General features: G+C 71.8%; 37 protein-coding genes (1 of these 37 running past the window's edge). 22 read left to right on the forward strand and 15 right to left on the reverse strand.

All coding sequences use genetic code 11. The features are described from left to right. The 8 genes from ABZ078_RS22785 to ABZ078_RS22820 all read left to right on the forward strand — a co-directional run. Positions 1 to 795, forward strand: a 795-nt coding sequence (locus tag ABZ078_RS22785) for a SidA/IucD/PvdA family monooxygenase (RefSeq protein ID WP_356577810.1), incomplete at its 5' end; no start/stop codon positions are given. A gap of 97 nt (positions 796 to 892) precedes the next feature. Further along, positions 893 to 1,951, forward strand: coding sequence for an iron ABC transporter permease (locus ABZ078_RS22790; protein WP_356577812.1), 1,059 nt, complete (start codon positions 893 to 895; stop codon positions 1,949 to 1,951). Beyond that, on the forward strand, positions 1,948 to 3,051 hold the full coding sequence (locus ABZ078_RS22795; RefSeq protein ID WP_356577814.1) for an iron chelate uptake ABC transporter family permease subunit: 1,104 nt from the start codon (positions 1,948 to 1,950) through the stop codon (positions 3,049 to 3,051). The genes ABZ078_RS22790 and ABZ078_RS22795 overlap by 4 nt, the downstream gene beginning before the upstream one ends. Before the next feature lie 38 nt (positions 3,052 to 3,089). Then, positions 3,090 to 3,929, forward strand: a complete 840-nt coding sequence (locus tag ABZ078_RS22800) for an ABC transporter ATP-binding protein (protein ID WP_356577816.1) — start codon at positions 3,090 to 3,092, stop codon at positions 3,927 to 3,929. A 110-nt stretch (positions 3,930 to 4,039) separates the two neighbouring features. Next, complete coding sequence (locus tag ABZ078_RS22805; RefSeq protein ID WP_356577818.1) at positions 4,040 to 5,098, forward strand: iron-siderophore ABC transporter substrate-binding protein; 1,059 nt, start codon at positions 4,040 to 4,042, stop codon at positions 5,096 to 5,098. A 46-nt stretch (positions 5,099 to 5,144) separates the two neighbouring features. After that, positions 5,145 to 6,932 carry an ABC transporter ATP-binding protein gene (locus tag ABZ078_RS22810; protein WP_356577820.1) on the forward strand — a complete coding sequence of 596 codons (1,788 nt, stop codon included), beginning with the start codon at positions 5,145 to 5,147 and terminating at the stop codon, positions 6,930 to 6,932. 58 nt (positions 6,933 to 6,990) lie between these two features. Then, the gene (locus ABZ078_RS22815) at positions 6,991 to 17,913 is read left to right on the forward strand and encodes an amino acid adenylation domain-containing protein (RefSeq protein WP_356577822.1); all 10,923 of its coding nucleotides are present in this window, start codon (positions 6,991 to 6,993) and stop codon (positions 17,911 to 17,913) included. After that, positions 17,900 to 19,600, forward strand: coding sequence for an ABC transporter ATP-binding protein (locus ABZ078_RS22820; protein WP_356577824.1), 1,701 nt, complete (start codon positions 17,900 to 17,902; stop codon positions 19,598 to 19,600). The genes ABZ078_RS22815 and ABZ078_RS22820 overlap by 14 nt, the downstream gene beginning before the upstream one ends. 47 nt (positions 19,601 to 19,647) lie before the next feature. Here the strand turns inward: ABZ078_RS22820 and ABZ078_RS22825 are convergent, their stop codons facing one another. Next, a complete protein-coding gene (locus tag ABZ078_RS22825) occupies positions 19,648 to 20,745 on the reverse strand; it encodes an alpha/beta hydrolase-fold protein (RefSeq protein WP_356577825.1) in 1,098 nt (365 codons plus the stop codon). A 153-nt stretch (positions 20,746 to 20,898) separates the two neighbouring features. On the opposite strand from ABZ078_RS22825, the gene ABZ078_RS22830 reads away from it, so the two are divergent. From ABZ078_RS22830 to ABZ078_RS22840, 3 genes are all read left to right on the forward strand, one after another. Beyond that, on the forward strand, positions 20,899 to 21,111 hold the full coding sequence (locus ABZ078_RS22830; RefSeq protein ID WP_356577827.1) for an MbtH family protein: 213 nt from the start codon (positions 20,899 to 20,901) through the stop codon (positions 21,109 to 21,111). Between the two features lie 15 nt (positions 21,112 to 21,126). Continuing rightward, positions 21,127 to 22,704, forward strand: a complete 1,578-nt coding sequence (locus ABZ078_RS22835; RefSeq protein ID WP_356577828.1) for an amidohydrolase — start codon at positions 21,127 to 21,129, stop codon at positions 22,702 to 22,704. A gap of 88 nt (positions 22,705 to 22,792) precedes the next feature. Next, a complete protein-coding gene (locus ABZ078_RS22840) occupies positions 22,793 to 23,290 on the forward strand; it encodes a GNAT family N-acetyltransferase (protein ID WP_356577941.1) in 498 nt (165 codons plus the stop codon). 75 nt (positions 23,291 to 23,365) lie between these two features. Here ABZ078_RS22840 and argB read toward each other — a convergent pair whose 3' ends face one another. The 8 genes from argB to ABZ078_RS22880 form a co-directional block, all read right to left on the reverse strand. After that, positions 23,366 to 24,259, reverse strand: a complete 894-nt coding sequence (gene argB, locus ABZ078_RS22845) for an acetylglutamate kinase (RefSeq protein WP_356577830.1) — start codon at positions 24,257 to 24,259, stop codon at positions 23,366 to 23,368. A gap of 160 nt (positions 24,260 to 24,419) precedes the next feature. Then, positions 24,420 to 26,186 (reverse strand): HEXXH motif-containing putative peptide modification protein, encoded by a 1,767-nt coding sequence (locus tag ABZ078_RS22850; RefSeq protein WP_356577832.1) that lies wholly within the window; start codon positions 26,184 to 26,186, stop codon positions 24,420 to 24,422. A gap of 72 nt (positions 26,187 to 26,258) precedes the next feature. After that, positions 26,259 to 26,486: a hypothetical protein gene (locus tag ABZ078_RS22855; protein ID WP_356577833.1), complete on the reverse strand. Its 228-nt coding sequence runs from the start codon at positions 26,484 to 26,486 to the stop codon at positions 26,259 to 26,261. A gap of 101 nt (positions 26,487 to 26,587) precedes the next feature. Continuing rightward, positions 26,588 to 27,748 carry a caspase family protein gene (locus ABZ078_RS22860; RefSeq protein ID WP_356577835.1) on the reverse strand — a complete coding sequence of 387 codons (1,161 nt, stop codon included), beginning with the start codon at positions 27,746 to 27,748 and terminating at the stop codon, positions 26,588 to 26,590. Continuing rightward, positions 27,745 to 28,917, reverse strand: a complete 1,173-nt coding sequence (locus tag ABZ078_RS22865; protein WP_356577837.1) for an alpha/beta fold hydrolase — start codon at positions 28,915 to 28,917, stop codon at positions 27,745 to 27,747. Before ABZ078_RS22865 ends, ABZ078_RS22860 begins: the two co-directional genes overlap by 4 nt. Positions 28,918 to 28,962: 45 nt before the next feature. Beyond that, a complete protein-coding gene (fxsT, locus tag ABZ078_RS22870) occupies positions 28,963 to 33,423 on the reverse strand; it encodes an FxSxx-COOH system tetratricopeptide repeat protein (RefSeq protein WP_356577839.1) in 4,461 nt (1,486 codons plus the stop codon). Next, positions 33,424 to 34,509: a MoxR family ATPase gene (locus ABZ078_RS22875; RefSeq protein WP_356577841.1), complete on the reverse strand. Its 1,086-nt coding sequence runs from the start codon at positions 34,507 to 34,509 to the stop codon at positions 33,424 to 33,426. It lies immediately after the preceding gene. Further along, entirely contained in the window at positions 34,506 to 36,047 is a 1,542-nt protein-coding gene (locus ABZ078_RS22880) for a hypothetical protein (RefSeq protein WP_356577842.1), read from the reverse strand. Before ABZ078_RS22880 ends, ABZ078_RS22875 begins: the two co-directional genes overlap by 4 nt. Before the next feature lie 302 nt (positions 36,048 to 36,349). Here ABZ078_RS22880 and ABZ078_RS22885 point away from each other — a divergent pair, with 302 nt between their 5' ends. Next, positions 36,350 to 37,828: a glutamate--cysteine ligase gene (locus ABZ078_RS22885; protein WP_356577844.1), complete on the forward strand. Its 1,479-nt coding sequence runs from the start codon at positions 36,350 to 36,352 to the stop codon at positions 37,826 to 37,828. A 31-nt stretch (positions 37,829 to 37,859) separates the two neighbouring features. On the opposite strand, the gene ABZ078_RS22890 is transcribed toward ABZ078_RS22885, so the two are convergent. From ABZ078_RS22890 to ABZ078_RS22900, 3 genes are all read right to left on the reverse strand, one after another. After that, positions 37,860 to 38,981 (reverse strand): Gfo/Idh/MocA family oxidoreductase, encoded by a 1,122-nt coding sequence (locus ABZ078_RS22890; RefSeq protein ID WP_356577846.1) that lies wholly within the window; start codon positions 38,979 to 38,981, stop codon positions 37,860 to 37,862. Further along, positions 38,951 to 39,661 (reverse strand): ThuA domain-containing protein, encoded by a 711-nt coding sequence (locus ABZ078_RS22895; RefSeq protein ID WP_356577848.1) that lies wholly within the window; start codon positions 39,659 to 39,661, stop codon positions 38,951 to 38,953. The genes ABZ078_RS22890 and ABZ078_RS22895 overlap by 31 nt, the downstream gene beginning before the upstream one ends. A gap of 113 nt (positions 39,662 to 39,774) precedes the next feature. After that, entirely contained in the window at positions 39,775 to 40,389 is a 615-nt protein-coding gene (locus ABZ078_RS22900; RefSeq protein ID WP_356577850.1) for a response regulator transcription factor, read from the reverse strand. Positions 40,390 to 40,416: 27 nt separating this feature from the next. Between ABZ078_RS22900 and ABZ078_RS22905 the strand changes: the two genes are divergently transcribed. The 4 genes from ABZ078_RS22905 (at position 40,417) to lpdA (ending at position 46,604) form a co-directional block, all read left to right on the forward strand. Continuing rightward, entirely contained in the window at positions 40,417 to 40,626 is a 210-nt protein-coding gene (locus ABZ078_RS22905) for a hypothetical protein (RefSeq protein WP_356577852.1), read from the forward strand. 135 nt (positions 40,627 to 40,761) lie between these two features. Continuing rightward, positions 40,762 to 43,977, forward strand: coding sequence for an amidohydrolase family protein (locus ABZ078_RS22910; RefSeq protein WP_356577854.1), 3,216 nt, complete (start codon positions 40,762 to 40,764; stop codon positions 43,975 to 43,977). Positions 43,978 to 44,173: 196 nt separating this feature from the next. Further along, the gene (locus ABZ078_RS22915) at positions 44,174 to 45,013 is read left to right on the forward strand and encodes a hypothetical protein (protein ID WP_356577856.1); all 840 of its coding nucleotides are present in this window, start codon (positions 44,174 to 44,176) and stop codon (positions 45,011 to 45,013) included. Between the two features lie 178 nt (positions 45,014 to 45,191). Beyond that, complete coding sequence (gene lpdA / locus ABZ078_RS22920) at positions 45,192 to 46,604, forward strand: dihydrolipoyl dehydrogenase (protein WP_356577858.1); 1,413 nt, start codon at positions 45,192 to 45,194, stop codon at positions 46,602 to 46,604. Positions 46,605 to 46,607: 3 nt separating this feature from the next. Here lpdA and ABZ078_RS22925 read toward each other — a convergent pair whose 3' ends face one another. After that, entirely contained in the window at positions 46,608 to 47,309 is a 702-nt protein-coding gene (locus ABZ078_RS22925; protein ID WP_356577860.1) for a CPBP family intramembrane glutamic endopeptidase, read from the reverse strand. Positions 47,310 to 47,640: 331 nt separating this feature from the next. Here ABZ078_RS22925 and ABZ078_RS22930 point away from each other — a divergent pair, with 331 nt between their 5' ends. After that, complete coding sequence (locus ABZ078_RS22930; protein WP_356577862.1) at positions 47,641 to 49,704, forward strand: discoidin domain-containing protein; 2,064 nt, start codon at positions 47,641 to 47,643, stop codon at positions 49,702 to 49,704. Positions 49,705 to 49,723: 19 nt separating this feature from the next. Beyond that, positions 49,724 to 50,320 carry a TetR/AcrR family transcriptional regulator gene (locus ABZ078_RS22935; protein ID WP_356577864.1) on the forward strand — a complete coding sequence of 199 codons (597 nt, stop codon included), beginning with the start codon at positions 49,724 to 49,726 and terminating at the stop codon, positions 50,318 to 50,320. Positions 50,321 to 50,329: 9 nt separating this feature from the next. On the opposite strand, the gene ABZ078_RS22940 is transcribed toward ABZ078_RS22935, so the two are convergent. Further along, entirely contained in the window at positions 50,330 to 51,427 is a 1,098-nt protein-coding gene (locus ABZ078_RS22940) for an acyltransferase family protein (RefSeq protein ID WP_356577866.1), read from the reverse strand. A gap of 301 nt (positions 51,428 to 51,728) precedes the next feature. Here ABZ078_RS22940 and ABZ078_RS22945 point away from each other — a divergent pair, with 301 nt between their 5' ends. The 4 genes from ABZ078_RS22945 to ABZ078_RS22960 all read left to right on the forward strand — a co-directional run bounded on the left by ABZ078_RS22945 (position 51,729) and on the right by ABZ078_RS22960 (position 55,657). Further along, positions 51,729 to 52,310 (forward strand): hypothetical protein, encoded by a 582-nt coding sequence (locus ABZ078_RS22945; protein WP_356577868.1) that lies wholly within the window; start codon positions 51,729 to 51,731, stop codon positions 52,308 to 52,310. Between the two features lie 206 nt (positions 52,311 to 52,516). After that, entirely contained in the window at positions 52,517 to 53,164 is a 648-nt protein-coding gene (locus tag ABZ078_RS22950; protein ID WP_356577870.1) for a class F sortase, read from the forward strand. A gap of 81 nt (positions 53,165 to 53,245) precedes the next feature. Continuing rightward, positions 53,246 to 55,144 (forward strand): molecular chaperone HtpG, encoded by a 1,899-nt coding sequence (gene htpG, locus ABZ078_RS22955; protein ID WP_356577872.1) that lies wholly within the window; start codon positions 53,246 to 53,248, stop codon positions 55,142 to 55,144. Positions 55,145 to 55,246: 102 nt separating this feature from the next. Further along, entirely contained in the window at positions 55,247 to 55,657 is a 411-nt protein-coding gene (locus ABZ078_RS22960) for a VOC family protein (RefSeq protein WP_356577874.1), read from the forward strand. 80 nt (positions 55,658 to 55,737) lie between these two features. Here ABZ078_RS22960 and ABZ078_RS22965 read toward each other — a convergent pair whose 3' ends face one another. Continuing rightward, positions 55,738 to 57,671, reverse strand: the 3' portion of a protein-coding gene (locus ABZ078_RS22965; RefSeq protein ID WP_356577876.1) for a glycosyl hydrolase. The gene runs 310 nt beyond the window's last position; the window shows 1,934 of its 2,244 coding nt (coding positions 311-2,244); its start codon lies off the right edge, out of view; the stop codon is at positions 55,738 to 55,740.

Genomic DNA, 57,671 nt, shown 5'->3' on the forward strand with positions numbered 1-57,671 from the left:
CTGTGGCACAACTCCGACCTCCTGGCGAAGGTCGACGAGTTGACGGGCACCTCGCCCTCCCGGTTCGTCGTCGTGGGCGCCGGACAGAGCGCCGCCGAGAACGTCGCCTACCTCCACCGCCGTTTCCCGCAGGCCGAGATCTGCGCCGTCTTCTCCCGCTACGGCTACAGCCCCGCCGACGACAGCAGCTTCGCCAACCGGATCTTCGACCCCCAGGCCGTCGACGAGTACTTCGCCGCGCCCGAGAACGTCAAACGCCGGCTGATGGACTACCACGGCAACACCAACTACTCCGTGGTGGACATCGACCTGATCGACGACCTGTACCGGCAGATGTACCAGGAGAAGGTCCTCGGCACCGAGCGCCTGCGCTTCCTCAACGTCTCCCGGCTCACCGACGTCAAGGAGACCGAGGACAAGGTACGGGCCACGGTCACGTCCCTCGTGACCGGCGAGGAGACCCTGCTGGACGCCGATGTCGTGGTCTTCGCCACCGGCTACAGCCCCGCCGACCCCGTCGGTCTGCTCGGCGAGGTCGCGGACCGCTGTCTGCGTGACGACGAGGGCCGCGTCCGTGTCGAGCGCGACTACCGCATCGCCACGGACCCCGAACTGCGCTGCGGCATCTACCTGCAGGGCGGCACGGAGCACACGCACGGCATCACGTCGTCCCTGCTGTCCAACACGGCCATCAGGGTCGGCGAGATCCTGGACTCGCTCCTGGAACGGGGCCTGAAGTCCGCCTCCGACGAAGCCCGCAGGATCGCCGACGGAACCGGCAGCGCCGCCCGCTAGCCGTCCACCGGTTCAGCCGCACACCCGGCCACGCCCATCCGGTGGATCGCATCGGGCGGGCGTGGCGGCACTGATCAAAGGGATAACGTACGTCCACATGGGCACGACTGCAGTTGAGCGCCCCGCGTCCAAGACCACAACACCGGTCCGTCGGCGGCGGGTTGCGGGTTTGGGCATCCTGGTGGTGGTCCTCGTGGCCGCGGCGGCGGTGTCATTGGCCGTCGGCGCGCGCGCGTTGAGCCCCGCCGAGGTGTGGCACGGGTTGTTCGCGGCGCCGGAGTCCGACCAGCGGCTCACCGAGATCAGGCTCATCGTGGAGACGGTCCGGGTGCCCCGGACGGTGCTCGCGATCGTGGCGGGCATCGCCCTGGGCATCGGCGGAGCGCTGATCCAGGGGTACACGCGCAACCCCATCGCCGACACCGGTCTGCTGGGCGTGAACTCCGGTGCGTCGTTCGCCGTGGTGACGGTGATCGCCGTGTTCGGGCTCTCCAACCCGTTCCAGTACATCTGGTTCGCCTTCCTGGGGGCGGGGCTCGCCGGTGTGGTGGTGTTCGGGCTCGCGAGCATCGGGCGGGGCGCCGGCAACCCGCTGACGCTCGCCCTGGCCGGTCAAGGGGTCACGGTGTTCCTCGCGGCGATGACCACGGCGATCGCGCTGTCGGACCAGAAGTCGCTGAACGCGCTGCGGTTCTGGAACGCGGGATCGGTGGCCGGTGTCGGATTCGGCGTCATCTGGCCGGTGACCGCGTTCATCGTGGCCGGGCTGGTGCTCGCGCTCACCACCCTGCCCGCCGTCAACCTGCTCAACCTGGGTGACGACGTGGCGCGCGGGCTCGGCGTGAACATCGCGCTGACCCGGACCGTCGGCATCGCCGCCATCACCCTGCTGGCGGGCGCGGCGACGGCGGCGTGCGGCCCCATCGCGTTCCTCGGACTCATGGTGGCCCATGTGGCCCGCTATCTGACCGGGCCGGACTATCGCTGGCTGGTGCCGTACGCCGGTCTGCTCGGCGCCGTCATCCTGCTGGTCTGCGACATCGTGGGCCGGCTGGTGGTGCGGCCCGGTGAGTTGGACGCCGGTGTGCTCGTCGCCCTCCTCGGCGCGCCGTTCTTCGCGGTTCTGGTGTGGCGCGGAAAGTTCAAGAACGCATGAGCGGGGCGGATGTGAAGGCGAACGGGACGGGCGTGGAGCCGAACAGGGCGGACGCGGAGCCGTCGTTGACGCCGGGCGTACGGCTCGGCCGTGTCTCGTTCGTATGGCGGCCCTGGATCGTCCTGGTCACGGTGCTGCTGGCGGCGGCGACCTTCCTGGTCTTCTGCCTGTCCATCGGGGTCGGGGATTTCCCCATCGGTCTGCCCCAGGTCATCGCCACCATCCTCGGCCGGGGCGAGCAGGTGGACGAGTTCGTGATCATGGACCTGCGGATGCCGCGCGCGCTGGCCGGCGTGGTCGTGGGAGTCGCGCTCGGCGTGTCCGGGGCGATCACGCAGTCCATCGCCCGCAATCCACTGGCCAGTCCGGACATCCTGGGGATCACCGGCGGCGCCAGCGCGACCGCGGTCTTCCTGGTGACGGTGTCGGGCGGGACCGCCGCGGCGATCGTCGACTCCGTCGGACTGTCCGCGGCGGCGCTCGCGGGCGGCCTCGGTACGGGGTTGTTGGTCTACTTCCTGGCCTGGCGGCGCGGGGTCGAGGGCCTGCGGCTCATCCTCATCGGCATCTCGGTGAGCGCCGTGATGGAGGCGATCACGGCCTGGCTGCTGGTCACGGCCGACATCAGGGACGTGGCCCAGGCCCAGGCATGGCTGGTCGGCTCGCTGGACAACCGGGGGTGGGACGAGGTCCGGGTCGCGCTCTGGGGCACCCTCGCCCTCCTGGTCGTCGTGACCGGTGTGGCGTTCCAGTTCAAGCCGATGCACCTCGGTGACGACGTCGCCGCCGGACTGGGCGTCCGGTACTCGGCGGTGCGGGCGATCCTGCTCCTGTGTGCGGTGCTGCTGGCCGGCGTGGCGGTGAGCGCGGCGGGCCCCGTCGCGTTCGTCGCGCTGGTGGCGCCCCAGGTGGCGATGCGGCTGGCTCGGTGTCCGACGCCGCCGATGGTGGCCTCCGGCCTGGTGGGCGCGTTGCTGCTGATCGGCGCGGACCTGGTCGCGCGTACGGCCCTGCCCGTCAGTCTCCCGGTCGGCGTGGTCACCGCGGCGATCGGCGGCCCCTTCCTCGTCTATCTGCTGGTGCGGGCCAATCGCAGCTAGCTGGTACAGAAGTCGGCAAGCCTGAACAAGGGGGCCTTGTGGTCACTCAGTCCATCACCGGGGTCGAGTCCGCGGTCGACGACGCCTCACGGCTGGCAGCCAGGGGCGTCACGGTCGGGTACGGCGCTCGGACCGTCATCGACGATCTCGACGTGGCGATACCGCCGGGGGTGATCACCACGATCATCGGCCCCAACGGCTGCGGGAAGTCGACCCTGTTGCGGACCCTGTCGCGGCTGCTGAAGCCGGCCAAGGGGACGGTCGTGCTCGACGGCGACGACATCGCCAAGCTGAGGACCAGGGACGTGGCGAAGAAGCTCGGCCTGCTGCCGCAGGCGCCGGTCGCGCCGGAGGGGCTGACGGTGGCCGACCTGGTCGCCAGGGGCCGCCATCCGCACCAGAGTTGGCTGCGCCAGTGGTCCTCGGACGACGCCGACGTCGTCCACCGCGCGTTGGCCATGACCGGCGTGGCCGACCTGGCCGACCGGCCGGTCGACACGCTGTCCGGTGGACAGCGGCAGCGCGTCTGGATCTCGATGACCCTGGCCCAGGGCACCGACCTGCTGCTGCTGGACGAGCCGACCACCTACCTGGACCTCGCGCACGCGGTCGATGTGCTCGACCTCGTGAACGACCTGCACGAGTCGGGCTGCACCGTGGTCATGGTGCTGCACGACCTCAACCTGGCCACGCGCTACAGCGACAACCTCATCGTGATGCGGGGCGGGTCGATCCTCGCCCAGGGGCACCCGCGTGACGTGATCACGGCCGAGCTGCTGCACGAGGCGTTCGGGCTGCGCGCCAAGGTGATCGACGACCCGGTGGGTGACAGGCCGCTCATCGTGCCGATCGGTCGCACGCACGTTCAACTCGGCTAGTTCCCCATAAAGTTATAGATATTAGGCTAGGCTAACCTAATCGCGCTGCGATACGGTTTGCCTGCCCTCAGACGGGGCGCACACAGCGCGACAAGCAAGGGGATTTCCGGATGCTCCTCCACAGAACGACGCGTACGAAGCCCTGGCGGCGGGTGGCGGCGCTACTGTCCGCCGCGACGCTCGGCGTCGGCCTCCTCGCGGGGTGCGGCTCCGAATCGGACTCGACGGACAAGGCGAGCGGCACCGACTCGACCGCGGCGGCCGGCGCCTTCCCGGTCACCGTGGAGCACGCGTTCGGAACCACGAAGGTCGAGAAGGCCCCCGAGCGAGTCGTCTCCGTCGGCTACACCGACGACCAGACCATCCTCGCGTTCGGCATCAAGCCGGTCGGCATGGTCGACCAGTACCCGAACCCCGAGGGTCAGAGCCCCGACATCAACACCCAGTGGCCCTGGGTGAAGGACAAGTGGGGCGACACCAAGCCCGAGGTCATCATGAAGAACGGTGACTCCGGCCCCAACTACGAGAAGATCGCCGCCCTGCGCCCGGACCTGATCATCGCGGTCTACTCCGAGATCGACCAGGCCGCCTACGACAAGCTCTCCAAGATCGCGCCGACGGTGGGCCGCACCAAGGCCGAGAAGGAGCCGTTCAGCGCGCCGTGGCAGGACAACGCCCTGCACATCGCCAAGGCACTCGGCAAGGCCGAGGAGGGCGAGAAGATGGTCGAGGACATCCAGAGCAAGCTCGACACGGCCAAGAAGGACCACCCGCAGTTCGCGGACCAGACCGCCGTCGCGCTGTCCTGGTACGAGAACTCGGTGGCGCCGTTCACCTCCACCGACGTGCGCGGACGGCTGCTGTCGGGCATCGGCTTCAAGTACCAGACCGAGATCGACAAGGTCGCGGACGGCAGCTTCTACACCAAGCTCTCGCCCGAGCGCGTCGACCTGGTCGACGTCGACCACATCTTCGTCATCAACGACAAGGCCGACACCGAGGCGCTGAAGAAGTTCAAGCTGTTCGCCAACCTGGACGCCGTGAAGAAGGGGAACGTGTCCTACCTGCTCGACAGCGAGGGTCCGGCGGTCGGCGCGGCCATCTCCCAGGGCACCCTGCTGTCCATGCCGTACGCGATCGACCAGCTCGTCAAGTCGGCGGCCGGCTGAGAATGGCGATCACCATGTCCTGTCCCCGGCACGCCCAGGGTGCGGTGTGAGCGCGACCGACACCCGTGTGGCCCCGGCGACCCTGCGCACGGCGACCGGACGCGAGGCCACCCGATGGGTCGCGGCGCACTGCCGCGAGGTGCCCTGGCTGACGACCGCCACCGTGCTGACCACGGTGGCGGGGGCAGCCCTCCAGGTGCTCCCCGTGCTCCTGCTCGGCCGGGTGGTCGACGGCGTGGTCGAGGGCCAGTCGCGCTCGATCCTGGTCACCGTCGGGGCGTTGATGGGGGCCGCCGCGCTGCTCGGCGCGGCGGCCACCGCGGTGTCGACCTACCTGATCGGCCGACTGGGCGCCGACCTGCTCGCCCGGCTGCGCGAGGGCGCGGTCCGGGCGGTGCTGGGGATGCCCAGCGCACGGATCGAGCAGGTCGGCCGGGGAGACGTGCTGTCCAGGGTCGGTGACGACGTCGCCGTCATCTCCAAGGGCATCCGTACGGCCGTCCCCACGGTGTTCTCGGCGGGCGTCCTGGTCACCATCGCCACGGTCGGCATGTTCGGACTGGACTGGCGGCTCGGTCTCGCCGGCGCCGGCGCGCTGCCCGCGTACGCGCTGGCCCTGCGCTGGTATCTCCCGCGCTCCGCCCCGCTCTACCGCAAGCAGCGAGTGGCCCAGGCCGACCGTGCGCAGGCGCTGATCAGCGGTCTGAACGGGATCGACACCGTCCGGGCGTACCGCCTTGAGGACGCCTTCCGCGAGAAGGTCACCAGTGAGTCGTGGCGGGTGCGCAACCTCGGCATCGAGGTGTTCCGGTTCTTCGGGCGGTTCGTCGGCCGGGAGAACCGCGCCGAGTTCATCGGGCTGACCCTGATCCTCCTGGTGGGATACGCCCTGCTGGAGGCCGACGCCGCCAGCCTCGGCGAGGTGTCGGCGGCTCCGCTGCTGTTCCACCGGCTGTTCGTCCCGCTGGGCCTGATCATGTTCACTTTCGACGAGGCGCAGAAGTCGGGCGCCAGCCTGACCCGGCTGGTCGGCGTGCTCGGGGAGCCCGCGCAGGAGCGGCTGGTGGGTGACGCGGCCGTCGCGCCGGTGGACGCCTCGCCCCTGCCGGTGACGGTGCGGGGACTGACGTTCAGCTATCCCGGTACCGACAAGCCCGTCCTTCGCAACGTCGACCTGACGATCCCTGCGGGCGGTTCGCTCGCGCTGGTGGGAGCGACGGGCGCGGGCAAGACGACCCTGGCCGCGCTGATCGCGGGCATCGGCACCCCGCGGTCCGGGTCGGTGCGGATCGGGACGACCGACCTCGCCGGACTGGACGAGGCCGGGGCGCGGGCCCTGGTGAGCATCCTGACGCAGGAGACGCACGTGTTCTCCGGTCCGCTCGCCGACGATCTGCGCCTGTCCGCACCGGACGCGACCGACGCCGAACTGATGGGCGCGCTGCGCACGGTCGGCGCCGACGAATGGGTCGAGGCGTTCCCCGAGGGGCTGAACACCCTGGTCGGCGAGAGCGGTGAGCGCCTGGACGTCACCAAGGTCGCCCAGATCGCCCTGGCCCGGCTGGTGCTGGCCCGGTCGCCGGTGGTGGTGCTCGACGAGTCGACCGCCGAGGCGGGCAGCGAGGGCGCCGCGGAGCTGGAGCGGGCGGTGCTCGCCGCCTGCGCGGGCCGGACCACCTTGTTCGTGGCGCACCGGCTGACCCAGGCGATGGCGGCCGACCGGATCGCGGTGCTGGACGCCGGACGCGTCGTCGAGCAGGGCACCCACGAGGAGTTGGTGGCCCTGGACGGCCGGTACGCGCGGCTGTGGCAGGCATGGCGCGAGGGTAGTTAGGTGAGCCTAAGTCAGATGGGGCTTGCTTTCGTTTCCTTGAAAGGGTGCTGAGTCTTCGATGCTGGAACCGAGCGCTCGTCTCGTACGGCTGTCTCCCGCTCGCCTGGCCGGCGTACGCGGGCGAACCAGCGACTATTCCTACCGGACCATCACCGAAGCATGCGCCATCGGGCTGTCGTACTGGGCGACGGGCCGCGGGAGCGACGGCATCGACCTCGCCCCCGGCACTCTCTTCGCCGACGTCCTCGGATGGGTCGACAACGGCGGGGCCGCGCCCGGCGACTGGGAGGTCGGCGCGGACGGCCGGAGCATCACCGTGCCGGAGGGCGTCGATCCGGCCGACGCACAGCTGGCGCTCGACGACCTGGCCGACTTCCCGGACCGGCCCCTCGGCACCATCGGTCCGTTCAGCCTGGCCACGAGGCTCAAGGCGCTGGCCGAGTGGAACGACACCCATGCCGACCGGGTCCGCCCGAGCATCGTGGAGATGTTCCGCGAGCAGGCGCGGAGCAGGCCGGACGCCGTCGCCGTCGTCGACGAGCACCGTTCGCTGACGTATCGTCAGGCAGCCGAACTGTCCAGTCAGTTGGCCCATCACCTGATCGAACGCGGCCTCACCGCCGAACAGGTCGTCGGCATCTCGCTGGGCCGCTCCGCCGACATGGTGATCGGCCTGCTCGGCGTGCTCCAGGCGGGATGCGCGTTCGTGCCGCTCGATCCGCAGTGGCCCGCCGCGCGCCGGGCCGTCGTCATCGAGGACGCCCGGGTCGTGGTGCAGCTCAACGACTCGGGCGAACACGACCCGGCCGAACCGGAGGCCGTGGCCGTCGACCTGGGCGACTGGCGGTTCGGTTCCTACTCCACGGAGGGGACCCACGTCACCGTCCAGGGCGATGCCCTCGCCTACGTGATCTTCACGTCCGGCTCGACCGGGCGGCCCAAGGGCGCGATGATCCGGCACGAGGCGATCAGCGAGCGCCTGCTGTGGCAGGTGAACGAGATCCTGGGCTTCGGCCATGACGACGCGTCGCTGTTCAAGGCGCCGCTGTCCTTCGACATCTCCATCAACGAGATATTCCTGCCGCTGGTCTCCGGCGCCCGACTGGTGGTGCTGCGGCCCGGCGGCGAACGCGACCCCCACCACCTGCTGAGCGTGATCGCCGAGCAGCGCGTCACCTTCACCTACCTCGTGTCGTCCATGCTGGACGTGCTGCTGGAGATCGCCGGCGACTCCGGGCGGCTGGACAGCCTGCGGCACGTGTGGTGCGGCGGCGAGGTGCTCACCCCGGAGCTGTACGAGCGGTTCCGCACCAAGCTCGACATCCCCATGTACCACGGCTACGGCCCGGCCGAGACGACGATCGGCGTCTCGCACGTCATCTACCGGGGCGCGGCCGAACGCCTGTCGACGTCGATCGGCAAGGCCAACCCCAACACCCAGCTCTACGTCCTGGACGACGAACTGCGCCCGGTCCCGGTCGGGGTCGGCGGCGAACTCTACGTCGGCGGCTTCCTCCTGGGCCGCGGCTACGTCAACGCGCCCGGCCTGACCGCGTCCCGCTTCGTCGCGAACCCCTTCGCGAACGACGGCTCCCGGCTGTACCGCACCGGTGACCTCGCCCGGTTCGCCCCGGACGGCTCACTGGACTTCCTCGGCCGCGCCGACAACCAGATCAAGATCCGCGGCATGCGGCTGGAGATCGAGGACGTCGAGGTCGGTCTCGCCGAGCACCCCGGGGTACGGCACACCTGCGTCGTCGCCCGGAAGAACGCGGCCGGCGGCACCTACCTCGTCGGGTACGTCATCCCGGCGGCCGGCAGCGAGGACCTGCGGGCGGACGAGGTCAAGGCGTGGGCCGCCGCGCACATGGTGGAGTACATGGTGCCCGCTCACATCGTCGTCATGACGGAGTTCCCGCTCACCGCCAACGGCAAGCTCGACCGCAAGGCGCTGCCGGAACCCACGGTCACGACCGGCTCCCTCGTCCAGCCCACCACCGACGACGAGCGCGTGGTGTGCGCGGCGGTCGCGTCGGTGCTGAGGCTCGAAGAAGTCGGCGTCGACCAGGACTTCTTCCAGCTCGGCGGTGACAGCATCCTCGCCATCTCCCTGCTGAGCGCACTGCGCGACGCGGGGCTCTACGTCACGGCACGGCAGATCTTCACGCACAGCACCGTGGGCGCACTGGCGGCCGTCGCGAGCCGCGAGGACGTCTCCACCGCGGACCACCGCGACGTCGCGACCGGTTCCGTCGTGGGATCACCCATCGTGCAGTGGCTCGGCGAGACCACCGACGCCGTCGACGGCTTCGTCCAGTCGGTCGTCCTGAACACCCCGGCGGACCTCACCGCGGACGCTCTCGACGAGATCCTCTCCGCCGTCGTCCGGCACCACGCCATGCTGCGCGCCAGGCTGGTGCGCGGCGAGCGCTGGAGCTTCGACATCCCGGAGGCCGAGCACGCCGTCGTCGGATGGCAGGAGAGCGACGGTCCGCTCGACGCGTGCGTGGCGCTCGCCACCGACGCGCTGGACCCCGACCACGGCGTGATGCTGCGCGCCGTGTGGCGCCGCGCGGCACGGCAGCTGGTCCTGGTGGCCCACCACGTGGTCATCGACGGTGTGTCCTGGCGGGTCCTGATGGAGGACCTGGCCACCGCCTGGCGGCAGTTCGCCTCCGGCACACCGATCGAACTGCCTCCCGTGGGCACGTCGTTCAGGCGCTGGACACAGTTGCTGGAGCGCGCCGCGTTCGACGCGGACAGCTCCTACTACTGGCGTCCCCTGCCGGGAGACGACCAGCAGGTGGGCAGGCGCCCGCTGTCCGCGGCCGACACCGTCGCGAACGAGCGGCTGCGGACCGTCTCGGTCGGCCCCGAGGTGACGGCCGCGCTGCTGGGTGAGATCCCCGCGAAGTTCCACGCCGGCGTCAACGACGTCCTGCTGACCGGGCTCGCCGTCGCCCTCGCCCGGTGGCGCCGCGACCTCGGGCAGGACCAGACCTTCGCGCACATCGAACTGGAGGGCCACGGCCGCGAAGGACACTTCGTGGCGGGCTCCGCCGGTTTCGAGCCCCAACTGTCCCGGACGGTCGGCTGGTTCACCACCCTGTTCCCGGTGACCGTCGACCCCGGCGCGGCAACCGACTTCACCGCGCCCGAGTACCTGACCGCCGCGCTCAAGGCGGTCAAGGAGGACCTCGCCCGGGTGCCGGACAACGGCGTCTCCTACGGGGCGCTGCGCCACCTCACCCACACCGAGTTCGACGCGTCGGCACCGCAGGTGCTGTTCAACTACCTGGGCCGCTTCGACGCGGGCTCGTCCGGCGACTGGCAACTCGCCCGCACCACGGGCCAGTTGGGCGAGAAGCGCGACCCGCGGATGCGCCTGCCGCGTCCCCTGGAGTTCAACGCGATCGCCGAACCGGCCGCGAGCGGCGACTATGAGCTGGTCACCACCATCTCCTGGCCCGACGGGATGTTCACCGACGAGGACATCACGACCCTCGGCGGGTACTTCCGGACGGCCCTGGCCGGGCTGGCCGCGCTCGACCCCCAGGGCGGCCACACACCCAGCGACTTCGGGCTCGTAGCGCTCACCCAGGCCGACGTCGACGCCCTGGACGGCCCGGCGCTGCGGGACGTCCTGCCGCTGACCCCGTTGCAGGAGGGCCTGTACTTCCACTCCGTCTTCGACGACGACTCGGCCGGCGCCTACGTCGAGCAGCAACTGCTCACCCTCGACGGCGAGGTGGACGCCGACCGGCTCGCGGCGGCGGCCACCCGGCTGCTCGCGCTCTACCCGAACCTCGCGGCACGGTTCGTGGCCCTCGCCGACGGTCGTGTGGTCTGCGTACTGGAGAGCGGTGTGCGGGCGCCCTTCACCACGCTGGACCGCCCCGGCATCACCGACGACGAGATACGCGCGTACGCCGAGCAGGACCGCCGCGCCGGCTTCGACCTGGCCACCGGCCCGCTGATGCGGTACACCCTCGTCCGCGGCGGCCCCGGCCGCAACGTCCTCGTGCAGACCGTGCACCACATCATCGCCGACGGCTGGTCGGTGCCGCCGATGCTCCGCGCGCTGCTGGCCGAGTACCACGCGCCGGGAACCGTGTACCCGATCGGTGGGTTCTCCGACTACGTCGGCTGGCTCGCCGGACGCGACGCCGACGAGAGCGACCGCGTATGGCGTGACCAGCTCGCCGAGCTGCCCGGCCCCTCCCTGGTCGCCGAGGGGCACACCCCCTCCGACCGGTTCGCCGACACCGCAGTGGAGCCGGGCGACGACATCGACGCCGCCGCGCGATCGGCCGGGGTGCCGCTGAGCGTGGCCGTGCACAGCGCCTGGGCGGTGACGCTGGGCGGCATCCTGCACGGCACGGACGTGGTGTTCGGCTCCACTGTGTCCGGGCGTGACGCCGATGTGCCCGGCATCGCGGACATGGTGGGTCTGTTCATCAACACCATTCCCGTACGGGCCCGTTGGACCGCCACCACCACGGCCCAGGACCTGCTCGCCTCGGTGCGGGAACACCAGAGCGCGGTGCTGCCGCACCAGCACGTCTCACTGTCGAGGATCGGCCGTCAGGCCGATGCCGGGTCCCTGTTCGACACCCTGGTGGTGTTCGACGTCGCGACCGATGTGGAGAGCCTGCGGCGGCCCGGCGACACCCTGGTCATCACCGACCTCGTGAACGAGGGCGCCCCGCACTACCCGTTGACCCTGGTGGTGGAGCGCGCCCTCGACGGTCGTCCGCGCTTCAACCTGATCTACGACGGCGCGCTGCTGCGGGAGGCGAGCGCCCGGGCGATCCTGCGCACGTTCGCCTCGACCCTCACCGCCCTGCTCACCCGGCCGGACGCCCTGGTCGACGAGCTGGCGGCCGAGCGCGACCGGCGTCCCGAGCGGATCGCCCCGACGACCCTGAGCGGACTCTTCGACGCCGCCGCGCACCGCGACGCGGCGGCCACCGCCGTCACCCAGTGCGGTCTGGACGGCCGCACCCGGTCCCTGACGTACGGCGAACTGGCGGCCGCGAAGGACGAGTTGGCCGCCATCCTGCGCGCGTCCGGTGTCGGACCGGGCAAGCGGGTGGCCGTCGCCGTCCCGCGCTCCGTCGAACAGGTCGTCGCCCTGGTCGCGATCGTCAGCGCGGGCGGCGCCTACGTGCCGCTGGACCTGGCGTACCCGGACGAACGGCTGGAGTACATCCTGACCGACGCCGCCCCGCAGGTCGTCCTCGTGGACCGCGAGCAGCGCGACCGCTTCACGCAGCTGCTGGCCCGGGCGGGGGTGCCGGCCCGCGTACTCGTACAGGGCGAGGAGCCGCCGCCCGTCGCCGACGAGGCCGGCCCGGGGGCGAGCTGGCACGATCCCGCGTACGTGATCTACACGTCCGGGTCGACCGGCCGGCCGAAGGGCGTCGTCGTCCCGCACTCCAGCGTGGTGACCCTGCTCGCCCGCACTCAGCCCGACATGGACTTCGGCCCGCGGGACGTGTGGGTGCAGTTCCACTCCTTCTCCTTCGACTTCGCGGTCTGGGAGCTGTGGGGCGCGCTGGCGTACGGCGGTGAGCTGCTGGTGCCGGAGTACGGGCTGACACGCTCCCCGGTCGACTTCCACCGGCTGGTGCGCGAGCGCGGGGTGACCGTGCTCAACCAGACCCCGTCGGCGTTCTACCAGTTCGCCGAGGCCGACCGGCTCGCCGACGAGCCGCTGCCCGCCCTGCGCCGGATCATCTTCGGCGGCGAGGCGCTGGACCTCGGGCGGCTGCGGGGCTGGGTCGAGCGGCACGGCACCGCGTCGCCCGAGCTGGTCAACATGTACGGCATCACCGAGACCACCGTCCACGTCACCCACCGGGTGCTGACCGACGCCGACTTCGCCTCCGGCGGCGACGTCAGCCCGATCGGCGGTCCCATACCCGGCCTGGTCACCTACCTCCTCGACGACCGGCTCCGGCCGGTGCCGCCGGGCCGGGTCGGCGCCATCTACGTCGCCGGCGACCAGGTGTCGCTCGGCTACCTGGGCAGGCCCGCGCTCACCGCGAGCCGGTTCGTCGCGAACCCCTTCGCGGGTGACGGCTCCCGCATGTACCACACGGGCGACCTCGCCCGCCGCACCCTCGACGGCGAGCTGGAGTTCGTCGGCCGCGCCGACGACCAGGTGCAACTCAAGGGATTCCGCATCGAGTCGGGCGAGGTGGAGACCGCGATCCGGGAACTCGACGGGGTGGTCGACGCCGCCGTGACGGTGGCCGACAGCGGTGATCACCTGGTCGCGCACGTCGTGGGCCGGGTGCCCGCCGACCTCGCCGGCCTGCTGTCCGCCAAGCTGCCTGTGCACATGGTGCCGGGCCGGGTGCTGCCCGTCGACGCGCTGCCCCTGACGGTCAACGGCAAGCTGGACCGCAAGGCGCTGATCGAGCGGGCCGCACGGGACGAGACCCCGGTGGCCGGGAGCGACTCCGGCGCCGGTGACTCCGCACTCGCCGCCCTGGTCGGCATCTTCGCCGAGACGCTGCCCGGCTCCGAAGTGGACGGCGACACCGACTTCTTCAGGGCCGGCGGTGACAGCATCGTCGCCATCACCGTGGTCAACCGGGCCAGGGCGCTCGGTCTGACGATCGCACCCCGGGACGTGTTCCTGCTGCGGACCCCGCGCGCACTCGCCGAGCACATGGAGACGCGAGCACCGCGGCCCGCGGCGACGTCGGCGCCGGCCGCCCGCCGCGAGGACGGCCCGCTGACCCCCACGCCGATCATCCTGCGCCAGCGGGAACTGGGCGGCTCGCTCGCCCGGTTCGCCCAGGCCAGGACGCTGGTGGCGCCCGAGGGCACCGGGTTCACCGACGCCGAGCGCGCCGCGAACGCCGTCGTGGCCGCGCACCCGGCCCTCCGGCTGCGGCTGCGCGTCGAGCACGGCGTGTGGGCGCTGAGCACCGAACCCGCCCGCGCGATCACGGTCGTACGGCCGGACCCGACCACCGACGCGACGACCGCCGCGAACGAGGACGCCGGACGGCTCGACCCCGAGTCCGGGGACGTCATCGCCTTCTCGTGGCTGGAGGCGAGCCGGACCCTGGTGGTCACCGTGCACCACCTCGCCGTCGACTCGGTGTCCTGGCTGGTCCTGCTGGACGACCTGACCACCGCCCTGCGCGGGGCGCCCCTGGCGGCCCCCACCACGTCCTACGCCGAATACGCCGAAGCCCTGGCCCTCCACTGCGGCCACGCGATCGACGACCTCGGACACTGGCTGACCACCCTCCAGGCGCCCGCGCTGCTGCCCGCGGTCGACGGGCTGCGGGAGACCACGGTCGTCCTCCCGCCCGAAGCGAGCGACCGCGTGACCCGCACCGCCCCCGCCGCACTCGGCGTCGGTCTCACGGAACTGCTGTGCGGCGCCCTGCGCACCGCGCTGACACGGATCCAGCCCACACCCACCGATCTCGCGATAGAGCTGGAGCGGCACGGCCGCGTCCCGGTGCTGGAGCACCACGACTACACCCGCACCGTCGGCTGGTTCACCGCCATCGCCCCCGTACGGCTCACCGCGCACACCGACCCCGTGGCCGCGGCACGCGAAGTCGCCGAACGCCAGCCGGACGAGCGCGCGCACGTCGCCTACGGCGGGTTGAGGTACCTCAACCCGCAGACGGCCCCGCTGCTGACCGCTCGTCCGCAGGTGCTGTTCAACTACCTCGGCCGGGGCAGCGAGGCCCAGGCGGTGCACCTCACCGGCGGTGACCAGCGCAGCCCGTACGCCGTCGAGGTCAACGCCTGGCTCGACGAGGCCACCGGAAGCCTGCACGCGCGGTTCACCCTCGCCGAAGGCGTCCCCGACGCGATCACCGGGCACTGGCGCAGCGCGCTGGAGCGCATCGCGGAGGACTCCGTCCTGGCCGAACGCACCGCACCGGTCACTCCGCTCCAGCGGGGCCTGTACTTCCAGGCCCAGATGGCCGGTTCGGCCGGACACTACGTCGCGCAGAGCTGGTTCACCTTCGACCGGCGGCTGGACACCGACGCGCTGGCCGAGGCGATGGCGTACGTGATCGCGCGCCACCCGGTCGTGGGCGCCGGCTTCAGCACCGACGCCGACGGCAACCCGGTCCAGGTCCTCAAGGCCGGCCGACGGGTCGACGTCCGCACGGTCGAGCTGTCGACGGACGCCGAGGTCGACGCCCTGCGCGCCCGGGACCGCGACACCGGGTTCGACCCGGGTGAGCCACCGCTGATCCGGCTGACCGTGGTGCGTCTGCCCGACGACCGCGACGGCCTGCTGCTGAGCTACCACCTGCTGCTGTGGGACGGCTGGTCCCGCGAGATCGTGCTGCGGGAGCTGTTCGACGCCTACCGGGCACGCGTCGCGGGCGAACCGCTCGACCCCGTCCCCGCCACCCCGAGCTTCGAGGACCACGCCCGGACGCTCGCCGCCAGGGACGCGGCCGTATCGGAACGCTTCTGGGCGGAGCACCTGGCCGGCCTTCCCGGTCCGACGCTGCTCGCCGGTCCGGCGCCGGTCCTCTCCGACGACCTTCCGCGCGCTGTCGTGCACACGCTGTCCGCCGAGCAGTCGGACCTGCTCAGGGAAGCGGCCAAAGTGCACGGCGTCACTCTGAACTCGGTGCTGACCGGCGCGTTCGGCCTTCTCCTGGGCGCCCACACGGGCCGTAGCGACGCCGTGTTCGGCGTGACCGTCTCCGGCCGGGACGGCGAGGGCCTGTCCGACATCGTCGGCGTGCTGCTCAACACCGTGCCCATGTGGACACGGGCACGACCGGACGACACCGTCCGGGAGTACCTGGCGGCCGTGCAGGCGGCCCGGGTCGAGGCGATGGAGCACGAGCACCTCGGGCTCGGCGAGATCCAGCGGGCCACTGGGCACGACGCCCTGTTCGACAACCTGTTCGTGCTCCAGAACTTCCTGGACCTGGACGCGTTCGCGGAGATGAACGCCCGGCACGGCATCACGTCGGTGAAGGCCGACGACTCCACCCACTATCCGTTCACGTGGGTCGTCACGCCCGGCGACCGGCTCACGGTCAAGCTGGAGTACCGCGACGAGGACACGGCGGGGGCTCGTCGCCTCCTCGACGACTACCTGCGCGTGCTCGAAGACCTCGCTCGGGCGACCGGGCCGGTGGGCGCGCTGCGGGGGTTGGGTCCGCAGCCCTCGCGGGGGGAGCGTACGGACGTCGGCACGGACACCGTCGTCGACCGGTTCGACCAGGCGGCGGACCGTGCCCCGGAGCGGGTCGCGCTCGTCGCGCACGGCTCGACCATGACCTTCGCCGAACTGCGGGACCGCAGCCGCGCGGTGGCGGGGGTGCTCGCCCGGCGCGGCATCGGTCCCGAGACGAACGTGGGTCTCGCGATCCCGCGCTCCCTCGACTCGATCGTGGCGCTGTTCGCCGTCCTGCGCGTCGGCGCCGCGTACGTGCCGCTGGAGCTGGACCATCCGGACGAGCGGATCGCCGCGATCGTCGAGGACGCCCGCCCCGACGTGATCCTCACCGTGAGCGCGGTCTCGCCGCGGCTGACCGCGCTGTCCGGTGACCTGATCGAGCTGGACCGCCCGCTGCCCGAGGCCGAGCCGTATCCGACGTTCGCGCCGGACGACCCGGACCGCCTGCGGCACCCCGCGTACACGATCTACACCTCCGGATCGACCGGGAAGCCCAAGGGCGTGGTGACCGAGTACGCCGGTCTCACCAACATGCTGATCAACCATCAGCGCCGGATCTTCGAGCCGGTGCTGGCGGAGCACGGCCACCGGGTCTTCCGGATCGCGCACACCGTGTCCTTCGCGTTCGACATGTCGTGGGAGGAGCTGCTGTGGCTGGCGGACGGGCATGAAGTGCACATCTGCGACGAGGAGCTGCGCCGCGACGCGCCCCGCCTGGTCGAGTACTGCCTGGAGCACGGGATCGACGTCGTCAACGTGACCCCGACCTACGCGCAGCAACTGGTGGCCGAGGGACTGCTCGACAACCCCGAACGGCGGCCGGCGCTGGTGCTGCTGGGCGGCGAGGCCGTCACCCCCACCCTGTGGCAGCGGCTCGCCGAGACCGAGGGCACGGTCGGCTACAACCTCTACGGGCCCACCGAGTACACCATCAACACCCTCGGCGTCGGCACCTTCGAGTGCGAGGACCCGGTCGTGGGCGTGGCGATCGACAACACGGACGTGTACGTGCTCGACCCGTGGCTGCGGCCGCTGCCGGACGGCGTCCCCGGTGAGCTGTACGTGTCCGGCATCGGCATCGCGCGCGGCTATCTCGGGCAGCCCGCCCAGACCGCGCACCGGTTCGTGGCGTGCCCGTTCGGTGAACCCGGCGAGCGCATGTACCGCACCGGCGACCTGGTCGTCCGGCGCCCCGACGGCAACCTGATGTACCTCGGCCGCACCGACCAGCAGGTCAAGATCCGGGGCCACCGGGTCGAACTCGGCGAGGTCGAGGCCGCGTTCGCGGCGCACCCGGCCGTACGGTTCGTCGCCGCCGTCGCCCAGCCCGACCCGCAGGTCGACGGGGCGTACCGGCTGGCCGCCTACCTCGTGCTGGACGGCGCCGACCTGGCGGCGGTCGCCGGCGAAGTCGGCGCCGGGCTGCCGGACTTCCTGCGCCCGACGCACTACGCCCAGGTCGACAGCATCCCGCTCACGGTGAACGGGAAGGCTGACACCAAGGCGCTGCCGGAGGCCAAGCCGCTGGGCGCGCTGACCACGGTGGGGGAGCGCGGACCCGCGACCGAGACCGAGACCGTGGTGTGCGAGTTCTTCGCCGAGGCACTGGACCTGGACGACGACGAGGTGAGCGCGGTGAGCGACTTCGTGTCCCTCGGAGGACACTCCATGCTGGCGGTACGGCTGATCGGGCTGCTCCGCCGCGAGTACGGTCCCGTGATCAGCATCCGAGACCTGTTCACCCTGCGCACCCCGGAAGCGATTGCCCGCCACCTCGATGACAACTCCTGACACGCAGCGGCCCCGCACGGGGTCCGACATCCTGCGCACCGCACTGCGCCGCAACATCGGCGCCATGGCCGGCGGCACCCTCCTCATGGGCCTGTACCAGGCGGGGGAGACCGCCTTCCCGATCGCGCTCGGCATGATCGTCGAGCACACGATGCGGGACCGGAGCCCGGGCGCCCTCGGTCTGTCGATCGCCGCCCTGGCCGTGATCATCACGACCGTGTCGCTGTCCTGGCGGTTCGGCATGCGCACCCTGCAGAAGGCCAACACGACCGAGGCGCACCGCTGGCGGGTGAAGGTCGCGGCCTGCGGCCTGCAGCCGGTCGCCCGGGACGTCGACCTGAAGTCCGGCGAGGTGCTGACCATCGCCACCGAGGACGCCGACCAGACCGCCGACATCATCGAGGTGGTGCCGCTGCTGATCAGCTCGCTGGTCGCGGTGCTGGTCGCGGCGATCGCGCTGGGCCTGGCCGACCTCCGGCTCGGTCTGCTGGTGATCGTGGGCACCGTCGCGATCCTGTCGATCCTGAGCGTGATGTCCAAGCGCATCGGCGCCAGTACGCAGGAACAGCAGGCCCGGGTGGCGCGGGCCGGCGCGAAGGTCGCCGACCTGATCATCGGGCTGCGCCCGCTGCACGGCTTCGGCGGCAACCACGCCGCCTTCCGGTCCTATCGGGCGGTCAGCACGGAGGCGAAGCATCAGGCGATCACGGTCGCCAAGGTCAACGGCGTGTACGCGGGCACCGCCCTCGCTCTCAACGCCGTCCTCGCCGCGGCGGTGACCCTGACGGCCGGCTGGCTGGCGTTCAACGGCCGGATCACCATCGGGGAGCTCGTCATGGCCGTCGGACTCGCGCAGTTCATCATCGAGCCGCTCAAGCTGTTCTCCGAGATGCCCAAGTACGTGATGATCGCGCGTGCCTCGGCCCAGCGCATGGCGCTGGTGCTGTCCGCTCCGCCGGTGATGACGCCGGGGTCGCAACGCCCCGCCGCGGGCGGAGACCTGGAGATCGACTGCGTCCGGCACGGCACCCTGCGCGACGTGAAGTTCCATGTGGCCGCGGGCGAGTTCGTGGCGATCGCCGCCTACCAGCCGCGCGCGGCGGCCGACCTCGCGGCGATCCTGGCCGTGCACGTCCCGCCCGACACCTACGAGGGACAGGTGCGGATCGGCGGGCAGCCGCTCGCCGACCTGTCGATCGAGGCGGTCCGCGAACACATGCTGGTGAACCCGTACGACGGGGAGATCTTCGCGGGCACCCTCCGCTCGAACATCGACCCGTCGGGCACCAGCAGGACGGTGCCCGAGGCCGTGGAGGCGTCCATGCTGACCGACGTCGTCGCCCTGCACCCCGAGGGACTCGACTACGGCGTCCGGGACCGGGGCGCGAACCTCTCCGGAGGCCAGCGCCAACGGCTGTCCCTGGCCCGCGCGTTGGCCGCCGACACCGACGTCCTGGTCCTGCACGACCCGACGACCGCCGTGGACGCGGTGACCGAACAGCTCGTCGCGCGCAACGTGGCGAAGCTGCGCCGGGGCCGCACCACCCTGGTGATCACCAGCAGCCCGGCCCTCCTGGACGCCGCCGACCGGGTCCTCGTCCTGAACGACGGCGTCATCACGGCCGAGGACACCCATCGCAATCTCCTCGCCACCGACGAGGACTACTGCCTGGCGGTGGCGCGCTGATCCGGGGGAACGGTTCCGGCAACGCGCCCGCGCAGCCCCAAAACCGCCTACCCGAGGGCCCAGGCGACGTCCCTGAGCAGGGCCTGCCGCCAGCCCGCCCGGTCGTGACCGGACGCCGACCGCGAGACCCGTACGGTCGCACCGGCCTGTTCGGCCAGCGTCTCGGTCAGCTCGCAATGGGGCAGCATCCGCGTCTCGTGCTCCCCGACGTCGAACGCGACCCGCAGACCGGACAGGTCGGGCCGCCCCCGCAGGCGCGCGGCCAGGGCGCCGCCCACCGGGCCGCCCAACGGGTCGGCCGACCCGATCGCCTCGGGCGTCCACCAGAACGACCCGGACTGGCAGGCGACGCGGGACACCAGGTCCGGGAACTCCAGGGCGGCGTACATCGCGCTCAGCCCGCCGAGGCTCTGCCCGGCGACCACCAGCCGGTCCGGGTCGGCGGGGACATCGGATTCGCCCACCAGCGGCAGCAGTTCGTCCCGGATCGCCTCCCACAACTCGGGCCGGCAGGCGAACTCGGCCTCCCTGTCCTTGGCCGGGAGGAAGACAAGGGTGACTGCGGGCATCTCGCCACCGGCGACGGCCGAGTCGAACGCGGTCATGGCCGGGTGCAGATACAGCCAGTCGTCCCCGTCGAGCAGCAGGACCACCGGTCCGCCACCGCCCGCCGGATGGACCCGCACGGTGCGCCGCCCGCCGAGGCGTGCACTGGCCCAGCGGATCCGGGTGCGGGGGACGGGCAGGACGTCGGCCGCGCCGACGAGGGGCCAGTGCGGCTGGGCCGGGGCGTCCGGTGTCGCGGCGATGGACCGCTCCCCGCCCGCACCGGCAGGGTTGAACGGGTCGGCGTACGCCGCGTCGCCCACGAGGAACTGGTACGTCACCCGCAGCCGTGCGGGCATGCGCACCTGGGCGTACCAGCAGTCGGTGTCGGCCCACCGGCGCAGCGGCACCGGCTCCGACCAGCTCTCGAAGCCGATGCTCGCGGCGGAGCCGCGCCACAGGAACAGGGTCAGCCAACCGCCGTCGTCGGCCGGCGTCGACGCGGGTGCCCCCGCCGCGGCCCAGAACTCGTCCGTGCCGGGTGCACCGGGCAGGCCGAACTCGGCGAAGGGGGCCTCCGTGTCGGCCGCACGGCTCATGAACGTCTCCTTGTGAGAAGAAGGGGGAAAAGCTAAGCTCAAGTGATTAGGCAAGGCTAACCTAATCACGCCTGTCCGCATCCTGATCCACCTCATGATCCGTTCTTTCGGCGCGGCTGTCACCGGCCCGCCGGACCTGAGGAGGCACCGAACGTGAGCACCAACCCCTTCGACGACAACGAAGGCCGTTTCCTGGTCCTGGTCAACGACGAGGGCCAGCACTCCCTGTGGCCGTCCTTCGCCGACGTGCCCGGAGGGTGGACGATCGTGTGCGACGAGAACACCCGGGAGGCGTGCCTGGACTACATCGAGTCCCACTGGACCGATCTGCGCCCCCGGTCCCTCGCGGCGTCCCAGGACGCCTGACCCGGACCCGCGTCGATGCTCTGCGCCAGACTGACGAACGCGCGCTTCCTGACCATGGATCCGGACCACCCCGTCGCCCACGACCTGGGCATCTGGCGGGGCCGGATCGTCGGCCTGGACGAGGGCGTGACCTCCCTGCCCGCCCGCGAGGTGATCGACCTGCAGGGCGCCACGGTGCTGCCCGGCTTCATCGACGCCCATGTGCACCTGCCCTGGACCGGGTTCAAGCAGAACACGCCCAGCATCGCGGGCCGCACACGTGTGGACGACGTGCTCGCGGTGGTGGAGCAGGCCGTCACCCGGAAGAACTCGCCCGGCGCATGGGTGAGCATCGCCGGCTACGACCAGCGGGCCCTGGGACGCCATCTGACGGCCGCGGAACTGGACAAGGTCAGCCACGGGCACAAGGTGTTCGTGCTGCACGACTCCGGGCACGGCTGCGTCGTCAACACCGCCGTCCTCGATCTGCTCCCCGCCGACGTGCCGCACGAGGGGGGTTTCCTCGCCGAGGGCGCCATGGGCGCCGCCCGCGCGCTGCGGTTGCCGTACTCCCAGGAGGAGTTGGCCGACGCGATCGGGCGTGCCGCCCGCACCTGCCTGTCCGAGGGCGTGACGGCCTGCGCCGAGGCGGGCATCGGCGGCACCCTCTTCGGCCACAGCCCGGTCGAACTGGGCGCCTACCAACTCGCCCGGGAGAAGGGCCTGTTGCCGCTGCGGGTGCAGCTCATGGTGTCCGCGGACCGGCTGCGCCCGGTCGCCGCGCACCGGGCCGACGGCATCCCCAAGGCGCTGGACCTCGGACTGCGGACCGGTTTCGGTGACGACTGGCTCTCGGTCGGCGCGCTGAAGATCTACACCGACGGCGGCATGATGGCCCGTACCGCCGCGCTGAGCGGTCCGTACGAAGGGCTGGACCACGCGGGCCAGTTGCAGGACGACCCCGAGGCCCTGGCCGAGACGATCGTGGACGGTCACCTCGCCGGGTGGCAGCTCGCCGTCCACGCCATCGGCGACCGCGCGGCCGACGTGGCCCTCGACGCCCTGGAACGAGCCCAACGCCTGCGCCCCCGGCCCGAGGCACGCCACCGCGTCGAGCACGCCGGCCTGATCCGCCCGGACCAGCTCCCGCGCTTCGCGCGGCTGGGCGTGAGCGCGGTCGTCCAGCCCAACTTCCTGCGGTACTTCGGCGACGACTACGCGGCGATCATGGGCGAGGAGCGGGCGCCGTGGCTGTACCGGGGGAGGGGCTTCCTCGATCACGGCATCACCCTGGTCGGCAGCTCCGACCGGCCGGTCGCGGACGGATCCCCGCTGCGGGCCATCCAGTTCATGGTCGAGCGCGCCTCCGCCTCCGGCGGGGTGATCGGCCCGGAGGAAGGCATCACCGTCGACGAGGCCCTGCGCGCCTACACCGTCGCCGGCGCCTTCGCCTGCCACTGGGAGGACACAGCGGGCAGCCTCACCCCGGGCAAGCGCGCCGACCTGGTCGTGCTCGGTGACGACCCGCGCCGGGTCGACCCCTCCCGCATCGGCGACATCGAGGTGGTGGCGACGTACGTCGACGGGCGCGAGAGCGAGAAGCGGGAGCCATGACGGGGCTCGTCCCGCCTGTGATGAGTGGAACCGACGAAGGAAGACCTTGACCACGGCTACTCCGCGCCCCGCCCCTCCGCTCCGGCACCTGCTTCCCGCGGCGACGCCTGCCGTGCGCGCCGCCCGCCCGGAGGACGCCGTCGCACTCGCCGCCCTGTCCCGGCCGTTCGTGAGCTCCGGCGCGCTTCGCGAACGTCCGGTCTCGCTCTACGCCGCCCAGGCGGCCGACTTCGTGGTGACGCAAGCCCCCGACGGCACCCTTGAGGGATGCCTCGGCCTACGTGTGCACCCGGCCGACCCGGAGCGCGGCCACGGCCCGGCGGGCGTTCTGTACAACTTCTGCGTGGCCCGGCACAGGCAGGGCTGCGGAGCGGGCGCCCGGCTGCTGAGTGCCGTGCTGGCGAGGGCTCGTGCCCAGTCGCTGGGGGCCCTGTTCACGGCGACCACGGGCGACGGCGGCCTGTTCCTGCGCCACGGGTTCGCCCCGGCGAGCGAGCGTCTGGCTCCCTCCTCGTGGGTGGAGTCCCTGGACCCGAGGCGCAACGCGCGTCTCCTCGCCCGGATCCCGCGCCCGCCGTCGCGGTGACGGGACAACGGGCCTGATTCCGGGAGTTGGGGGAGTTGGGGGAGCTGGGAGAGTCGACGGCGAAGGCGGCGCCTGTCACATGGCGTCGCCGCGGTCGTCCGCGCAGTGGTCCGGCAGCACTGTGGTGCCGGGGCCGTCGGCGTCCAGGACGCCGCGCAGCAGCGCGTTCGGCACCCGGCCGTCGACCACGTGCGCCTTGCGTACGCCGCCCCGCACGGCCCGCAGGCAGCCTTCCATCTTCGGCAGCATTCCGCTGGCCAGGCTCGGCAGCAGCCCGTCCAGCTCCCGCGCCGTCAGGCGTGCGATCACTTCGGTGCTGCGCGGCCAGTCCGCGTACAGCCCCTCCACGTCGGTGAGGACGACCAGCCGTTCGGCGCCGAGGGCCACGGCCAGCGCGGACGCCGCGAGATCGGCGTTGACGTTGTAGACCTGTCCGTCCTCGCCGCGGGCCACGGGCGAGACCACGGGAATGTGCCCCTGCTCCAGGAGGGTGCGGACCGCGCGCGGGTTGACGTCGACGACGTCGCCGACGAGGCCGATGTCCACCGGTCGGCCGTCCACCCAGGCCGGTCGCCGTACGGCGGTCATGGTGTGCGCGTCCTCGCCCGTCAGGCCCACGGCGAAGGGCCCGTGGGCGTTGATGTGGCCGACCAGTTCGCGCTGCACACGGCCCGTCAGGACCATGCGTACGACCTCCATGGTCTCCGGGGTGGTCACGCGTAGGCCGGCTTCGAAGCGGGTCGTGAGGCCGAGGCGGTCGAGCATCGCGCTGATCTGCGGCCCGCCGCCGTGCACGACGACGGGTCTGAGCCCCGCGCGCCACAGATCCACGACGTCCTGGGCGAACGCCCGCTGCAGGCCGCTGTCCACCATGGCGTTGCCGCCGTACTTGACGACGACCGCCCTGCCGCGGAGCTCCTCCGCCAGGTGAGGCCCCGGGGCGGACGGCGTCGCGTCCGCGCCCTTCACGACGGACTCCCCACCGACTTGGCCACTGCCTACGGCCGTTGCGACCCGTACGGTCATGCTTCCCGTCTTTCGTTGTGTCGGTGCGGCCCGCTGAAGGTGGTCCGGTGCGCTGATCACCGCGGCGCTCAGCTTAGCTGAGGCTAACCTAAATTAGACACGCTCAGCTGGGGTCCCGCAACCCGAAGTCGGTGTCGGTGAGGCCCACTTGCACCAGTTCCGGACGGGCCAGCAGGCGACGGGCCGGGCGGTCGTTCCCCAGGGCCGCGCGGGCCACTATCCATCCGGCGAGAAGGTGAGCATCGCCGGGGTCGTGCGCGAGGGCTTCGGCGTACCGGGCGAGGGCCGTCGCCGGATCGCCGGCCGCGAGGTGGTCGTCCGCGGTGCGCGGGGCGGCCGGGGGGACGGCGAAGGCGTGGGTGCGGCGGTCGGCCCACAGGACTCGGTCGGGTCGAAAACGCAGGGGCGCCGGACCACCGTCACCCGCCGCGCCGTCTTCAGCGGCTACGACATTGCGCAGGCGCCACTCCGTGCGGTGCAGTGCCGCGGCCGTCCGGGCACGGGCCAGCGCCTCCGGCGCCACGGGCTCACGCAACCAGCCGTCGAGGGTGCCGGCGAGGCCGGTGACCAGCCGGCGCCCGGGTGCGGTGAGGCGTCCGCTGGTCAGCAGGGTGCGCACGACGAGGCGCGCCTGTGCCCGGCGCAGCGCGAAGTGGTAGGCGGCGGCACCGGCGTGCTCGGGCTCGGCCATCCGGTCCCGCCAGAAGCCGGCGACACCGGTGAAGGCATAGGCGCCGTGCAGGCATCCGGTGAGGTGGCGGGGGTCGGAGCGCCAAGGCGCGTAGTACCGCTCCTCCCTGTCGTCGTCGAGCAGCGGGAAGAGATGGAGGAGGGCACCGAGTTTGCTGTGCTGGAACTCGTGGACCAGGGCCTCGGCGAGCGCGAGCCCCGTGGCTGGCCGGGTGATCATCATCGAGCCGAAGGCATCGCCGGTGGAGGCCGACAACTCCACCACCGGTGGCGGCGTGGGCGTGGCGGCGGTGCGGCCCCACGGCACGATGGTGCGGATCAGGGCCGGATCCAGCCGGCCGGGACCGGGCTCGGACCGGACGGCGAGGATGCCGACGGCGTCGTCGAACAGCTTCTGCCAGGCGACGGCCTCGTCCGCGTCGAGCCGGTCCGGGGCGATCGGCTCGTCGAGGTCACGATAGGGACCCAGGTCGTCCAGGGGGATCGCGGCGGCGTCCGCCGACCCGTTGGGCGAGAGGGTACGCAGCGGGACCCAGTGCGCCGCTGCCGCCTCCGGCACGGCGACGGCGGGCGGCGCCGCGCAGCCGGTCGCCGGCACGGTCCGGGGCCGGCACACGAGGCAGGCCTCGCCGTCGACCGACGTCAGTGTCAGTTCGCCCGCCTTGGTCGCGGCCCGGCCGACCGAATGGCCCCGCCGACTGTCCGGCAGACGGGCCAGGCCGAGGCCCGGGAGGACGAGCGCCCCGTCGACCAGGGGCACAAGGAGATCCGACTCCAGGTCCGCCCGCAGGGCCGCTGTGACCGCCAGGACGTTCAGATGGCCGGTCTCCGCCCACAGGGGCGGCCCTGACGCCGTGTGGTGCACCCGGCGCAGCAGATGGGCGAGCCAGCCGCCCGTCTGGGGCGCGAGCAGCAGGTCCTCCACCACGTCGGGCGCCTGGCCCGCGACCGCCTTGAGGACGCGCCAGGCGTCGGCGGGCGCTCCGACGGGGGAGGGCGCCGCGTCCCTCGCGTCCCTCGCGTCGATGTGAGCCAGAGCGGTGCGCAGGAGCAGCAGGCGACGGGCTCTCTCACCGCGTTCGAGGCAGGCGAGAGCCTCGGACGAGCCGCCACCCGTGGCGAGTTCGGCGAAGAGACGGTCGGGCACGCGCAGCGTGGGAGGGGGCTGCTCGCCTGTCATACCCGGGACCTCCGGTGGTGAGTGCGGGCAGGCCGTGCCACTGCGGTCCGGCGGACCACGTGCGGGGCTCGGTTACTCGGCCCTCCCCGGCTGGCCTCCTCCGCTCCTGATTCCCCCGCGGGAACGCAGGACCTCCTGGAGGATGCGGGCCGTGGGAGGAAGGGGAGCGAGGCTGTCCGCCTCGGTGAAGGGCATCGTGGCGAGGTCCGCCAGATCCGACTCCCAGACGACGGTGTCTGCCGTGGGGGTCTGCCGGCCCTCGTCGGCTCCGGCAGTGCGCAGAGCGGGCGTCCGGTCCAAGATGCGTCCCCCTTCTCCCCGCGCTGACACGCTGTGCCCCTGCTCTGCTCATCATGACGGACGCCGTGCCTGTCGGAAACCCGTGCGATCACGCCATGTGATCAGTGCCGTTCCCGCGGTTTCCCGGGCGAGTCGGTCAAGTCCGCCAGGGCGTCGGCGAGTTCTCGCTCCCGCTCCGGGTCGTCGGTGTCCAGGGACACCACCGCGTCGAACAGCTCCCGCAGGGCCTCCGGCCCACGGCGGGCCAGGGTGGAGACGATGCCGGTGACATCGGTGCGGGCCTTGGGATGCCGGGGCAGTGTGCCGGTGAAGCGGGGGCTCAACGCACTGACCACGACCTGCCGTTCCACCGGGTCCGCCATCATCGGATAGGACATCAGCGCGTCCACGGCGCGCTTCAGCCGGGCGAGCGGGGACTCCCGCAGCTCCGGTCCAGCACGGCCCGAACCCTGTCCGGCCGGGGTCAGGACCTCGGTTCGTCCGGGACCCTGTAACCGGATCTCGGGGTACGGAACCGTGCGCCCCGCCGCCCTGAGGTCGGCGACGCCCGCGCGCACGGCGGAAAACAGCTCCTCCGGGGCGGGTATTGCGGGGAGCGCTGCCCGGCGGTCCGCCAGCAGCCCGATCACCAACTCGGAGAAGAGACCGGTGGCCCGCACGGGGTCGTTGACAGCGGCACGGCCCCGGCCCGCCGCGCGCAGCACCGTCTGCCGGTGCGTGAGGGTGCGGTTCCCGAAGGGCAGGCCGCCGGCGGGAAGTTGTTCACGGAAGGCCAGGGCCTCCTCGAAGGTCTCGCACGCGTCCACGACCCACAGCTGTTCCGTGAATCCGGGCACCGAGTCGCTGCTGTAGCGGGCCAGCGCGGACTCCAGGTCGATGCCGAGCTTGTCGGCCGCGGTGGCGTCCGAGCAGAACAGCCGCAGATGACCCGCCCGGTCCAGAACCCCGTGCCCGCCCCACCAGACCCACAGGATGTCACCGGGTGCCGAGGGGAGTTCGTTGACCAGGGTGCCGCGCAGGGCGGCGTGGTCGGCGGGAGCGTAGGCGGTGCCGGGGGAGAAGGGCGCGAGCGGGGCCAGATGCAGCCGTAGGTTCGCCTCCGGGACACCGGCGGACAGCAGCAGCCGGCGGAACGCCAGGGCGTCGCGGGCGGGCCCGGGCAGGTCCCAGGTGTGCCCCGCGGCATATGTCTCGACACCGACGATGAGCGCGTGCACGCGGGCGGGGTCCACGCGAGGCGCCGGATTCGGCGGTGCGCTCACGGCAGCCGTTCCACGATGTGCCGGTAGACGTCGGGATGGGTCCAGTAGGCGCTGTGCGCGGCGGGGAACGGTTGACGGCTGTCCACCATGACGTCGGTGACCCGCCCCGGGAAGAGGCCGGCGCCGAGGTAGCCGAGCAGGTCCCGCGGATCGTAGAGGTTCAGCCAGTCGGGCACGTGGGGCGGCAGCGGTTCGGGGTGGGCCAGAGAGGGCAGCGACCCCGACTCGTACAGGAAGGGGCCCTGGGACCCCACGGTCACCAGCAGCCGCACCTGGGGCAGCGCGGCGGCGACGAGGGTGTCCAGGGCGATGATCCCGCCGAGGCTGTGACCGACGACGGTGACCGGGGGTTCCAGCCCGGCCACGAGGTCGCGCAGCTCCGCACGCGTTCCCTCGCCGCGCGCGAGGTAGCGCAGTACGTCACCCGCGGCAGGGTGGGTGGCCTGCGTGAGGGCACGACGCCGGCGTACGACGGCCCGGGAGGCCGCGGAACCGGCGGCCCGTAACAGCACCCCGCGCAGCCCGCGCTCGGCGCCCTGCGGCGCCGCGCCCAGCGCCGAGGCGAGCCGGTCGACGACACGATCCCGCGCGTCGCCGCCCGCGATGACCGGGAGGTCCGCGTCGAGGGCCGCCGCCATGACACGGGCGGCCAGGGCACGGGCGATCAGGACGGCGAGGTCGCCCGGTTCCAAGGCACTCGCGGCGGGGCCCAGCAGGGGATGCGCGGCCAGGTCCGCCGCGGCACGGGCCAGGCCCGGCCCCAACTCGGCGGCGAGGTCGTCCCCTTGGGCCGCGAGGGACAGGAGCAGCGCCCGGGTCCTCTCCTGCGGTGGCACCGAGCCGGGCGGGCGCTCGACGGCCCTCTCCGCGCCGGAGGCGGCGACCTCCAGCTCACCGTCCGGGTGGGTGTACAGGGCGGCCCAGGCCGCGGTGTCGTCGTCCGCGTCCCACCCCGCGGGGGCCTCGGCGAGGCCACGGCTCGCTCCCCCTTCCGGTGGGAGACAGGCACCACCGGCGGCGAGCGTCGCGCCGTGACGGCCGCCCCAGTAGTAGGGAACCACCCGCAGACCGGCCCGCAGAGCCGTCAGCGCGGCGGCGAACCGGCCGGCCAACGCGGAGAAACCGGGTTCCCGCACCCCGGTCCCGTGGATGAACACAACTGTCGGCATACGTCCTCCCCCTGACGCGGCTCCACGTCCCCTGTCTCTGCCCCACTACAGGGGAAGAGGCGCCAGGTCGCAGTCGATACGGCGACGCTGACGGGCTGCCAGCAACCAGGGGTGATCGGCACGCACCACGAGGTTGAAGCCCTCCACCGCCCTGGTCTCCCACATGTCCGCCTCGGACCTGCGACCGAGGCCCCGCAGATCGAGAGCGAGGTTGGCCGTGCAGGCGAGAGCGAGCGGGTGGGTCTCTCCCGCCATCTGTTTCAGCAGGGGCAGCGTGGTCTCGTCGATCTCCCTGGCCAGCTCGAAGTCCAGGGCCGCGTACGCCGTGTTGGCCCGACCCAGCGCCACCGTCAGAGTCGTCACGTGCTCCGCGCCGAGGGAGTCGGTGAGCCGGGCGGCCGCCTCGTCCTCCAGGGTCCGGGCTTCCTCCAGATGGCCCAGGGCACGCAGGGTCGCCGCCAGATTGACCTGGGTGACCAGGGTCGTCGGGTGGTTCTCGCCGAGACCCGCGACATAGCGGCGCAGGATGTCCTGTCCCAGGGTGCGGGAGCCGTCGAGATCTCCCATCAGGCGACGGTCGACGACCACTTCGGCCGCCACCAGCAGGGTGCCGATGTGGTTCGGTCCGTAGGCGGTCATCAGACGGCGCAGTGTCTCCTCCGCCAGCTTGGCGGCCTCGGCGACGGCGCCGTCGAGACGCCTGGACACCGCCAGGTTCCGGGCGCTGCCCAGGGTCTCGGGGTTGTCGTCCCCCATCGACTCGCGCACCCTGCGGTAGATGTCCTCCAGGAAGTCGCGCGCTCCCGGGTAGTCGCCCCCTTCGCGCATGTCTAGCCCCACGCCGCTGAGGGTGCCCAGCGTCAGACTGCTGGTGGGACCCAGGAGGAGTTCGCGCTGTTCCGCGGTGTCCCGGTCCAGGCTCAGCGCCTTGTCGAACTCGCCGCACAGACGCAGGTCGACGCCCCAGTTGTGGGCCGCCATCAGGGTGATGAACTCCTCGGCGCCGAGCAGGACCCGGCCCTGCTCGGTGGCCTCCCGGTCCAGCGCCTCCGCCTCCCGGAACCGCCCCTGGTAGCGCAACGCGTCCGCCATCTGCGACATGGAGTCGATGAGGTCCTCCGGCTCGACGTCCGTGCGGCGCGAGACGTCCAGAGCTGCCTCGTTGAGCGGGATCGACTCGGGGACCTGTCCCACCACGCGCAGCAGAAAGGCCAGGATCTTGGCGACCCGGATGACGTGGATGTTCTCCTCGCCCGAGGCGGCCAGCCAGGTGGTGTGCGTCTGGCGGGCGAGGTCGACGGCGGTCTCGTGGTCGCCCCAGTAGTACAGGAACAGCACCGTGTCGTAGACCAGCTCCCGTACGAACGTGTCCGTACTGGTCACCGCCCGTGACGTGAGGATGTGGGGCAGCAGGGTCTGGTAGGCGGGCCATTCCACCGACGAGGCGTAGTGGCCCGGTTTGGCAGCCGACAGGAGCTGGTGGGCGGCCTCGCGCATGCTCTCGCGCCGGCCCGGGTCGAGCTTGGCCAGGAGCACGTTCTGCAGCAGCCGGTGCATCTGGAGGGTGTCGAACCGCAGGTCCAGCTTCACCAGCGAGAACCGGTTGAGCTCCCGGATGGCCTTGCCCAGTTTGACCGAGTCGCTGAGCAGCGGGTTGACCTCCGGCGTGATGTCGATGGCGCGGCGGCCGCGCAGCATGGAGAGCGGAACCGGCTCGGGAGCCATGCTGGCGCAGATGTCCAGGAGCTGGCGGGCGCCCGGACTGTTCTCCTTGATCTGCTCCAGGGAGATGTCCCAGGCAGCGGCGACGGAGACCGGGTAGTCGGGCGACGGGTCGAGCTGGAGGATCTCCGGCCGGCGTTCGTTCAGCAGATCGAGGTAGTCGTCGACGAGCATGCCCGTCACGGCACGCCAGGCACCGGCCTGCTCCACCGCGAGCGGCAGGTCGCCCAGCGCGTCGGCGAGCCGGTCGGCGTCGCTCTCGGACAGGTCCGGGGACCGCTTCTGGAGGAGCTGGATGGACTCGTCACGCTCGAAGACGTTCACCGGGAGCGGCGTGGCCACCCGCTCCCAGTCACGGTTGCGGGAGGTGACGATGATCTTCCCCGGGCCGTTGGCGGGGAAGTAACGGCGTACCACATCGACGTTCTCGGCGTTGTCGAACACCAGGAGCCAGTCGTCGTACTGACCCCCGGCACCCAGTGCCTCCAGAACGGCGGGCACGGCCGTGTTGGCGGCCGGGGCACTGCCCTCGGCCCCCGAGGGAGTCAGGCGCAACCGGGCCGCGAGCCCGGCCAGCGCCGTCAGGACGAGTGGCTCCCGCTCGGCGGGAATCCAGCAGATCACCTTGTAGTCCTGCTGATGGCGGTAGACGTATTCGAGGGCCAGCTGGGACTTCCCCACCCCACCCATGCCGTGCAGGGCATGCGGGAGCACGGCCGCGGTGTCCTGCGAGCCGAGCTGTTGCTCCACCGCCCGCAGCAGTTCGGTGCGGCCCACGAACGACGTGTTCCGCAGGGGAACGTTCACCAGAAGGGCAGGTGATCCGGTCGCGCTGCTCTGCATGGGGGACTCAGCCTCCAGGGCTTCGGGGCGGGACACGTCGGTCAGCGGCATCGGCACGGGCTCTCCAGTCGGATCAGGGACTGCGGGCGCTTGATCACTGCCCTCAGCGCCGCCGACTGATCCCCGGCCGGATGGGTCTTTCGCAGCATCGGGAGCATTCGCCGGCACGCTCCCGCTCAGCGGATCGATACGTTTGGCGCGGGCGGAGTACGGACCGGCCAGTGCGCGCATCACCGCCAGCTCGCTCCGCAGCCACCCCCTGTCGGCCGGGTCGGGGAGGGAGGCGCCCGCCGGATCGCGCAACGCGGCGCGCAGGGCGACTCCACGCCGGCCCGCGGCCGGCAGATCACCCAGCACGCTGACGGTGCGGGCCAGCTGGGTACGGGTCGTCGTCGCCAGGAGCGCTTCGCGGACACCGTCGGCGAACTCGGGCCGGTCGCCGCTCCAGTCGATCAGCCCGCCCATCATGATCTCCGCCAGGTGGACCGGCCCCGTATGCGGCATGATCCGGTCCTGTAGCTGCTCGACCAGGTCGAACTCGAAGGGTACGGCGGCGAGTTGACTCGCGAGTTGCCGGGCGGGAGGAGTGGCGAGTTCGAGGAAGGCGCCCACCGTCCGGACCGCGGCACCGGGCATCCGCGGGGCGCGCAGCCCCGGCGCGGGCGCCCCCTTGGTGAGCGTGCCGGCCAGGACCACGGGCAGCTCCCGGCGCACTCCCGGCTCGCCGGTCACCAGGCAGGCCCATGCCTCGACGGAACCCGCCTTGAGGGAGAGCACGGGAACGGGCAGGGAGCCGTCGCCCCCCTCGGGCATCGGGCGCATCGGGTCGGGGCCCCCGGACGGCTCCAGTTGGGTGAGCCTGGCGTTGGCCGCGCCGAAGCCGCCGGCCTCCAGGACGGCCTGGTACGGGTAGAGCGAGGAACGGTGACGCAGATGGGGCGCCAGGAGGTGCACGAGAGCGGTGGGACCCGCGCCGGCCAGACGGCCGAGCAGGGTGTCCGCGGTGGCGGAGGCCCATCCGTGGGCCAGGCCGTCGGTCACGACCAGGTACAGCCGGTCGCCGCTCCCGTCCAGTACCTCGCCCAGGTCCGTGGCGGTGCGTCCGTTCGGCCGGCGCAGCGTCGCCTCGCCGGCCACCGGCACCCGTACCCGCACGGCACGCACGACCCGGAACGCGCCGCACTGCTCGGCGGCCTCGACGAGGCCGGCGACGCTGTCCGCCCAGATCCGCATCGTCAAAGCGTCGTCGACGAGCACCACGAGATCGAAGGCACGCGTGCGGACCGGCTGCTGGAAGGGTAACCAGAGCCGGTCCACCACGCCGCGCTCGGCCGTGGTCCGCTCGTCCAGCTCCGTGGCACGCCGTGACGGCACACGGCGTGCGAGCCGGTGCAGGGCGCGGGCGAGCCGGGCGACGCGCCTGCCGTGGTCCCGCTCCGCCGGCCGCGCCTGCGGGGCGGGCAGCAGGGGCGGCCCCAGGTGCACGGTGTCGGGCCCGTCGGGCGCCGGGACGAGAGCCGGCCTGGGGGGCGGCCCCGGAGCCCCGGTCAGGGGACCCTCCAGCCGGGCGACGGTCCGGGACCCGCCTTCGGAGTCGTTCGGTGGGGCAGGATCCGGGGTTCGTCGTGGCTCGGTCGCCCGCGCCGGACCCTCGGGCGGTGTGTCCGTGGTCCGCCCGGCGGTCGGGAGGCGCTCTGCTGCCCCGGTGTCCCGGGGCGCGCGGTGGTCGTGAGGCCGCGGGGGAGCGGAGCCGCCGCGCGGCGCGGCCGGTCGCGGACCGGTGCCGCGACCGTGGCGGTCCCAGTAGGCCGCGAGCCATACGGCGTCGGCGAGCTGCTGCCAGTGCGGCATGCTGTCGGTCTCAGGGAACGCCAAGGACGACGACGCCTCCGAGGCGGGGTCGGTGTCGCCGGATGCACGCTCCCTGGGAAAGCCGGTCATTCAGCGGCCCTTCGCGAGATCGCGGAGCAGCAGTTCCACGAGCTTACGCCCGTCGCCGTCGGCCTGGAAACCACCAGCAGTAGTCAACTGGACCGCGTTCAGCAACTGATCGAGCGCGTGGGTACCGCCGCCCTGGACGCGCTGCACGAACAGGTCGACCAGCGCCTCCGTGCCTTCCGGACGTGTCGTCAGGTGGCGTTCGACGATGGCCAGAAGTTGCTCTCGCGTCGGGGGCCGCATCTCCAGGGGGATGCAGCGCCTGCGGAAGGCCGCCGGGAACTCACGCTCACCGTTGCTGGTGATGACCACGACCGGGAACTCCCGGCACTCGACCCGGCCGTGCCGCACCAGGGCGTGCCCTCCCGGGTCGGCCGTGTGCACCCGTGCGCTGGCGGCGGCGGCACGCACCAGCTCGGGGACGTCGTAGCTCCCGTTCTCCAGGACGTGCAGGAGGTCGTTCGGGAGGTCTATGTCGCTTTTGTCTAGTTCGTCGATCAAGAGAACGCGGGGACGGTCATAAGGCAGCAGGGCCGTGCCCAGCGGTCCCAGGGTGATGAAGTCGCCGAGAGCGGGCGGTCGCGGACCGTCGTCCGGCCGTTCCGTCCCGTCCGCTTCGGCGTCCTGGGCAGCCGGACGTTCCACGGTGCCGCCGAGCCCCGCCTGCCAGGCCGCGATGGCCTGCGCGAGCCCCATCGCGTCATGGGTGTGGAGTCCGTCCCGCAGCACCGTGCGGCTGACGATGTTCCACTCCAGGACCCGCCCCAGGCCCAGCTCGCGCGCGAGCAGGTACGCCAGGGAGGACTTGCCGATGCCCGGCGGACCCGTGACCAGCAAGGGCCTGCGCAGGACGAGCGCGGCGTTGACGACGTCGATCTCGTCCGGCCCCAGTTGGGGGATCGTGTCGCCGGGTCCCAGCCGGCGCAGTGCGGCCGCCTCGCCGTCCGGTGGCGGCGGCTGCGCCGGGGATCCGTGGAACCGCCGCCAGGGCGGTGGCGGGGGCAGCGCCGGCAGGGGGTCCCCGGGTGGGAAACCCGTGGCCTCGAACACGCGCCAGCCGTCCCGGGCCGTCTGCTCATGTGGGGTCATGCTGATGCCTCCTCGCTGGCGGGATCGCCGGTATCGGTGGGCTGCATGTCGACGAGTCGGGTGGGGTCGTCCCAGAGGAAGGCGATGTGCCTCCCCAGCAGCAGGGGGCCGTGAGGGTTGGCTTCGGCCTTTCGGCGAAGACGGTGGATGGCCATCGGGACCTGCGAGGGCGTCGGCACCGACGCGAACACGGCGGTCACTACTTCCCGCCGTTCGTCGTGGAAAACTCCCCTGCGGTCCCAGACCGCGAGCCCGATTCCCTCGGCGATGGCCGCCTTCAGCGCTTCCAGCGCCGGTGGCTTGACAGGGGCGTCGAGCACCACGGCCGTCCGTCTGCGCTCCTCGGCGAGCGAAACCTGCCAGTCCTCGAAGCCCCGGGCGTCGGACTCGTCCCAGCTCTGCACCGCTATTCCGTGTTCCCGCAGGGTGCGCCAGCGCTCCCGCCACTGCGCCCTGACCAGGACGTCATCGGTACGCATCCGTTCCAGAGAGCGTAGGTGCACCCCGTACTTCAGCCCGAGCGGGAGAGGGCTCCCGCCTCCCGAGCTGAGCCGCAGCCTGCCCACATCATGGTTGAGGAGGTCATACGGAAGGACGAACTCGACATACGGCGGAGGCTGGTCCTGGTCCTCGTGCGTGGAGACCGGCTCGATCGCCCACAACCGGGCTCCCCGGCGCAGAACGCCCTCGACGGCCGGGCCGAGGCGGTCGAGCGTCGTGGTGACGGGCTCCCCGGGATGGGGCTGCCAGCGACCGGGAACGCCGTTGAGCCACGGGCGTACGACGATCTCGCCGGAACCGTCGCGGGCCGGTTCGACCGCGACGACCAGACAGCGCGGGATCTCCGGATCGTACGCACCGGTCGCGCGCCGGGCGCGGCGGTGCTCCAGGGCCTCCAGCAGACCCGCATGGCGTGCCCACGCCTCCACCCAGTCGGAGAGCGCCTTGCGACGGTCGGCCACCGGGACGAGCCGGGAAGCGTGGTCGATGAGCAGTACGGCGGGTGGCAGGCCGTCCGGCTGGACGTTCAACTCGACCGCGTAGGTGAAGAGTTGTTCGACCGTCCGTCCGGTGGGCAGGTCCACCCCGTGCAGCTCGGCCACGAGGTCGTCCCGTAATCGGACCGCCGGTATCTCGTCGCCGACGGCCTGGAGCAGGGCGTGCGCCGTGCTCTCGTCGTACCCGGAGAGCGGCCCGGCCGGCGCCGTCGGGGCGGGCGGCGCGATGACGGAGCCGACCACCGCCTTCAGGTCGGCGGCCGCTTCCGCGCCTTCGCAGACGTCCACCACCCACACGAGTACGCGCTCCCCGCCCGGCACGCTCAACGCCGCGCGCACCATGGTCACCACGTCCTCACGGAGTCTGATGCCCCGCAGGTCGATGTGGTGCTGAAGCTGCTCGCCCAACAGCGCGGCGAACTGCGCCCGCCCCGAGGCGTCCTGCGTGCACCCCAGTCGGCAGAGCGCTTCGGTCAGCCTGAGCAACAGTTCGAGTCCCGGCTCCTGCCAGGAATCTCCGCCGGACTCGTCGAAAGCCACGCCTGTCTTCACCGACTTTCCCCCACGAGCCGGTACGCCTGCCTGACCAAAGTGCGAAATTAGCATGGCGACTGACGGTTAACCAGGGATCAGTGGGACCGCCGGGCCCAGGGTCCTCTCCGCGGGCGGGCTTTGCCTCCTCGTGTCCCGGCACCTCTCCCCACACCTGGCGTTTGTTTCGTGGGCAAACAAACGCCGTGGAGCGATGACCGGCCGGTCACCGCACCGCCGACTGTCCGCCTGCCCCCCGAGGTGCGACGCTGGGAACGAGAGGAATCCGCCGAGGGAACTCGGAGGGCGCGATGGGACGGGACGTGCCGGCCCTGGTGTTCACGCGGGAGGACCGCCGCCGGTACCGCGAGAAGATGCACACCTGCCTCGATGTGCTGGCGCAGATGCTGCGCGAGTCGACCTTCGAGAGCGAGCGCCCCCGGGTCGGGCTGGAGATCGAACTCAACCTCGTCGACGACGACGGGCGGCCGGCGATGCGGAACACCGAGGTTCTCCAGGCCATCGCCGATCCCGCCTGGTCGAGCGAGCTGGGCCGCTTCAACCTGGAGATCAACATCCCGCCCCGCGAGCTGACCACCGGCGGCCCCGGCGCCTGGGAACAGGCGATCCGCGACGCGCTCAACCACGCCGAGGACCGCGCCGCGGCGGCGGGCGCGCACCTGATCATGATCGGCATCCTGCCGACCCTGGGGGAGGCGGACGTCGACGAGACGGCCCTGTCCGGCGATCCGCGCTACCGGCTGCTCAACGAGCAGATCTTCGCGGCCCGGGGCGAGGACCTGCGGATCACGGTGGAGGGCGTGGAGCGCCTGTCGACGTACGCCGACACCATCACCCCCGAGGCCGCCTGCACCAGCACCCAGTTCCATCTCCAGGTCTCCCCGAAGGACTTCGCGGACTACTGGAACGCGGCCCAGGCCGTCGCGGGCGTGCAGATCGCCCTGGCGGCGAACTCGCCCTTCCTCTTCGGCCGGGAACTGTGGCGCGAGACCCGTATCCCCCTGTTCGAGCAGGCCACCGACACCCGCCCCCAGGAGATCAAGGCCCAAGGCGTACGGCCCCGGGTGTGGTTCGGGGAGCGGTGGATCACCAGCGTCTTCGACCTGTTCGAGGAGAACGTGCGCTACTTCCCGGCGCTGCTGCCGCTGTGCGACGACGAGGACCCGCAGGCGGCGCTCGACGGCGGCGGAGTTCCGCAACTGGGCGAACTCACGCTGCACAACGGCACGATCTACCGCTGGAACCGCCCCGTCTACGCCGTCACCGAGACCGGCCCACACCTGCGCATCGAGAACCGCGTCCTGCCCGCCGGCCCCACGGTGGCCGACATCATCGCCAACGGCGCCTTCTACTACGGCCTCACCCGCGCCCTGGTCGACGAGGACCGGCCCGTCTGGACCCGGATGTCCTTCTCGGTCGCCGAGGAGAACCTCCACACCGCGGCCCGCGACGGCATCGACGCCCGCCTGTACTGGCCCGGCATGGGTGAAGTCCCGGCCACGGAACTCGTGCTGCGCCGCCTGCTGCCCCTGGCCCATCGGGGCCTGGAACTGGCCGGCCTGGACGCGGCGTGGCGCGAACCCCTGCTGGGCATCGTCGAGCAGCGGTGCGTCACCGCCCGCAACGGCGCCCTGTGGCAGGCGGAGACGGTGCACCATCTGGAGAAGACCGGCATCTCCGACCGCGCCGAGGCGCTGCGGCGCATGACCACGGCGTACATGGACTACATGCACCTCAACGCGGCCACGCACACCTGGCCCGTGGACTGACGCCCGTGGACCGACACCCGCGGCGCGGATGCTAACGCCGCCCCGGCACCGGCCGCCCCCTCCACTCCTGCGCGGCCGTCAGCGGCACCGGGACGGGCGGCTCGGCCGACGTCGTCAGCTCGACGCGCCGCCCCTCGGCCGACGACCGCAGCAGAGCGCTCATCGTCTCCAGCACGTGCAGGGCCAGGTCACCGCCGGCACGGGGCGCCCGCTGCCCGTCCGCGGCGACGAAGTCGAGCAGGCCGACGCCGCGTGCGCCGTCGACGTAGCCCGCCGAGGGCGGGAGCGCGCTCCACCGCGTCCCGCCGAGTTCGAAGAGGCGTACCTCGCCGTCGAAGCGGTTGGGGTCCGGGACGGCCAGGGTCCCCGCCTCGCCGTGGATCTCGATCGGGGCCGCCGTGGTGGCCACGCCGTCGAAGCTCGTGGTGATCGTCGTCAGCGTCCCGCCCGCGTGTTCGAGCACACCGGAGACATGGCTGTCCACCTCCACCGGTATCCGCTCGCCCGCCCGCGGACCGGAACCGATGACGCGTTCGGCGCGCAGCCGGCCGGCCGCCCCGATCACGGCACGCACCGGCCCCAGCAGGTGGACCAGGGACGCGAGGTAGTACGGCCCCATGTCCAGCAGGGGGCCGCCCCCGGCCGTGTAGTAGAAGTCGGGGTGGGGATGCCAGCGTTCGTGCCCCGGGGTGACCATCACGGCCGAGGCGAACTGGGGACGCCCTATCCTGCCCGCCGCCACCGCCGCCCGCGCCGTCTGGATCCCGGTGCCCAGCACGGTGTCCGGCGCGCACCCCACCCCGACACCCGCCTGCGCGGCGGCCTCCAGCACGGCACGGGCGGCACCGAAGTCGGCGGCCAGCGGCTTCTCCCCGTAGACGTGCTTCCCGTGGCCGACGGCACCGAGGGCGATCTCGGCGTGGGCCGCGGGGACGGTGAGGTTCAGCACCGTGTCCACGTCCGGGCTGCTCAGCAACTCCTCGACGGTGAGCGCCTCGACGCCGGGGAACTCGGCGGCGACCGCGGCCGAGCGGGAGGCGTCGAGGTCGGCCACCGCCGTGATGCGCACGGCAGGATGGCGGATGAGCGTGTCCAGGTACACGCGGGAGACGACCCCCAGACCTACGACGCCGACGCGGTGCGCGTCGCCCACAGCATGCCCCTCTCGATGACGGTGCGGACGTTGGGGTTCTCCAGCACGTCGAGGCTGTGCCCCGGCGTCGTCACCACGATGCGCCCGGCGCCCCACCTGCGGGTCCACACCGCCGGTGAGCTGACCGGGCGGTGCCAGGGCTGCCACGGCCGGACGGGGTGGGTGGTGGTGGCCAGGACGTCGATCAGGTCGTCGTGGAGCACCCAGTACTGCTCGGTGTGCAGCTCGAAGTCCTCGATGCCCGCCGTGACGGGGTGCTCGCGGCCGAGCTCCGTGACGTGGACGACGTGCGGCAGGTAGTTGTCCTCCTGGACGCCCCGGCGTTCACACGGCTCCTTGCCCGGGTGGGTCGCGAACTGCCCGCCCACCAGGTGGAGGTAGTCGCAGGAGGCGCGGAACGAGTCGGCGATGCCGCCGTGCCAGCCGGTGAAGCCGGTGCCGGCCACGACCGCCGCGCTCAGCCCCGCCAACTGCTCGGCGCTGATCTGCGACATCGTGACGCACTGCACGACGAGATCGGTGCCCGCCATCTCGGCGGAGTCGGCGTAGACGTCGGTCGACTCCTCGACCCGGACGGTGTACCCGTTGTCCCGGAGGAACGGCAGGAACAACTCCGTGGCCCGGACCGGCTGATGCCCCTCCCACCCGCCTCGGACCACCAGGGCCTTCTTGCGTGTCATCTCGTCCCTTCGTAGGCCGAAGCACAGCGCCCTCACTATGCGCCAGGCGCCTCGCCCTCAGGAAGAGTCGCCGGATTCCGCGAAATTTTCGCTCCCGGGTGGCCGTTGAGGGCTCAGATCCAGCCCTGCTCCCAGGCGCGATGAGCGGCGGCGTGCCGGGTCGGGGTGCCCAGCTTGGACATGGCCGCGGAGAGGTAGTTGCGGACGGTGCCGGGCGCCAGGTGGACCGCGGCGGCGATCTCGGTGACGGACGCGCCGGTGCGGGCGGCGCGCAGGACCTCCAGTTCGCGGTCGGTGAGGGGGCAGTCGTCCTCCGTCAGCGCGGAGGCGGCGATGTCCGGGTCCACATAGCGGCGGCCGGCGGCGATGTCACGGATGATCTCGGCCAGCCGGGCCGCCGGGGTGGTCTTGGGGACGAAGCCGCGCACACCCGCGGCAAGGGCCCGGCGCAGTACGGCGGGCCGGGCGTGCCGCGTCACCAGGACGATCCGCGTGGGCGGTTCGGCCAGGATCTCCTCGGCGGCGCGCAGCCCGTCGGCGGGCGGCATCTCCAGGTCGAGGACGGCGTCCATCAGATCGGGGACCCGCGGGCCACCTGGCCGGTGCTCGGGGCAGGTCTGGTGGCCGTGTTCGCCCTCCCCCTGCAGGACGCCGTCGCGCCGTCGACGGTCCTCGTCGCCCTCGCCCTGGCCGTCCTGGTCCGGGGTGTCGTCCGCGGGACTCCGCACGGGCGGGCCTCCCTCGGGGTCCAGGCCGTGGGCGCGCTCGTCTTCGGCGGGCTCGCGCTGGCCGGGCTGGCGGTGGATCAGGACCTGGGCCGCTGTCTGGTGGCGGCCGGGTGGTTCCTCCACGGCGTCTGGGACTTCGTGCACCTGCGCCTGGACAAGGTCGTCTCCCGTACGTTCGCGGAGTGGTGCGGCGTCATCGACGTACTCGTGGCCGTGCAGTTGCTCTTTCTCATCTAGCGAGCCGGAAGCCCTCCGGTACGGAGAACGGCCGAGAAACACCGGGGTGAGGCCCGTAACCGGACCTCGCCCCGTACGTTTGCCACCAGTGGTCTCTCCTGTCCGTCCCGCCAATTCCGCGCTCTGGGAGCCCCCTTGGACCCCGAAGACACCGAAGACGGCCTTGGCCCCGGCCCGCTGTCCCGCCGCAGATTCCTCCAGGCCACCGCGACGGCCACCGCCACGGCCACGGCGCTCGCCACGGTCGGCACGCCGGCCGCGACCGCCGCGTCCGGCACGACCACCCTCACCTTCACCGCCGCCACGGGTGGTTCCGCGACCCTCGCCCCGTCCGGTGACCGACTGGTCGCCGAGGTCCAGAACGTGCTCTGGTCCGTCCCGCGCAAGGGCGGCACCGCCGTCCCGCTCACCCCGCCCGGCCTCGAACCCACCCGCCCGCAGTTCTCGCCCGACGGCAGCCTTCTCGTCGTGTGCGCCTACCGCGGCGGAGGCTTCCACCTCTGGACGCTGCGGCCCGACGGCACCGGGCTGCGGCAGCTCACCGACGGACCGTGGGACGACCGGGGCCCGGCGTGGTCACCGGACGGCACCCGGATCGCGTTCGCCTCGGAGCGCGGCGGCGACACCGTGACCGGCGCCCCGTACCGCGTCTGGGTCGTGGACGTGCGCACCGGCGAGCTGACCCGGCTCACCGGCCGCCCCGCACAGCAGGGACCCGGGCAGGACGCCCGCTGGGAGGACTTCGACCCGACGTGGTCGCCCGACGGGGAGCGGGTGCTGTTCGTGCGCGCCACCGTCACCGCCGCGGGCGCCCTCCGCGCCGCCACCGTCGCGTCCGTGGCCGCCGACGGTTCGGGCCCGGTCACCGTCGAACACACCGACGACTCCGGTGCCCAGCTCATGACCCCCGCCGTCTCGCCCACCGGGCGCCTGGCCCACCTGCGCACCACGGCCGCGCCCGCGGCCTCCTGCGTCCTCGTGGTGGACGGCGAACCGGTCCCCGTGGACGGCGACGTCCTCCCCGCGCCGCTCCGCTGGGCGGACGGCGGGCGACTGCTGCTCACGGTCGACGGACAGTTCCGCCTGGTCGACCCGGACACGCCGGGCAGTGGCGAGGAGATCCCGTTCACGGCCGCGCTGCCCGTGGACCGCCCGCGCTACCGCGGCAAGGCGTACGACTTCGACGGTGCCGGCCCCCGATCCGTCCGCGCCCTGCATCTGCCCGCGCTGTCCCCGGACGGCCGCCGCGTCGCCTTCGCCGCGCTGAACGCGCTGTGGATCGGCGCCACCACCGGGGGGCGCCCACCCCGCAAGGTCCTCCAAGTCCCCGCCACCCGTTACGTGTCGGCGCCGACCTGGACGCCCGACGGCACGGCGCTGGTGTTCGCCGACGACCGCGCCGGACTGTTCGCCGTACGGCGCCGTGACCTCGGCACCGGCGAGGAGACCGTGCTCGCCGAGGGCGGCCGTATCTTCCCCGCCCTCTCGCCCGACGGGACGCGGCTGGCCTGCCTGGACATGTCCGGCAACCTCGTGGTGCGCGACCTGCGGGACGGCGGCGAACAGGTCCTCGCCGCGCCGCTCGGCGCGGGCGGGCTGCCCGGCCGGCCCAGTTGGTCGCCTGACGGCCGGTACGTGGCACTGTGCGACCGGAACCGCCTCAACCAGCGTTTCCGTGAGGGCTACAACCTCATCCGCGTCGTCGACACGACCAGCCGGGCCACCGCCCTGCACGCCCTCGCCCCGCACACCTCGCTCTCCGACCGCTACGACTGTGGCCCCGTCTGGTCCCCGGACGGCCGCTGGATGGCCGTGGTCGCCGAGTCGGCACTGTGGCTGCTGCCGGTCACGTCCGACGGCACCCCCGATGGCGAGCCCCGCCGGCTCACCACCGAACCCGCCGACCACCCGTCCTGGTCCGCCGACGCCCGCACCCTGCTCTACCTGTCCGCGGGCACCCTGCGTCTGATCGACATCGCCGGCGGCAGGACCCGTACCGTCCGTGTGCCCCTGGACCACCGCAGACCGCGCCCGGCCGACACGGTCGTGCACGCGGGCCGCTTCTGGGACGGAACCGGGCCGGACGTCCGCGAGGACATCGACGTCGTGATCCGCGCCGGCCGGATCGCGGAGGTCTCCCCGCACCGCGCCGGCCGCCGCCCCGCCGCACGCCATGTCGACGCGAGCGACCGCACCGTGATCCCGGGCCTGTGGGACGCGCACACCCACCCCTGGCAGACCACGTACGGCGGCCGCCAGAGCGCGCTCCAACTCGCGTACGGCATCACCACGGCCGTCTCGCTGGGCGGCTTCGCCTACGAGCAGGCCCGCGTCCGGGAGGCGGTCGCCGCCGGTGACCTCGCCGGACCGCGGCTGCTGACCACCGGCGAACTGCTCGACGGGGCGCGGGTCGCCTACAGCATGGGCCGCGCCCACCGCACCCGCGAGGGCCTGCGCCGTTCCCTGGCGCGCGGGGCCGCGCTGGACTGGGACTTCGTCAAGACGTACGTACGGGCCCCGGGCTGGGTGATGAAGGAGGCCGCCCAGTTCGGGCACCACCGGCTCGGCGTGCGCAGCGGCAGCCACCTGTGCACGCCCGGTGTGCAACTGGGCCAGGACCTGACGACCCATCTGCAGGCCACCCAGCGGCTGGAGTTCGGGCACGCGACCTCGGCGACGGGGAGGGCCTACCAGGATGTCGAGGAGATCTACACCGCCACCGACTTCCACCTCGTCGCCACGCCCTTCACCGCGCTCGCGCTGCTCGGCGCCGACCCCGCGCTCGCGGACGACCCCCGTGTCTTCGTGCTCATGCCGCCGTGGGACACGGCATTCGTACGCCAGCAGGCCGGTCAGGCACCCACCGACGCGCAACTGGCCACGCTGGCCCGGGAGATGGACGTCTACCGGCGGATCCTCGCCGGTGGCGGACTGGTAGCCCTCGGCACGGACCAGCCGATCGTTCCGGTCGGACTGCATCTGCACCTGGCCCTGCGGGCCCTGCACCGCGCCGGCCTGTCACCGGCCGAGGCCCTGCACACCGCCACACTGCTGCCCGCGCGCGTCTTCGGGGCCGACGCCGACCTGGGCACCCTGGAGGAGGGCAAGCTCGCCGATCTCACGGTCGTGGCCGGCGACCCGTTCACGGACTTCGCCACGCTGATCCGTACGGTGGCGGTCCTGCGCGGCGGCGTTCTGTTCCAGCAGGCGGACCTGGTCGACGACTTCGGGCCGGCGGGCGCGCGGCGGGCCGACCCGGAGTCCTCACCTCCGCCCCGGGCCGAGGACTGGCTGGAGGTCAGCCGCCGGATGCGCCGCGAGGGGTGCTGCGACCCCGGGAGCGGGGGGTGAAAGCGGGCCATCGTGGACTTTGGGCGGGTCACGGCTCACACACACTTCGTGAAACATCTGCGCAGGAGTGTCACGAGGGCTGCACACGGCCTGTCGAAAGCCTCGTTAGCGTTCTGGCCGTTCGATCTTTTGTGTGAACGTGACCAGGCCGCGGCCGAGCTGGGCCGATGGCGCAGTCAACCCAGGAAGACCACAGATGGACTACTGCTCGTCGTGCCGTCGGCACCTCAACGGTGCCCTTGTGTGCCCCGGCTGCGGCGCCTACGCCCCGGACATCGCTCCCTCCGCCGACACATGGCACGACGGATACTTCCGGGACGAGCCGGCGGCGCCGGTCGGCATGGACGAGCCCCGGGCCGGTGTCCCGTCCGGCGTCGACGAGCCCACGCCCGGCGATGTCGATGGCGCGCCCGTGGTCCAGGAGGGGCGGGCGGCGCGGCGTCGCCAGCGGGCCCGCTGGAAGAAGAACCAGCGGCGGGCCGTGGTCGCGACCGCCGTCGCCCTGGTCGGCGGCGGCCTGACCGTCTCGGCGCTGAACCGGGGTTCCGTCGACAAGGCCCAGGCGGCCACCGCGCCGGAGCTTCCGAACATGAAGGCCGCGGAGCAGCAGGAGCCGGAGCTCACCCGTCCGGCGGCCACTCCGCCGGACACCCGCACCGCCCCGCGCACCCCGCAGACCCCTTCGAAGCCGTCCCCGACCAACGCCGCGCGGGAGTCCATCACCACGCCGCACACCACGCGGCAGGTCACCCGACCGGACGTCGCCACCGCCCCCCGCACGCCGGCCCCCTCGGTCCCGCGGACGGAATCGGTCTCCCAGTCCTCCGGCGGAGCGAACTCCGGCGACAGCGCCGACACGTCCGGCACCTCCGGCACGTCCGGCACCTCCGGCACGACGCCCGAGCAGGAGCAGACGCCGGCCCCGACGGCGACCGACGGCACGGACAGCCAGACCCCTCCGTCGCAGTCGAGCCCCGCCCCGGAGGAGAACTCGCCCGCGCAGCTGTGCGTGCTCAACGTCCTCTGCGTCGGCTGACCAGGACGGCGAAAACCCACCTGATCCCCGCACCACACGCCACCTGAGTGCACCGTCACACTCCCGCCTCGCCGCGCAAGCGCGTCGATGCGGTCATGCTGGAAGAAGCCGGACGCGATCTCCTCGCCAAGGCCGACACCAGCAGAGCAGGACGTCGTACTCAGGAAGGAAACCCTCCATGGTCGAGCAGGACGAGCGCTTCGATGTCGTGGTCCTCGGCGCGGGTCCCGGCGGCTACGTCGCCGCCATCCGCGCCGCCCAGCTGGGCAAGCGCGTGGCGGTCGTGGAGGAGAAGTACTGGGGCGGTGTCTGCCTGAACGTGGGCTGCATCCCCAGCAAGGCGCTGCTGCGCAACGCCGAACTGGCGCACATCTTCACGCGTGAGGCGAAGACCTTCGGCATCAAGGTGGACGGGCAGGTCTCCTTCGACTACGGCGAGGCGTTCCGCCGCAGCCGCAAGGTGGCCGACGGCCGGGTCAAGGGCGTCCACTACCTGATGAAGAAGAACAAGATCACCGAGTTCGACGGGCGCGGCACCTTCCTCGACCCGCACACCCTCCAGGTGGCCGGCTACGACGGCGACACCCGCACCATCGGCTTCGACCACTGCGTCATCGCCACCGGCGCCACGCCGAAGCTGCTCCCCGGCACGCGGCGCAGCGCGCGCGTGGTGACGTTCGAGGAGCAGATCCTGGCCGAGGAACTGCCGCGCTCGATCATCATCGCGGGCGCCGGCGCGATCGGCGTCGAGTTCGCCTATGTGCTCCACAACTACGGTGTGAAGGTCACGATCGTCGAGTTCCTGGACCGGATGGCCCCGCTGGAGGACCCCGAGGTCTCCGCCGAACTCGCCAAGCAGTACCGCCGGTTGGGCATCGACGTGCTGACCTCCACCCGCGTCGACGCCGTCGACGAGTCCGGCGAGCAGGTGCGCGTCACGGTCACCGGCAAGGACGGCGCCCAGCAGGTCCTGGAGGCCGACAAGGTGCTCCAGGCGATCGGCTTCGCGCCGAACGTCAGCGGATACGGCCTGGAGAGCACCGGCGTGACCGTCACCGAGCGCGGCGCGATCGACGTCGACGGCCGGTGCCGTACCTCCGTCCCGCACATCTTCGCCATCGGCGACGTCACGGCGAAGCTGATGCTCGCGCACGCCGCCGAGGCGATGGGTGTCGTCGCCGCCGAGACCATCGCGGACGCGGAGACCATGGAGCTGGACTACGCGATGATCCCGCGCGCCACCTACTGCCAGCCGCAGATCGCCAGCTTCGGCTACACCGAGGACCAGGCCCGCGAGCGGGGCTACGACGTGCGGGTGGCGAAGTTCCCGTTCACCGCCAACGGCAAGTCGCACGGCCTGGGCGACGCCACCGGCTTCGTGAAGCTGATCAGCGACGCCAAGTACGGCGAACTGATCGGCGGTCACCTCATCGGCCCGGACGTCACCGAGCTGCTGCCCGAGCTGACCCTGGCCCAGCAGTGGGACCTGACCGTCCACGAGGTCGCCCGCAACGTCCACGCCCACCCGACCCTCGGCGAGGCGGTCAAGGAAGCCGTCCACGGCCTCGCCGGACACATGATCAACTTCTGACGTTCAGCCGTCGAGCCACCAGCGGGCCGCCGCCCAGGCGAACACGTAACCGAGGCTGTTGACCGCCCAGTGCAGGGCCATGGGCGTCAGCAGACTGCCGGAGCGGCGGCGCAGCTCGCACAGGACGACCCCGGCGACCGCCGTGGCGACGATCGCCACGGCGACGGTCGGTGCCACGCCCGCCGGGTCGTCCCCGAAGAGGGAGGCGACGGCGGCGTTGGACCGGTTGAGGCCACGGGACGGCAGCACATGCCACAGCCCGAACAGCAGCGACGACACGGCGGTGGCCCGTGCCGTGCCGTGCCGGCGCCGGATCATGGCCCACAGCACACCGCGGAAGGCGGTCTCCTCCAGCAGCACGGTCCCGAACGGCACCCGCACCAGCGTCACCCACAGCAGCCGGCCCACCGACAGGTCCGCCGCCCTGGCGTCGCGGAACGCCTCGCGGCCGGCCGGAACGGCGAGCAGGAGCAGCAGGACGAGAAGGACGACCGCGGCCAGGACGGGAGCCCACCGCAGTCCCCGGCGCAGCCCCGCCGCGTCGAGCCCCAGATCGGCCCGGGTGAGCCCGTCCCAGCGGGCGACGAGCAGCAGCGCGGCCGTCGCGGTCACGCAGATCACCACGTACAGGGCGGGGCCCCGCGCGAGCCAGTTGTTCAGCAGGTTCGCGGCGGCGAGAACGGCGACAGCACAGACGATCCGCATCCGGCTTCCAGGATGCCCCGAGCAGGGCTCGTACGCCGTGGACGACGAAGGGCACCAGGCACCCGGACCCCGAGCCACGCACCCGGACCCAGAGCCACCGCACCCGGACCCCGAGCCACCGCACCCGCACCGAGACCCACGGCGTCAAAGATCACTGGGGGCGTCGAAGTTCCGGCTCACGCACGCCGCGTGAGCCGACGCGTCGTCATCAGGTCATCCGTCCCGGACTCTTGACTCATAAGGCGGTAGTCGCGATCCTCGTCGCACATATTGCGGGGTCATGACAATCAGCCGTCGACCGCGCGACTCCGCCGACCGAGGGACGTGGGCAGTGACCAGGACCGGACGCCCGTACCGCAGGCGCAAGAACGTCACCGTGGTGTCGCTCCTCCTGCTCGTGCTGGCCGTCGCACTGGGACCGACGCCCAGTTCGGCGGCCGGAAGCGACTGGTGGGAGCCGAGCGCACGGCCCGCCCCGGACTCGCAGATCAACGTCACCGGGGAGCCCTTCACCGGCACCAATGCCAAGGGCGAGGTGCGCGGCTTCGTCGACGCGCACGACCACATCTTCTCCAACGAGGCCTTCGGCGGCCGCCTGATCTGCGGAAAGCCGTTCTCCGAGCGGGGCGTCGCCGACGCGCTCAAGGACTGCCCCGAGCACTACCCTGACGGCTCCCTCGCGATCTTCGACTTCATCACCCACGGGGGTGACGGCAGGCACGACCCGGTCGGCTGGCCCACCTTCAAGGACTGGCCCGCGCACGACTCGCTTACCCACCAGCAGAACTACTACGCCTGGGTGGAGCGGGCGTGGCGCGGCGGCCAGCGCGTGCTGGTCAACGACCTCGTCACCAACGGCGTGATCTGCTCCGTGTACTTCTTCAAGGACCGCAGCTGCGACGAGATGACGTCCATCCGCCTCCAGGCCAAGCTGACGTACGACATGCAGACCTACGTCGACAAGATGTACGGCGGCACCGGAAAGGGCTGGTTCCGGATCGTCACCGACAGCGCGCAGGCCCGCGACGTTATCGAGCAGGGCAAGCTGGCGGTCGTCCTCGGCGTGGAGACCTCCGAGCCGTTCGGCTGCAAGCAGATCCTCGACATCGCGCAGTGCGGCAAGGAGGACATCGACAAGGGCCTGGACGAGCTGTACGCCCTGGGCGTGCGCAGCATGTTCCTGTGCCACAAGTTCGACAACGCCCTGTGCGGGGTCCGCTTCGACGAGGGCGCCCTCGGCACGGCCATCAACGTCGGCCAGTTCCTGTCGACCGGCACCTTCTGGCGGACGGAGAAGTGCACCGGCCCCCAGCACGACAACCCCATCGGCGGCGCCGCGGCACCCGAAGCCGAGAAGAAGCTCCCGGCGGGCGTGGAGGTCCCCTCGTACGACGCGGACGCCCAGTGCAACGTCCGAGGGCTCACCGAACTCGGCGAGTACGCCGTACGCGGCATGATGAAGCGCAAGATGATGCTCGAGATCGACCACATGAGCGTCAAGGCCACCGGCCGCGTGCTCGACATCTTCGAGGCCGCGTCGTACCCCGGCGTGCTCTCCTCCCACAGCTGGATGGACCTGGACTGGACCGAACGGGTCTACGGCCTCGGCGGCTTCATCGCCCAGTACATGCACGGCTCCGAGGGCTTCGTCGCGGAGGCCGAGCGCACGGAGGCCCTGCGCGACAAGTACGGCGTCGGCTACGGCTACGGCACCGACATGAACGGCGTCGGCGGCTGGCCGGCGCCGCGCGGGGCGGACGCGCCGAACAAGGTCACCTACCCCTTCAAGAGCGTCGACGGCGGCTCCGTCATCGACCGGCAGACCACCGGCGAGCGCACCTGGGACCTGAACACCGACGGAGCCGCCCACTACGGCCTCGTCCCGGACTGGATCGAGGACATCCGACGCGTCGGCGGCCAGGACGTGGTCGACGACCTCTTCCGGGGCGCCGAGTCCTACCTCGACACCTGGGCGGCCTCCGAGACCCACGAGGCCGGGGCGAACCTCGCGAGCGGCGCGGCCACGTCGGCCAGCTCCTCCGAGTGGAGCCTGTTCACGAGCCACCAGCCGTCCCGGGCTGTCGACGGCGACAGCCGTACCCGCTGGGCGAGTGACTGGAGCGATGACCAGTGGTTCAAGGCCGACCTCGGATCCACGCACCTGGTCAAGCGGGTCACCCTCGACTGGGAGCGCGCCTACGGCAAGGCGTACCGCGTCGAACTGTCCACCGACGGCACGAACTGGCAGACCGCCTGGTCCACGACCTCCGGCGACGGCGGCCTGGACACGGCCAGGTTCACCGGCACACCGGCCCGGTACGTACGCGTCCACGGGCTGGACCGCGGCACCGACTGGGGCTACTCCCTGCGCGAGGTCGGCGTCCACAGCGGCTGACACCCACGAGAGGGGCTCCATGGCACGGTTGCCGTCCGCCGAGCGGCGGCGACAGCTCACCGAGGCGGCGATCAGAGCGATGAGCCGGGACGGCGTCCCCAGGACGACGACCCGGTCCATCGCCGCCGAGGCGGGCGTCTCGCTCAGCGTCTTCCACTACTGCTTCGACTCCAAGCAGGAACTCGTCGAGTCCGTCATCACGACCATCACCGAGCACTACGTCACCGTCGTCAAGGAGGCCATACGCCCCAGAGCCACCCTGGAGGAAACGGTCCGGGCCGGCTTCCAGGCGTACTGGGACCACGTCCGCACCCACCCGGACGAGCACATGCTCACCTACGAGCTGACCCAGTACGCCCTGCGCCGACCCGGATTCGAACACCTGGCGCGACGGCAGTACGAGCTGTACACCGAGACCTACGCCGACCTCATCGACCAGCTACGACGGACCATGGGCATCCGGCTCCAGGTGCCCGTCCCCGTACTGGCCCGCTATCTGGCCGCGATGACCGACGGGCTGACCCTCAACTACCTGGTGCTCGGGGACGAGGCCGCCTGCAACGCCATCCTCGACACGGTCACCGCGCACATCGCCGGACTCGTGCGCCGGCCCTGACACGGCACGTCACCCACGTGCCGCCGCCCGGTCACCGGCCTCCTCCGCCGCGTCCGGCCGGAACAGCCGGCGCATGTCCGGCTCCACCACGAAGCGCAGGGCGCGGCGGACGGGCGGGGTGCACAGCACGGTCACCACCACGGCGGCGACGACGGTGACGACGATCGCGCCGATCGGCTCGCGAACCCAGGCGGGGTCGTACCAGCCCCCGTACTTGGCGCCCTGCGCGACGAAGCCGTGCAGCAGATAGCCGTACAGCGTGCCCGTGCCCAGCACGGTGCACCACAGCCGCCGCCCGGGCACCCAGGAGAGGAAGCACGCCACCAGCAGCAGCGAGCAGGCGAACAGGACCGGCGTCATCACGACCCCGTACCACGCGGGGGCGCCCAGCTCCTCGGCGCTGTCACGGTGGTAGAACCAGCTGCCCGTCATCCGGGGTACCGCCCAGTACGCCACCACCAACGCGCCCGCGAACACGGGCACGGCCGCGATCCGCACCGCGCGGCGCCGGACCAGCCGGAAGTGCTCGGGCCTCAGGGACAGCCCCAGCACGAAGTACGGCAGGAACTGCAGGGCACGCTGGAGGTCGAGGTCGTTGCCGATGGACGGGGAGAGGGTGGCCAGCATCGCCACGACGAGCGCGAGCGGCAGCGGCGCGCGCACCCGCTGCCACAGCGGGGTGGTCAGCCGCCACAGGAACAGCGCCGCCAGGAACCACGTCAGATACAGCGGGTCCAGCAGGCTGATCGGGCGGTCCGGCTCCTGGTCGGTCCACCGGGTGAACAGGGTGTACGCCGTCTCGAAGACGACGTAGGGGACGACGAGTCCGGTCACCAGACGCTTCAGACGCGCGGGGCGGCCGTCGAAGCCGCGGGAGAAGTAGCCGGAGACGATGACGAAGGCCGGCATGTGGAAGGCGTACACGAGCATGTACAGCGCGTCGACGCTCCGGCTGCCGTCCCGTAGCGGCTCCCACGCGTGCCCCACGGCCACCAGCACGATCGCCGCGTACTTGGCGTTGTCGAAGAACGCGTCCCGCTGCTTCGAAGGCCCTGGTGGCGCCGCCGTGGCGGGGACCGGAGCGGTCCCTACGGCCTCGCTCACCACACGGCCCCCCGAGCACCACGCGGGAAGCCCGCGCGACCGTGTGCGGGTCTGACGGACGGGACGGCGGTGAGGATGCGCTGGGACATCCCACGCGTCTGACCACTTCCGGCGGACGTAAACCTCTTCAGGCGGGCGTCCACACCGCAGGTGTCGGCCATTCGGCCGTCGGGGTGTGGGAGTAACCCGTGTGAACGCTCCGAATGGTGCGTCCGGCAGTCATGGCTGACGGTGGATCACGTCAAGGCCTGGCCCCAGTGGTGATGAAGCGTCAGCCCCCAGGCCGTGACGGAAGGACTCACCTATGCGCTCGGTTCGCATGCTGCTCGCCACCGCGACGGCCACGGCCGCCTTGGCGATCGCCCCCACCGCCTACGCCGTCACGGCGGGCGACTGGGACACGGAAGACTCGTCTTCCCACAGCAAGGAGCACGACTCGGACTCCGGCAAGGAGCACGGGAAGGACTCCGGCAAGGAACACGACAAGGACTACAGCAAGGAGCACGGCAAGGAAAGCAAGCACGACGGTCCGCGTGGCGGGATGCACACGGGTGGCGGAGCGCTGGCCGCCGTGAACAACGAGGACTCGTGGGGCGGCGACCACGGCAAGGAGTCGTGGGGCGGCGACCACGAGAAGGACCCCTGGAAGGACGACCACGGCAAGGACGACTCGTGGAAGGGCGACCACGAGAAGGACTCCTTCGGTGGTGACCACGACAAGGAGTCCTGGGGCGGCGGCCACGACGGACCGCGCGGCGGCATGCACACCGGAGGCGGCGGCCTCGACTCGCCGGGTGTGACCGCGGGTGGCCTGGCCGCGCTCGCGGCCGCCGGCACCGGCATGTACGCGCTGCGCCGCAAGAAGGCGGCCGGAAACATGGGCTGACCCGTGCCCGACGACGTAGCCGCTGTGGCCGCCGCACGTGCGCCGCGCGTCGCGGCGGCCGCGCCCTTCCTCCCCTGTGTTGTCTTCGCTGCCGTGCCCGAGTGAGGTGGTGCCCGATGGCCGCCGGCCGACCCCCGTCCCCCGAAGCCGACCCGGCCCCCCGCGAAGCCGGTTCCACGCGCTCACGGCGCATAAGGCGCACGGCGGTGACGATGTTCTGGAGCGCGGTGGCCGCCGTGGTCATGGTCGTGACCCTGCCCGGCGGCCAGGGCGAGGCACCGGAAGCCCGCCGCGCACCGCACGCTCCGCCGGGGGTCACCTCGTCCGCGCCGCCGGAGGTCCGGTCGTCTCCGTCGGCGGCCGAGCCGTCCTCGCCCGCCGCGGAGCCCACAGGAAAGCATCTGCCCAGGTCACGGCCGCTCCGCCTGATCATCCCCAAGATCTCGGTCAACGCGCCCTTCGTCGACCTCGCCATCGGCCGTTCAGGACAGCTCGAGGCCCCGCCGGCCCACGACACCAACCTCGTCGGCTGGTACGCCGAAGGAGCGTCCCCCGGTGAGGCGGGCACCTCGATCATCGCCGGGCACGTCGACACGGCGACGTCCGCCGCGGTGTTCGTGAACCTGAGCGAGCTGGAGAAGGGGGACCGCTTCCACGTGCTGAGGGCGGACGGGCGCCGAGCGTCCTTCGTGGTCGACAAGGTGGAGACGTTCGACAAGGACGATTTCCCCAGCGAACGCGTCTACGGCGACACCCCCGAGGCCCAGGTCCGGCTCATCACCTGCGCGGGGGACTACGACCGTCAGGTCCGGGACTACACCGCGAACCTGGTCGTCTTCGCCCACCTCGCCTGAACCGACCGACCGCGCTGACCTCGTGTTCTACAGTGACTGCGACCAGTTCCGGTGACTGAACCTGTGAGGTAGTCGCGAACCATGCCGACCGAGACGTTTGAGTTCCAGGTAGAGGCCCGTCAGCTGCTCCAGCTGATGATTCACTCGGTCTACTCGAACAAGGATGTCTTCCTACGCGAGCTCGTCTCCAACGCGTCCGACGCGCTCGACAAGCTGCGCCTCGAAAAGCTGCGGGACGACACGCTCGACGCCGACGTGTCGGACCTGCACATCGAGATCGACATCGACAAGGACGCCCGCACCCTCACCGTGCGGGACAACGGCATCGGGATGTCGTACGACGAGGTCGGGCAGCTCATCGGCACCATCGCCAACTCGGGCACCGCCACCTTCCTGAAGGAGCTGCGGGAGGCCCAGGACGCGGCCGGGGCCGAGGGCCTCATCGGCCAGTTCGGCGTCGGCTTCTACTCCGGCTTCATGGTGGCGGACGAGGTGACGCTGGTGACCCGGCGGGCCGGCGAGGGCCAGGGGACCCGCTGGAGCTCGCGCGGTGAGGCCACGTACACCCTGGAGACCGTCGACGACGCGCCCCAGGGCACCTCCGTCACGCTCCACCTCAAGCCCGCCGACCCCGAGAACCAGCTCCACGACTACACCTCGCCCTGGAAGATCAGGGAGATCGTCAAGCGGTACTCGGACTTCATCACCTGGCCCGTCCGGATGGTCCCGGAGCCGGGCGACGGCGACACGGCACCCGAGGCCGAGACGCTGAACTCCATGAAGGCCCTGTGGGCGCGCTCGCGCGACGAGGTGTCCGACGACGAGTACCACGAGCTGTACAAGCACATCAGCCACGACTGGCGCGAGCCGCTGGAGACGATCCGGCTCCAGGCGGAGGGCACGTTCGAGTACCAGTCCCTGCTGTTCATCCCGTCCCACGCCCCGCACGACCTGTTCACGCGGGACTTCAAGCGCGGCGTCCAGCTCTATGTGAAGCGCGTCTTCATCATGGACGACTGCGAGGCGCTGCTGCCGCCCTACCTGCGCTTCGTCAAGGGCGTCGTCGACGCCGCCGACCTCTCGCTCAACGTCTCCCGCGAGATCCTCCAGCAGGACCGGCACATCCGGATGATGCGGCGCCGGCTGACGAAGAAGGTCCTGTCCACGGTCAAGGAGATCATGACCAAGGACGCCGACCGCTACGCCACGTTCTGGCGGGAGTTCGGCACCGCCTTGAAGGAGGGCCTGGTCACCGACTCCGAGAACCGCGACGCCATCCTCGCCGTCGCGTCGTTCGCGACCACGCACGCCGAGGACGAGCCGACCACGCTGGCGCAGTACGTGGAGCGGATGAAGGACGACCAGGACGACATCTACTACATCACCGGCGAGTCCCGGCAGAGCATCGAGAACTCCCCGCACATGGAGGTGTTCCGGGACAAGGGCATCGAGGTCCTGCTGCTCACCGACCCCGTCGACGAGGTGTGGGTCGACACCGTCGGCGAGTACGAGGGCAAGAAGCTGCGCTCCGTCGCCAAGGGGGAGATCGACCTCGACGCCAAGGGCGACGAGAAGACCGACGGGGAGCGGGAGAAGCAGGCCGAGGAGTACGCCGGTCTGCTCGGCTGGATGCGGGAGCGACTGGACGAGGACATCAAGGAGGTGCGCCTGTCGGCGCGGCTCACCGTCTCCCCGGCCTGCGTCGTCTCGGACGCCCACGACCTGACCCCGGCCCTGGAGAACATGTACCGGGCGATGGGCCAGGAGGTGCCGCGCACCAAGCGGATCCTCGAGCTCAACCCCGACCACCTGCTGGTGAAGGGCCTGAACCAGGCGTACAAGGAGCGCGAGGACCGCTCCGGGCTCGCCGAGTCCGCCGAGCTGCTGCACACGCTGGCGGTGCTCGCCGAGGGCGGCCAGCCGAAGGACCCCGCGCGTTTCGTGAAGCTGGTGGCCGACCGCCTGGAGCGCACCCTGTAGGGGGCGCCGGGTAGCCCGAGTGGGCGCGTGCGCGGGCCGTTGTCAGTGGCCCGCGCTAGCTTCTGCGGAGTCGGTTTCTGTGGCCCTACTCCGGGAGGATTCATGGCCTCGCGCCTCAACCCCTACATCACCTTCGCCGGCGACGCCCGGCAGGCTATGGAGTTCTACAAGGAAGTCTTCGGCGGCACGCTGGTGCTCAACACCTACGCGGAGTTCGGCCAGAAGGACACGCCCATGGCCGACAAGATCATGCACAGCATGCTCGAGGCCCCCAACGGCTTCACCCTGATGGGCGCCGACACCCCGTCGGACGACCACAGGCCGGGCAACAACATCTCCGTGAGCCTGAGCGGCGACGACGACGCCGAACTGCGCGGCTACTGGGAGAAGCTGTCCGCCGGCGCCTCGGTGACGGTGCCGCTGGACAAGCAGATGTGGGGCGACGTCTTCGGCATGTGCACGGACCGCTTCGGCATCACCTGGATGGTCAACATCGCGGGGCAGGGGAGCTGAGGGGGAGAGGGGGACGCTGAGCCTGGTGCGGCGGTCGACGTTCTGACCGCCGCACCCGTGGGCTCCGCCGCGCTGCGTTGTCAGGGAGTGGTCAGTTCGTAGAAGCCCCTGCCGAACGTCGCGGCCACCAGGCGGTGGTGCCCCGCGTCGTACTCGATGTCGTCGACCGGCACCTGCGGCATGCCGCGGCCGAGCCGCAGCCAGCGGCCGCCGCCCGTGACGCTGGTGAAGACGCCCTGGTCGGTGCCGATGTAGAGGATGCCGCCGCGGGCCACGACCAGGTCGTTCACGGGCGCCGCCGGGAGGTTGCCCGACAGGTTCCGCCAGTTCCGGCCGCCGTCCGTGCTGCCGTACACATGGGGCAGCGGGGAGCCCGAACGGTAGCCGGAGTGCGTGGTCCAGACGCGGTCGGGGTTCTTCGGGTCGACGACCACCCGGGTCACCCACGGCAGCCCCTCGGCCAGCTTCGTCCAGGTCGCCCCGAGGTCCCTGGTGACCCAGACCCGGCCGTCGTCCGTGCCCACGTAGACGGTGCGTCCGTCGGCCGCCGGGGCGATGGAGGTGATGGTGCCGTAGTTGGTGTAGACCGGGTCGGGGCCCGGGCCGCCGCTCAGGTCGGGGCTGATGGGCTGCCAGGTCGCGCCACCGTCCGTGGAGCGGTTGAGCACCTCGGAGCCGTAGTAGAGGATCTTCGGGTCACGCGGGTCGAAGACCACCGGGGTGAACCAGTTGCGGCGCTTGTACGTCGTGCGGTCCGCGAAGTACGTGAGTGTGTCGCCGCCGTCGGTGGAGCTGAAGCAGTTGCCGTACTGGTAGCAGGCGAACACGTTGTTCACGTCGGTCGGGTTGATGAGGTTCTCCTCGCCGTCGCCGCCGAGGTACTCGTTGAACCCCTCCCCGCCCCAGGAGCGCAGCGAGCCGTTGTCCTGGGTGCCCCCCGAGATCCTGGTGACGTCCTGCGGGCTGATCGCCGCGCTGTAGAGCTGGGTGTACGGCTGGTGGCGGGACTTGACCCAGCCGCCGTCGCCGTTCGCGTCGGAGCGGTAGACGCCGCCGTCGTTGCCGAGGTAGACCCGGCCCGGGCGACGCGGGTCCCAGACCATGGCGTGCTGGTCGACGTGCATGCTGGTGTCGTCGGCCGTCCAGGTGTCGCCGCCGTCCTTCGTGGTCATCAGGGGGACCCCGGCCACATGCACGTGCTCGGTGTTCCGGGGATCGATCCACACCTTGCCGAACCACCAGCCGAAGCTGGACTGCGAGTTGGTGAGGAGGTCGTTGGCAGGGGTGCGGGTCCAGGTCTCGCCGCTGTCGGCCGAGGCGTAGAAGCCCTCGAAGGGACCGGCGGCCTTGTTGACGATCGCATAGAGCCTCTCGCCCTCGACCGCGAGGCCGATGCGCCCCACGTCCGGGCCCGCCGCGGGCAGGCCGCCGCCCAGCCGCTGCCAGGTCGCGCCGTCGTCCGTGCTGCGGAAGACGCCGGAGCCGGTACCGCCGTACGTCCGCAGTTCGGGCGTTCGGCGGTGGTCCCACAGCACGGCGTAGAGGCGGTCGCCGTCGACGACGATCTCCGTGGCGCCGGTGAACTCGTTGGCGCCGGCGAGGATCCGCTCCCATGTGGCGCCGCCGTCCTCCGATCGGTAGACGCCCCGGTCGCCACCGCCGTTGTACAGCGAGCCGGCCGCCGCGACATAGACGCGGCGCGGGTCGGCCGGGTCGACGGTGATGGCGCTGATCGCACCGGAGTCGCGCAGGCCGAGCGGCTTCCAGGTCCGGCCGCCGTCCCGGCTCCGATACAGCCCCGTCCCCTCGTAGGTGATGCTCCCACCACCCGGGTTGGGCTCACCGGTGCCCACGTACAGGGTGCCGTCCGGCGCGGTGGCCACCGCGCCCATGGCCTGGGTCCAGCTGTCGGGCCACACCGAGTGGAACGTCGCCCCCGCGTCGGTGCTGCGCCACAGCCCGCCGCTCGCGGCTGCGGCGTACAGGGTGTCGGCGCGCTTCGGATCGAGCGCGA

This window comes from Streptomyces sp. NPDC006385 (assembly GCF_040612485.1).
GTDB lineage: Bacteria > Actinomycetota > Actinomycetes > Streptomycetales > Streptomycetaceae > Streptomyces.

Coding starts and splice junctions, on each gene's coding strand:
- ABZ078_RS22820 (WP_356577824.1), top strand. CDS start 17,900: ATGACAACTCCTGACACGCAGCGGCCCCGCACGGGGTCCGACATCCTG.
- ABZ078_RS22875 (WP_356577841.1), bottom strand. CDS start 34,509: ATGACCCCACATGAGCAGACGGCCCGGGACGGCTGGCGCGTGTTCGAG.
- ABZ078_RS22925 (WP_356577860.1), bottom strand. CDS start 47,309: ATGCGGATCGTCTGTGCTGTCGCCGTTCTCGCCGCCGCGAACCTGCTG.
- ABZ078_RS22945 (WP_356577868.1), top strand. CDS start 51,729: ATGCGCTCGGTTCGCATGCTGCTCGCCACCGCGACGGCCACGGCCGCC.
- ABZ078_RS22895 (WP_356577848.1), bottom strand. CDS start 39,661: ATGACACGCAAGAAGGCCCTGGTGGTCCGAGGCGGGTGGGAGGGGCAT.
- lpdA (WP_356577858.1), top strand. CDS start 45,192: ATGGTCGAGCAGGACGAGCGCTTCGATGTCGTGGTCCTCGGCGCGGGT.
- ABZ078_RS22795 (WP_356577814.1), top strand. CDS start 1,948: ATGAGCGGGGCGGATGTGAAGGCGAACGGGACGGGCGTGGAGCCGAAC.
- fxsT (WP_356577839.1), bottom strand. CDS start 33,423: ATGACCGGCTTTCCCAGGGAGCGTGCATCCGGCGACACCGACCCCGCC.
- ABZ078_RS22790 (WP_356577812.1), top strand. CDS start 893: ATGGGCACGACTGCAGTTGAGCGCCCCGCGTCCAAGACCACAACACCG.
- ABZ078_RS22805 (WP_356577818.1), top strand. CDS start 4,040: ATGCTCCTCCACAGAACGACGCGTACGAAGCCCTGGCGGCGGGTGGCG.
- ABZ078_RS22835 (WP_356577828.1), top strand. CDS start 21,127: ATGCTCTGCGCCAGACTGACGAACGCGCGCTTCCTGACCATGGATCCG.
- ABZ078_RS22960 (WP_356577874.1), top strand. CDS start 55,247: ATGGCCTCGCGCCTCAACCCCTACATCACCTTCGCCGGCGACGCCCGG.
- htpG (WP_356577872.1), top strand. CDS start 53,246: ATGCCGACCGAGACGTTTGAGTTCCAGGTAGAGGCCCGTCAGCTGCTC.
- ABZ078_RS22865 (WP_356577837.1), bottom strand. CDS start 28,917: ATGCCGACAGTTGTGTTCATCCACGGGACCGGGGTGCGGGAACCCGGT.
- ABZ078_RS22915 (WP_356577856.1), top strand. CDS start 44,174: ATGGACTACTGCTCGTCGTGCCGTCGGCACCTCAACGGTGCCCTTGTG.
- ABZ078_RS22885 (WP_356577844.1), top strand. CDS start 36,350: ATGGGACGGGACGTGCCGGCCCTGGTGTTCACGCGGGAGGACCGCCGC.
- ABZ078_RS22935 (WP_356577864.1), top strand. CDS start 49,724: ATGGCACGGTTGCCGTCCGCCGAGCGGCGGCGACAGCTCACCGAGGCG.
- ABZ078_RS22850 (WP_356577832.1), bottom strand. CDS start 26,186: ATGACAGGCGAGCAGCCCCCTCCCACGCTGCGCGTGCCCGACCGTCTC.
- ABZ078_RS22815 (WP_356577822.1), top strand. CDS start 6,991: ATGCTGGAACCGAGCGCTCGTCTCGTACGGCTGTCTCCCGCTCGCCTG.
- ABZ078_RS22825 (WP_356577825.1), bottom strand. CDS start 20,745: ATGAGCCGTGCGGCCGACACGGAGGCCCCCTTCGCCGAGTTCGGCCTG.